A 57671-nucleotide genomic window follows, 5' to 3' on the forward strand; every position below is an offset into this window, starting at 1 on the left:
ACGGAACCAAAACCGAGGGTTACTGGGAAGTAAAAGTGCCTAATGGTTCTTATGATGTAACGGTATCCGCAGGTGATTCTGATCCTGGTACGGTTCCTGAAATCCATACTATTAATGTAGAGGGCGTCAATGCAATTTCTAATTTTGTCCCAACAGGAACGGCGGGTACAACCGCCCGGTTCAGGTCAGGAAAAGTTAGGGTAACAGTAGCTGACGGATTTCTGACTATCAATGCGGATGGCGGTACGAATACCAAGATCAATTCTGCTTTAATTACTCCGGTAGATATGGTTCCTTATCTGGTATGGTCTGCAAGTGAGCATAACCTGGTTATTGAAAAAGGTACAACAGAGGCAAATAAAACGTTCTCTCTCGACCTTAACCATTCTACTACCCAGGCTAGCCTGCCAGTTTCACTCACCGCCGTTTATGGTGAAGGTGCTGCAAACTGGCTGTCTTTTGATGCAACCCACAACGGGGACGAACCGAATGTAACTTTTGATTATACTGCTGCCAAAGGATTGGCCGAAGGAACTTACACGGTTACCATTACGGCTTCGAGTGCAGGATACACGAGCGCAGGTACGCTTATACATATTACAGTATTGGCGCCGGGTGCCAACCAGCCTTATGTGGTTTCCTCAACACCAGCTAATGGTGCTACCAATGTGAGTGTAAACATTTCGAGTATTGCGGCCAACAACCTGATCGTGCCGGAAGTATCGGGTTTCAAAGGCGGGGTGGATAATTCTACACTAACCGTGAATACTGTGAAGGTACTTAAAGTTGTAGGTACTGCTACTACTGAAATACAGGGTATCGTGCAGGGAACTGGCGGTGGAGATGCGATCAGTTTCTCACCTGTATTTGCATTGGAAGCCAATACAAAATACAGGTTCGTCATCACGAACCAGGTTAAGTCATACAGTGGTGCCGCTTTCCTTCCATACGAAGCGACGTTTACAACCGGAAGCACAACAACGGGTACACCAAATCCGGTTACTGCGGAATTTGCTCCAAAGCAGGTTATTCCGGGAACAGTTGGTAAAAAATATACAAGCCTGACTTTCGGGCCCGATGGTAAATTCTATGCTTTGCGTCTCGATGGTGTGATTGAACGTTTCAACGTTGACCGTGAAACAGGTATGTTATCGTCCGTTTTTGAAATCAAATCGATTACTGCCAAATACGGTTCAAGATCCTCTGTCGGTCTGACCTTTGACCCGGCATCTACGGCTACCAATCTGATTGCCTGGATATCTCATTGCAGCGCCGGTCTCTCGAATGCACCGGAATTTGATGGTAATATTTCTAAACTTACCGGTGCCGATCTGGAAACAGAACAGCAGATACTAACAAAATTACCAAGATCAAAAGCAGATCACCTTGTTAACAGTATTGCTTTCGGGCCTGATGGAGCCTTGTATTTCAATCAGGGTAGTAACAGTTCAATGGGGGTTTATGATGGTGCGTGGCAACGTGATGAAAGTCTGCTGGCCGCAACGGTAATGCGTCTGGATATGAGCAAGCTTGCAGGCATAACCCTGCCACTGGATGTGCGTACTACTGCCAACCAGGCACTGATCAACGCAGCGCCGGCAGATAATATGCGCATGTCGGATGGTACTTACAATCCTTACGCTTCTACTTCACCACTGACGATTTATGCATCAGGTGTAAGAAATGCCTTCGATTTGTTGTGGCACTCAAATGGCCAGCTTTATGTACCGGCCAACGGTTCTGCCGCGGGTGGAAATTCACCTGCATCTGTCGTGGGTACGCGCCGTCCGGATGGTACTCCTTATAATGGCCCGGTTGTCATTGGAACAACAGCGGTAAAAGTACAGAACGACTGGCTGTTCCGTGTAAACCCGCTGAAACCAGTTGGTTACTATGGCCATCCTAACCCGCTCCGTGGACAATATGTAGCCAACCGCGGTTATCTGGACAATCCTAAATATCCTGCAACACAAGGCCCGGATGCAAATTATCGTCCTGCTGCTTTTAACTTTGAATTAAACAAATCGCCGAATGGAGTAATTGAATACAAAAGCAATGCTTTTGGGGGAAGTCTGAAAGGCCGTATCCTGGTTTGCCGTTTCAGCGGTGGCAGTGATATTATCGTACTTGAACCAGGTGCAATGGCTAAGGATGCTTCGATTAATTCAGCAGAAAGCGATGATAAGGTGTATGACATTATCGGCTCACAAACCGGTTCAGGAACAAACGGTATTTCAGGACTTTCCGGGTTTACCAATCCGCTGGATATTACCGAAGATGTTGAGACGGGGAACCTGTATGTAATTGAATACAACTGGAATAATATCAGTGGAAAAACTGCTCAGATCGTTCTATTAAAAGCCACGGCTCCTTCGGCCCAGGTTGGGATTGCGGCAGTAAGCCCGGCTGAGATCGTGGAAAACGATGTAATAGGTGGTGCCGCTGGCAAAACCCATACGATCACGGTTGCAAATACAGGTAACAGTAACCTGACAGTGACAGGAATTACACTGGATGGTACGGACAAAAACCAGTTCCAGTTAACGGGCGCACCGAATCCAAGTGTAGCTTCACCGGTGACAATCGCGCGTGGAAGTGCTATCACCTTCAACATCGCATTCAACCCTACAACAGCAGGTGTGAAAACCGCCAGCATTCTGGTAACGAGTACAAACAATGAAGTGAAAACAGTATCATTGAGTGGTTTGGGAACTGCCGGTCTGTCGGGTACCAACGAACCTTCTTTGCAGGCTGTTTTAGATGTTCATGGTATCATTGTGAATGTAGGTGACGATAACAAAAACACCAACATCATTCACAGTACGAACTACACGGCTCCGATATTGGGTGAAGAAGTATCTATTCAGAAATTCCAGCGCGGTGAAGATGGCCCTGTCATTATCGAACCTTTATCTGTATTCGGGCCAACAGACCCGGCAGGAATTGTTACGGGTTTCGGATGGTACAGTTCAGGTCTGCCAAATGCTAAAAATGAATTGTTTACGGTTGACAACAGCCAGTTTCAGACTGTAAACGTACAACCAAACGGAACACTTACTTTCGATCCGGCTTATGAGTCGTTCGGTTTCTATTCACGCTGGCCGTATTTCAATAACCGTCACCTGTATAGTGAAGATGCCCTGAACACTTTCACCGGCGCAGTACCACATCATGTGCGGGTGTATCCTTTGAAAAATTCAGAAGGTGCGGTAATTGAAAACGCATATATCATCGCAACTGAGGAACACATCAGCGGTTGGGATTATCAGGATATCGTGGTGATCGTGCGTAATGTAAAACCTTTTGAAACGGCTGTGGCCAAAGATCTTGCTTTATCTGCAACCTCTCTTGACTTTGCTCATACATTAGGTACAATTACTACACCTAAAACAGTTACTTTAACGGCAAGCACAGGCTCACCCTCAGTAACGATTACGAAATCAGGTAATAGTCCGTGGCTGACATTACCGGCAGGAGCTTTGGGTACTTTGTCATTTGGTATCAATGGTGACGGCCTGGCAGCAGGGACTTATTCTACCACAGTCACTATTTCTGCCTCAGGTTATACAAGTGTAACGTTGCCTGTAACTTTGACCGTTACCAACCTGATAACAGGTGCGACCATTGCAGTAAGCAGCGACGAACTGGTTTTCGATGCGCTTAAAAATACTGTGGCCACCAAACGGATTACCATTACCAATACAAGCAAAACAACGCTGAATCTGGGTGCGATGAGTATCACTGGTACCAATGCTGCCAAATTTGATGTTCAGGCAGTAATTGCAGAAGGTGTTGTAGCAGGGCCATCGCTGGCTCCGGATGAAACGAAAAATTTCCAGATATCCTTTACACCGGGTAATGAGGTAAATACGTTCAATGCAACGCTTGTTATCAATAGTGATGCGGGTAATTCTCCGGTAACCAATGTTAACTTATATGCTATTTCACTGAATGGTTACGAAGGCGACAACGAACCTCCGCTGCAAACGGTTGTCAACGTTCTTGGCTATGGTATCAATGTCGGCTGGACAAACCTGGCAGGTGGTATTCAGACTACTATGAAAGGGGAAGAAGTACCGGTGCAGCTTTTTGAGAAAAACGGAAATGGGCCGGTGACCATAACACCAGTTGCTCGTTATTCACCTAATCAGGAGCTGCCATTCGGATTTTATACCAAAACAAATAATGCGCCTGTACGCTCGATTGTTGGTACACTTTCAGGTGTACTTGGTCAGCACAATGTATTATATCCGCAGATCGTGGCTGGTACCGATCAGTTCAATCCTGAATCCGCTGCATTTGGAATTTATGTGGTAGGAATAGCAAACCGTTTGTCCTATACAGAAGACCAGCTGAATGCAGGTGGCCCGGCGCTTCATGCTGTACGTACCTATCCGTTGAGAAACCGTCAGGGTGAACTTGTGCCGAATAGTTATCTGGTCTGCTTTGAGGACGCTTCAAATGGTGATTACCAGGATTATATGTTCGTGCTGAAAAATGTAATTGCAGCCGGAACACGAAAAGAACTGGCATTCAATGCGGCCACTCTCGACTTTAACGCGCCGGTCAATGGTACCGTTGCAGCAAAATCCATTACCTTGGAAGCTAAAAACGGAACACCGGCAGCAATTACGTTCACTAAAGTAAATGCCGGCTGGCTTACATTGCCGAACCCCGCAATAGGTGATTTGTCTTTTGGTATCAATACAGCCGGTTTAACTGCCGGAACGTACACCACGACAGTTACAGCTGCTGCTTCCGAATTTGCCAGTTCAACCATAACCGTCAATTTGCGTGTAACAGATGTTAATGCCAATTCTACCAAAGTAAACTTCCAGCTTGCAACTGCTGCCACACCGGCCGGGTATGTTGCAGATGCCGGTTTGCCTTACAATGATACAAGAACATACGGCTGGATTGACCCGACTACGAAAGAGCCAAAAGACAATTCGGCCAATATGCGTGATCGTGCTGTCACCACAGCTGAACTAAGGTTGAGAGGCCTGGCTTTGATGCAGGGAACAAGTGCCGCATCCTGGGAAATAAAAGTAAACCCGGGCCAATACAATGTGACTATCGGAGCAGGGGATCTGTCCTTTTATGATAGTAAACACCGTATCAATGTGGAAGGCGTAAATGTAATAAACGACTTTGTACCAACCGCTGCCATACCTAGTCAGATTTCAACCACTACGGTCCAGGTAAATGATGGTAAGCTGACAATTGATGCAACCGGAGGAACCAATTCAAAAATCAATTTTGTAATCGTTGAAGCGGCAACTGCAGAGGGAGACTTTATTGCACCAGTGGCTTCTATCCAGTTAAAAGGTACTTTACAGTCCGCCGGTGTTTACAAAAACCAGGTGATTGCAACCGTAAATGCCACAGACTTAGGCGGATCAGGATTAGCCCAGGTATTGTATAGTTTGAATAACGCTGCATATGCACCTTATTACTCACCGCTTTTACTAAGCACACCGGGTGTTTATACACTGCGTGCCAAAGCAACAGATGGTAACGGTAACGAAACAATTACCGGCCAGTCTTCCTTTACCGTTGTGCAGCCTGCACCAAGCAATGCCAACATGGTAGTGGAAAATCTTGACAAATTCCCTGGTAATGACAGGCTGGTTTTCTCACTGATCCAGACACCATGGCGCAGAACGAACGATGACGGTACATTCACGGCCTACAACAGGAACCACGATGTGGTAAAAGTGAAAATTAGTAATAAAGGGACTGGAGTGCTTAATGTAGGAAGCCTTAACCTTTCGAATACAGCTGCCTGGAAAATTGCAACGATTAACAATGTTGTGTATGATCCTGCTACTGCGGCTCCTATTACGCTTAATTCCAATGGTTCGGTTGAGGTGGGAATCCAGTTTATTGCCAATTTTACTTCCGGCCGCGTAAGGATTCTGACCGATACACTGAACATTATTTCCAATGACGATCAGGCGCCTAAGAAAAGCCTGATGCTGAACGGATTGTGGCAGGCAAGGGGAGAAGGCAACAATGAGCCTTATGCACGTGAAATTATCAGTGCGTTCGGTTTCAAAACCAATGTTGGGTTTGTGCATGACGACGGTACAAACGCAGGAAGCAGCATGATCCTGAATACAGATGAAATTATGTCATCTTTCTTTACCAGAGCTGATGCGACCAAGCCTGTTTCAGTAGTTCAGATGGCTGCTTACCATGGCTGTTGCGCTGCGACAGAAACATTCCAGTATTATGCAAAAGGTGCAACCGGGGTTACGAATGTATTCACGCACAATCCTTTGGACGGGCAGTCTTTACTGCCTCAGAAAAACGGAACCGCAGCAGTACTGGCCGAAGGAACCTTTACGCCATCCGGTACAGGGATATTTGGATTTAAATCCGCAAGTTCGTACTCTGACCGTACCCGTAATTCGGAAGGTAAAATAGGATTGCGTGTATGGAAAGCAGTCAATGCAGACGGAGATATTATTCCAAATGCATACCTGGTTGGTCATGACTATATCGGCAACCCGCTGGTTACCAACTACGATTACCAGGACAATGTTTTCTACGTGTCGAACATCAAACCTGAAACCGGCGCTTTGAATTACTCGGAGTTGTCAGCAACTACCTCCTCAGTAGAATTTGCTGCCCGCCAGGTTGGTGCAACGGATACACGTACAATTGACCTGAAAAATCTGGGGCTGATATACGATAATGGAATTACTGATCCTTCGATAACGATCAAAAGTGTAGAAATAACGGGTGCCAACCAGAATGAATTTTCAGTAGCGGCACCGGCTTCTATGACGCTGGCCCCACAGGGAACAACTACTGTTAATGTAACTTTCAGGCCGAACACCCAGGGTATTAAAAATGCCGCGCTGATGATCAATTACAACAACAGCCTTTCGCCGCTCCGCATCCCGCTTTATGGTATTGCCGACAATAGCTGTAATGTCATTGCCGTAGTTAAACGTATTAAAGGCGGTGCTGATGCGAACGTGACTATTAATGGCAAAGTCTGGGAAACGGATAAAGCTTACCGACAAGGTTCAGTGCAGCTCGACAAACCCGCTGCAACACCAATAGCAGGTACGGATGACGACGTGCTGTATCAGACTTATTTGTCCGCAGCTGCCGATCTGGGCGAAACCCGTTATCAGGTTCCGCTGGCAAACGGCAACTATATGGTACGTATGCACTTTGTAGAAAACTTCTTTACAGCAGTCGGATCAAGGGTGTTTACTATCAACATGGAAAACCAGACCAGCCTTGCCAATTTTGATATCTTCCGCGAAAATGGTTATAAAACAGCTATGGTGAAAGACTTTCAGGTAGCAGTAGCCGATGGTATACTGGACATTAAATTTAACCCGACCGTAAATCGCCTGGCATTGGCAGGAATGGAAATTTTTGCTGCCACGCCAAGTCCGAATGCTATTGCGCTCACACAGCTGGCAGTGACAGGTTCTGACTGCGGAGCAACCAACGGTTCTATAGTATTCGGTGTGACCAACTCTTCGGCAGCATCCTTCCTGTATAAAATAGGAGCGGGTGGTACGTATCAGTCGTCACCGGTATTTGAAAACCTGGCCGCGGGCAATTATACTTTTTATGTAAAAGAAAATATTGCTGGTGGATGTGAAACTGCAAAAGTGTTTACCATACCGCAAAACAATAATCTTGCTTTCGCAGTAAGTGCCCCGGTAATTGCATGTTCTGCAACTACGGGTACTGCTACCGTAAGTAATATCACCGGAGGCTCAGGAAACTATACGATCACCTGGGCAACTGCTCCTGTCCAAACGGGTGCTACGGCAACAGGCCTTGCTCCCGGTACTTATAGTGTAACCATACTGGATGTAACAGGATGCAGCAAAACGCAGCAGGTAACTGTAACGAAAGAAACCAATTGCGCTACTGCCATACGGATCAATTCAGGTGGTGCGTTGTTCACAGCTTCCGGCAGCCGTGTGTTTACTGCCGATACCTATTTTGGCGGAACAAATGGAACCGGAACCCTGGCAACCACAGTAGACATTCTGAACACAACAGATGATGTATTATACCGCAGCGAACGTTCTTCGGCAGCATTCAATTACAGTATTCCCGTACCCAATGGGTCGTTCAATGTCATCCTGCATTTTGCTGAAACCTATTTCGGTGCTCCCGGAAAAGTAGCTGGTGCAGTTGGCAAACGGAAGTTCCATGTAAATATTGAAGGCAACCGCAAGCTGACGGACTATGATATTTATGACAAAGCAGGTGGCGCAGTTCGTCCGGTGCTGGAAACTTTCCCGGTAACAGTAACTGACGGAATGCTGAACATCGACTTCCTGAGTGGTTCGGTTAATCTGCCTAAAATCTCTGCAATTGAAGTAATACCAACAGCTCCGATAGTTAATGCAGCTCCTGTACTTGCGGCGATTGGCAGTAAAACTGTAACGGTTGGACAAGCGTTAACATTCACAGCTACTGCAACGGATTCCAATGCAGATCAGACGAAAGTTTACTCATTGGTTGGTGCCCCTGCTGGTGCAGTCATCAATGCCACAACTGGAGTGTTCACCTGGACGCCGGCAACTGCCGGAACTTTCACCTTTACAGTAAGAGTAACGGACAACGGTTTGCCGGTAATGACAGATGATGAGCAGATTACAGTAACTGTCAATAATATTGTCAACGAGGCTCCCGTACTGGCAGCTATCGGAAATAAAACTGTAACGCTTGGTCAGGCGCTAACATTCACAGCCACAGCAACAGATGTCAATACGAACCAGACAAAAACGTTCTCTCTGATTGACGCCCCTGCTGGTGCAGTCATCAATGCCACAACTGGCGCTTTCGCCTGGACACCAGCTGCTGCCGGAACTTTCACCTTTACAATAAGAGTGACTGACGACGGAATCCCTGTGCTGACTGATGATGAACAAATTACTGTTATAGTTAATAATGTAGTCAACGAGGCTCCTGTACTGGCTGTTATCGGAAATAAAACTGTAACGCTTGGTCAGGCGCTAACATTCACAGCCACAGCAACAGATGTCAATACGAACCAGACTAAAACGTTCTCTCTTATTGACGCCCCGGCTGGTGCAGTCATCAATGCCACAACTGGTGCTTTCGCCTGGACACCAGCTGCTGCCGGAACTTTCACCTTTACATTAAGAGTGACGGACAACGGAATCCCTGTGCTGACAGATGATGAGCAGATTGCAGTAACTGTGAACAATATTGTCAATGAGGCTCCCGTATTGGCAGCGATCGGAAATAAAACTGTAACCCTTGGTCAGGCGCTGACTTTCACGGCTACTGCAACAGATGCCAACACTGCTCAGACTAAAACTTATTCTCTCGTAAATGCTCCGGCTGATGCAGCGATCAATGCAACAACGGGTGTATTCACCTGGACACCAACCGCTGCGAGTACTTTCACCTTTACGATAAGAGTAACGGACAATGGGATACCTGTACTGACAGATGATGAGCAGATTACGGTAACGGTAAATACTGTGGCTCCTGCTGCCATACGTATCAATTCTGGTGGTGCGCTGTTCAATGCTTCCGACAGCCGAACGTTTATTGCCGATACTTATTTTGGCGGAACAAATGGTACCGGAACCCTGGCAACCACAGTAGACATTCTGAACACAACGGATGATGTACTGTACCGCAGCGAGCGTTCTTCCGCTGCATTTAATTATAGCATTCCGGTTACAAATGGTTCGTTCAATGTCATCCTGCACTTTGCTGAAACTTACTTCGGTGCTCCCGGAAAACCGGCAGGTGCAATTGGCAAACGGAAGTTCCATGTTAATATAGAAGGAACCCGCAAGCTGGACGATTACGATATTTATGCAAAAGCAGGCGGTGCAGTCCGTCCCGTATTGGAAACTTTCCCGGTAACAGTAACGGATGGTATCCTGAACATCGACTTCCTGAGTGGTTCGGTCAATCTTCCTAAGATCTCCGCGATTGAAGTAGTACCAACAGCTCCGATCGTAAATGCGGCTCCGGTACTGGCTGTGATTGGCGACAAAACTGCAACTGTTGGACAGGCATTAACATTCACAGCAACTGCAACGGATGCTAATACCGGCCAGACGAAAACTTATTCTCTGGTAAGCGCCCCGGCTGGTGCGGCAATCAATGCCACAACGGGTGTTTTCACCTGGACACCAACTGCTGCGGGAACTGTCAACTTTTCTGTAAGAGTAACGGATAATGGTTCACCAGCGCTGTCAGACGAGAAACCGGTTACGGTAACAGTGAGCAACACGACAAATGCGGCTCCGGTACTGGCTGTGATTGGCGACAAAGCCGTAACGGTTGGACAGGCATTAACATTCACGGCAACTGCAACGGATGCTAATACAAATCAGACGAAAACTTATTCTCTGGTAAGCGCCCCGGCTGGTGCGGCAATCAATGCCACAACGGGTGTTTTCACCTGGACACCAACTGCTGCGGGAACTGTCAACTTTTCTGTAAGAGTAACGGACAACGGTTCACCTGCGCTTTCAGACGAAAAACCGGTTACGGTAACAGTGAGCAACACAACAAATGCGGCTCCGGTACTGGCCCTGATTGGCAACAAAACTGCAACGGTTGGACAGGCATTAACATTCACGGCAACTGCAACAGATGCTAATACAAATCAGACGAAAACTTACTCTCTGGTAAGCGCCCCGGCTGGTGCAGCGATCAATGCCACAACGGGTATATTTAACTGGACGCCAACTGCTGCCGGAACTTTCACCTTCACGGTCAGAGTAACTGACAATGGAACGCCGGTTCTCACAGATGATGAGCAAATTACGGTTACAGTAAGTGCTGTGGCTCCTGCTGCAATAAGGATCAATGCGGGTGGTGCGGCGTTCACGGCTTCGGGTAACCGCGCGTTTATTGCAGACAGGTACTTTGGCGGAACGAACGCTACCGGAACACTTGCTTCAACTGTGGATATACTGAACACAACGGATGATGTACTATACCGCAGCGAGCGTTCTTCGGCTGCTTTCAATTACAGCATTCCGGTTACGAACGGCTCATTCAATGTCATCCTGCACTTCGCTGAAACTTACTTCGGTGCTCCCGGAAAACCGGCAGGCGCGATAGGCAAACGGAAGTTCCATGTTAATATTGAAGGAACCCGCAAGCTGGATGATTACGATATTTATGCCAAAGCAGGCGGTGCAGTCCGTCCGGTGCTCGAAACTTTCCCGGTAACAGTAACCGACGGTATACTGAACATCGACTTCCTGACTGGTTCGGTGAATTTGCCTAAGATCTCAGCAATCGAAGTTATTCCGGCACCTGCACCTGGCGCACGGGTTGCACAGGAAAATGTTGCCGAGGTTTCAAAAGCTGAATTTGTAAAATCAGGCATTTATCCAAACCCTGTTCAGAAACGGTTCACAGTTGAATTGTCTGGACAGCATACAGGAAATATCAAGATCCAGCTTGTAAGTGCAGCAGGCAGGATTTATAACCTAAAATTGCCTGAAAACAAAAAGGGAGGATCAAAAGCAGATCTGGATATTTCAAACCAGCATTTATCCGCAGGCACTTATCTGCTAAGGATACAATCGGCTGCTGCTTCCGAAATAATCAGGGTTCTGGTTGTGGATTAATTTCTTAAACTAATTAAATTCAAATTGCCTTCCGGGTACTTACCTGGAAGGCAATTTTTTTGTACAAATGCATGTAAACGCTGATTTATAAACGCAACAGATAGTAGATTTACCCGCATCTTTGTATTTATAAGAACATACCAGTACAGACAATACCATTCCTGATGATCCGAATCGTTACTTTTTTGACCTGTTTCGTTTGTTTTGCAATCATTTCAATAGCACAGGTTCCTGCCAAAAAACAAAAAAACAAGACAACTGTCCAGGCCGCTTTACGACAAAATACTTACCAGCAATTATCGCTTGGTGCTATTAAGCCCCAAGGCTGGCTGAGGGAAATGCTTGTACGCCAAAAAAATGGTGCAACCGGCAATCTGGATGAACTATATCCTTTGGTAATGGACCAGCGGAACGGATGGCTTGGCGGTGATGGCGACCAATGGGAACGAGGACCGTACTGGATTGACGGTTTGCTGCCTCTTGCTTACCTTCTGGATGATAAGGAACTGATCGCAAAAACAAAACCCTGGGTGGAGTGGGCGATCAACAGTCAGCAGCCCGACGGATATTTTGGCCCTTCAAAAGATTATCCGAACGAGCCCGGATTACAGCGGGACAACAGCCGGGACTGGTGGCCGAAAATGGTCATGCTGAAAATTTTAAAACAATATTATTCTGCGACGAAAGATCAAAGGGTTATTAAACTGATGACGAATTATTTTCGGTACCAGCTGAAAGAACTTCCCGCAAAACCGCTCGACCACTGGACGTATTGGGCGAAGTTCCGCGCAGGCGATAACCTGATGGTCGTTTACTGGCTTTATGATATGACCGGCGATAAATTTTTGCTGGAACTGGGCGACCTGCTTCACAAACAGACTTATGATTATACGAATGCCTTTTTAAATACAGATTTGCTGTCAAAACAAGGCAGTATTCATTGTGTCAATCTGGCGCAGGGAATAAAAGAGCCTCTTATATATTACCAGCAGCATCCTGAACAAAAGTATGTAAACGCTGTTAAAAAAGGATTTGCCGACCTGGATAAATACAACGGAATGGCACATGGCCTGTATGGCGGCGACGAAGCTTTGCATGGCAATAATCCAACCCAGGGCTCAGAATTATGCAGTGCCGTGGAAATGATGTTTACACTTGAAAGTGCGCTTGAAATTACCGGTGACGTCGACTTTGCTGACCGTTTGGAAAAGATTGCATTCAATGCTTTGCCGGCTCAGGTGACCGATGATTATACCGGGCGGCAGTATTTTCAGCAGGCGAACCAGGTAATGGCAACGCGCCAGGTACGGAATTTCGCCGATAACCACGGCGGTACTGACCTTTGCTATGGGTTGCTTTCAGGATATCCTTGCTGCACTTCCAACATGCATCAGGGCTGGCCAAAATTTACCCAGAACCTTTGGTTTACAACGGAGGATAAGGGTGTGGCTGCTTTGGTTTATTCCCCAAGTGAAGTTACCGCAAAAGTGGCCGGCGGTACTGACATTACTTTCAAGGAAGAGACGAACTATCCTTTTGAGGAAACGATAAAATTTACACTGGGTATGGGTGAAAAATCAAAACAGGTCACTTTTCCTTTCCATCTGCGTATTCCTGCGTGGTGTAAGGAAGGCGTTATAAAGATCAACGGAGAAGTATTTCAGAAAGCCGGAACAAGCCAGATCGTGAAAATTAACCGCTTATGGAAATCCGGCGATGTGGTGGAACTGGAATTGCCGATGCATATATTTAAAAACAGGTGGTACGAAAATTCCATGTCAGTTGAACGTGGGCCGATCACTTACGCGCTCAAAATAGGGGAGGAAATGAAAAAAGTGAACAACGATAAGGACCCTGTTGATTATGGAAAGTTTTATCATGAAGTCCGCCCGAACACACCATGGAATTATGGCCTGTTCAATGTCGCGGATAATAAACTGAATACATTTTATACTATTGAAAAGAAAACAGGAGTTGCTGAGTATCCATGGAATCTGGAAAATGCACCCATTCTGATGAAAACGAAAGCGAAACGTATTCCTTCATGGAAATTATATAACGAAATGACCGGACCGGTTCCATTCAGCTCGATCTACAATATGGAAGTTTCTGCCGAGGAAGAAGAAATCACGCTTGTGCCTTACGGCTGTACTAAATTACGTATCTCGCAATTTCCGGTTATTGGCAATAAGGAGTAAAATTCATTTATTGAACAATAGGGTTAGTCAAAATTCACAGCGTGCCTTAGGTACGCGACAACTCTTATCAGGCAGCTCCGGTTTAAATTCATTTTTTCTATTGATCAATTTGTTCCGGTTACTTTCTGTAAAATAGATTGGTTATCCGGCGGGTTTATCCGTGTTCAGGTAGGTAAGGCCCCAGAAAGGAATAAGCCTCCTTTCTGTAAATCCAAGTAGTTCATAAATTTTTCTGGCGCGGATATTCGTGGTTACAAAATGCAAAAAGGGTAATTTCCCTTCGCTCAGATTTGTATGGGTAATGTGAGCAACCAGTTGTCGGGCATATCCTTTTCCGGTATATGAAGGATGGGTACAAACCGCACTGATCTCTGTAAAACCAGTCATACAGAGGCGCTCACCAGCCATTGCAATCAATTTGTTATCATGTCTGATCCCAAAATATCTGCCTGATAAGCGCGTGTTATGATGGAAATAACCGGGTTGTACCTGATTGATCAATGCAAGCATTTCTTCATTGTCTTTTTCATTGAGCGAAATAATATCAATTTCAGAACCAGAGGGAAAAAGTGTTTTCTCACATACCATTTGAACACATTCAATTTTGTTGTAAATATTCCAGCCGGCCGGAAGTGGCGCCAGTTCACCTACCATAAATAATTTTTCTCCCGGTGACATCCATGGCTCTATTTCTTCGAGTTTTGCAGCAGCAGGATTTTCGCAGCCCAGTATCTGAAGCATATCTGCCGGATATTTTTGTATTGTACTTGTTCCTTTTGCGTAGTTTTTATGTGTGGTCTGCAAAGCATTCCATACCGGATTATCTAATATTTGGTAAAAATCATTCATTGGAAAGGGAGTGAAATTATAAGTAAGCAGGTTATTTTTAAAAGTAAAAACCAGGAATTTTTGCTTTGTATTTTTACATAACAATTTGATTTGGTTAATTTTAAGTAATACTAAACTCGACCGATTATGAAATATCTAAAAAACGCATCACTGATATTGACATTACTGCTCTGTGTTTCATTTACTGTCTTACACCACGGCTGGGCAGATTACGATCAGACCAAACCCCAGGATTTTAAAACAACCATTGAGGAATCAATTTATGAAAATCCGCATGTGCTGGCGAAGGTAAAATACAAAAAGGAAATGTATACCGTTTTTCTTGCTCCTACAAGCCGCATGACGGATCGGGGGCTGACTGCTGATATGATCAAAAAAGGAACGGAAGTAAGATTAGTTGCTTATCCGCACAAAACGAAAAAAGGAGAAATGCGTGCCGAAAGAATATTTGTAGGCGGCGAAAAATATGAATTGCGTTAACCGTGCCGGAGTATCTTAGCTGGCTCGAAAGTTCTTCCTGGGCTGTCTATATCCGGCAGTCGTTATGGCTATACCCGGTTTTGGAAATTGTTCATATTCTGGGTATAGTCATTCTGGTTGGTGCCGCATTTTTGTTTGATCTGCGTTTGCTTGGGGTTTCCGCAAATTTGCCGGTGACTGGATTAGCAGGCCATTTGTTGCCCTGGTCGCAAAGAGGTTTGGTGTTTATTATCCCATCAGGAATATTGCTGTTCATTACCAATGCTGAATCGCTTGGGGCTGATCCTGTTTTCTGGCTCAAAATGAGCTTATTAATTGTTGCCGCATTGAATGTTTTTGTCTTTCACCGCTTTTTCTTTAAAGATTTTAAAGCCGTAAAATTGACCGGAGAGCTTCCTTTTTTTACTAAAATATCTGCCGTAATTTCCATTATCATATGGATTGCCATTATAGCCTGTGGCCGGTTACTGGCATATTGAATCTTTAATTCAAACTTATAAACCATATCGGGTATAATTAGAACAGAATTTTGAATTTTATACCTGATGAATGGAAAATCCGGTATATGTCAATCTGGAATGAAAAAGTTGCCCGGATTAGTTAATTGTAATATATTCAACGTCTGAATTTTATCCTGAACCTGAATGAAAAAATTTCTTCTGTTTGCTGTTTTAATACTTTTAACCCTTGCTTCCGCACCGCGAAAAATTACCTGGGTTGCTATCGGCGATTCTATTACCTACCTCAATGACCATCAGGATGAAACGGGCAACAGGCTTACCAAAGGATACCTGACTTTGATAACAGAAAAATATCCCCGTGTTCAGTATATCAATCAGGGGCACAACGGCTGGACTTCCATCAACATTGCCGATCATATTGATTCGCTCGGATTGGTAAAAGCGGATGTTTACACTGTGTTCCTGGGCACTAACGACTGGTGGCAGGGAAAACCGGTAGGTACCATTTCGGATTATGAACAGCATACCGGAACAGGTACAGTTTACGGGGCGTTCAGGATCATTACTGATAAATTAAAAGATCTCAATAAAAAGGCCCGGATCATTTTGATGACGCCCTTACAGCGTGGTGATTTTGTGTATATCAATAATATCAAAAACAATGCTTACGGATCGTACCGGAAGAAGAAAGAACAGGATCTGGAAGAGTTTGCGAATGCTGTTATTGAAATAGGCAAACTGGAAAAATTTCCCGTTGCAGACCTTTACCATGACAGCGGCATTACGCCTGAAAACATGGTGAATTTCAAAAGACTGAAAGACCCGCAAACCGGCAAATACGAAAATTACACCTACCCGGGTTACACAGCCGTCCCTTTCGATCCGGAAAATGACGAATATCCATATCCTGTTGAAGCAATAAACATGACCTACGACGGTTTGCATCCTTCGGACAAGGGAAATGTTGTGATTGCCGGGTTGCTGGCCGGGAAATGGAAGGGGTTGAGGTAGATAAAAATAATGACTTAAATATAGATTTGACAACATTTTAAAAAGGACACGCCCATGTTGTCAAATCTACATTCACTACTCTACAACAAGCCGGTAATTGCGGATTATTCCACGTTCTTCGACCTTTAGTAAATAAACTCCCGGGGGTGATTTTTTTTGCAATTTCAACTCCATGAGTCCTGCTTCGCGTCTTATAATCTGCAGGGGAGCCACATGTCCGTCAACACTGTAAAATTTAAGAACCGCATTTTCCGGCTCATCCAGGCTCAGTTGAAACTGATCATTTTTCACAGGATTTGGGAAAACCGCGTAGGTCCGGTCAATGACAATGGATACCCAGGTGTAACCCGTTGTATGCCCGTTGAGATCCACCTGTTTCAACCTGTAATAACTTGTTCCCTGATAAGGCAGTTCATCTGTATAATTGTAGGAATGCGTTGCTGCCGCATTTGCATCAGGGTTTACTTTCGCGATGGATTCTATGTTTTTGAGATCCTTGCTTCTTTCCAGTATAAAATGAGCGTTATCAACTTCATTAGCCGTAACCCAGTCTATTTTTACCGAGCCATTTAATTGTTTTTTTGCTGAAAAACTGATCAGGGAAACCGGGAGTGGCCCTACTGAAACAGTGGCAGTTACCACCATAGAGCAAGTACCCGACACACCTGTCACGGAATATTCCGTTGCCTCGGCAGGAGTAACTGTAATTGCAGCAGTTGTCTGCATAGTAGACCATAAATATGCGTCCGCACCTGACGCAGTAAGTGTTGTACTGCCACCTGTATTGATATTCAGGCCGGGATCTGCGGCAATGCTAACCTGGAATGGTGCTCCCTGAAATTCATAAGCTCCGATATCTATCCCGCCACCAAAAAAACGGTTATTACCTGCAAGATCCAGGTTGCCTGCAATTTGCGAAGGGGTAGAGGGATCACCTGCATTGATAGCCGGGGAGCAGGCCAAGAGGGAAATATCGCCGATATCACTGCTGCCTTCTACCGGCTGGCTGACAAACCGGGGATCAACACTGGAGTTGTCGGAACCCGGGCCTGACCAGCCACCCTCAACAATACTGTAATATACAATGGCGTCGCTTCCTGCTTCGCTTACGATCTCCTGAATATTGCCCCATAATATGCTGTTTCTGATAATAGGGGTAGAGGAGGCATAATTATACATCGCGCCTCCGGCGGAATTGGGCCCATTACCGGAGAACGAACAATTGATCAGCGTTGGACCGGATAAGCCGCCGTTAATCATACCAGCGCCATATTCGGCGCCATTCTGAAGGAAGGAACAGTTGATCAACCTGGGAGATGAACTCTGGTTTTCCATTCCTCCTCCGTAAAGTAATGCGTAGTTTCCTAAAAACCAGCAATTTTTTAGTTCAGTATTTGATGACTGATTTTCAACTGCTCCTCCTAAATAGGCGATGTTTGAATAAAAAATACAATTTGTTATCGTTGCATCCGATCCGAAGTTGAATATTCCCCCGCCATAAGCAGATGGAAAAGAAAGTTCATCATTAACCAGTTTATCGGCATAACCTCCCAGAATAACAAAACCATCCAGAACTGCACTGGCGTTGATACTTTCACCTGATGATGGTAAATTCAACACTACGTTGTAAACATTATTACTAAAATCATCATCCTGTTGGATGTCACCACTTAATACGGTTTCGTTGGTTACAAAATTTCTAAGGGCCAGATTATAACCAGGTTCCTCAGTTCCGTCGAAACCACCATAAATAGCCAGATTATTTTTCATCTGAAACGTTTTGGTGCGCTGGTCAACGGGATTCGTATTGTCAAGCGCATCAGTGGCAGGATAATACGATCCTTTGGCCACCCATATCTGTGTGATCTGACCGCAATATTTAGCTGCGGAAATTGCAGATTGCAGCGTGGTAAAAGCATTTGTCCACGAAGTCCCGGTATTGCTGCCGGTTGCTCCGGCGTTCACGTAAAGTGTACCTGAATTGCCTTCGGGACAGCATACCGTTCCCTCATCAATCTGTCCGTCGTCATTGTTATCTTTGCCATCGCATATTTCCGCAGCACCAGGATAAACAGTTGCATCAAAATCATCGGGATCGCCCGAACAGGCAGAAAAAGTATCGCCATCCTTATCCACATCGTCTGCCGCGTCATATACTTTTGCGATCAGGTCCGGCTTGCCGTCAGGGTCACCGGTAACTCTGGTTGTACCGCAAATTGAGCCGAGCAATAATATTCCCGTTACATGAGGAGTTGCCATTGAAGTTCCGCTCAGATAGGCATACGTACCATTAAGAAAGCATGAAGCCACGTTCACGCCCGGTGCGCTGAAATCCACGGGACTGTTGCCAAAGTTGGAAAAACTTGCAAGTGTGCCATTAATATCCATGGCGGAAACGGTATAGATATTGGCTTTGTTAACGCGTGCCGGACTGGTGAAATTTGCATTTTTCGCGTCATTTCCTGCCGCAAGTACAACCTTGCAGATATCAGATAAATTCCGGACGGCATCTTCAATCGCAAAGCTTGGATCACCTCCCAAACTCATATTAACAACATCATTGGGCCCCGCATGTGCTGCGGCATAGTTGACTCCGGCGATGATGACCGAGTATGCGCTTCCACCTGATGCAGGAAATACTCTTACAGGCACTACTTCCACACCGGCAGCGACTCCAATTACACCAAACCCGTTATCTTTTGCACCAATGATGCCGGCAACGTGTGTGCCATGGCCATTCTGGTCGTTCGTGCTTGTCCCGATAAAATAAGCGCCGAAAGTAGTACTAACATTCAGGTCCGGATGCGTAAGGTCAATTCCTGAATCAATTATCCATGCCCGTCTGCCGGTAATGGCTGGTAAACCACCAGCAACGCGTGTTATTCCCCATGGCGTGCATTGAGGGCCGGTAGCGGTAGGTATTCTCCGGTCGAGCGAAACTTCGGTAACACCGCTGCCAATGGCCGCTTTTAATAAATTTCCATCAGCGAGGCTTAGTGACATGACGGGTATGGTGATGGCATTGTTGGTGCCAGTCATACCCGGCGCTTCTCCGGCAATATTGTTTACAATAATAACAGCAATGGCTCCGCTTGACTGAGCACTGAGTGCTTTATCCACGTAACTGCATGTGCCACGGTCTATAACCGCAACTTTGCCTGATACTGCATTCGATATGGGTGTACAGCCATTTGTGTTCGCTATAACGGCTACACCGCTGACAAAAGCCGCCGAGCCGAATGATGCCAGACCTGCCGCGTGATCTGCACCGTTAAAAACGACTGATGGTCCCGAACATCCTGACGCTATCTCAAGCGGCTCCGGGCTATTGGTCTCATTTAAATATACAGGCCTGTCAGGTTCGATGTATGCGATCTGGCTATCCTTGCCGAGCTGGCTGACATCTGCACTTGTCAGGCCATTTACGACGAAACCTTTTAGTGCTGTCTCATACACCTGAAGGATCTTCTTACCTGAAATATTGTTTTTTGATAATGTGGCATTGGCATATTTTTGCATGAACTGCTGACGCTCCTTATAGTTTGAAGTTGCAGTCAAAGGGGCATTCAATGCATCAGTGTTTTTGTACACAACAATGTACTGGCCGGAAATTGGTTTGTCGAATTTTTGTGTTGATTGCGGGCGTGCTATGATCTGGCGCTGCGCTTTTAAACTTACACTGCTAAGTACAACAATAAAAACGAGCAGTAGAAAACCCGGGAGAACCGGAGGCCGGAAATGTTTCATCATAAGTTGAGTAATTAGTTAAGTATCACATAAATATAATTCTATATTTAGTAATAATCCATAATGTAATGTAACCGGAACTATAATTGTGCTATTTATTATTTAACGGTCACCAAACGTTGGCAATCACGTTGAAATAGTTAAATCACGCACAATCATACAGCCGGTAGCAGACAAAGTTTTCGGGCAGGAACCTCAACAAAACCCTCAAAAATCCCTTACTTGCTAACACATAATTTCAATACCGGACTGCGAACCCAAACCAATGAAGAACTTTAAATGAGACCGCAAATTTTATCTGGTCCATAGCGGATTTATTAAGAGGCGATTACAAACAGAGTGACTATGGTAAAGTGGTATTGCAGCTTCCGTTGAATTTCACCATCCATATTTATCAAAACCCATTTTAAGCCTTTCAGCAATTACATTCCGAAACCCTTCCGGCGCCAAAACCCTGACCCGGTCACCAAAAGACAGGATCATGCTTTCCAGTTCATAATTTGGAATTACTTCAATGGATATGATTAATTCCTCATCGTGAGACACCAGCTTTTGTGATTCATGCAGTGGCTTGGACAAAATGTAAGGAGCAATCTGCTTATCAAAAGCCAGAATTATTTTTTGGACCTCAACATGCTCATACTTTGTAACTCCTATAATGTCTTCAAAATATTCATTAAAATCACAAATTGTATTTGGAATAAACGGAATCTCTATTTGCGAAATACCGGCAATTCTGTCCAGTGCCAGGTTTGTGATTTTCTTATAATCGTTGTGTAACCCGAACAGGAACCACCGGTTATTATACTGCTTTAAATAATACGGGTGAATGACGTATTCTGTTAATTTGTCAAGCTTATAAGGCTGATATTGAATGCTTAACGGGCGTTTGTACAAAATATCGTGGAATAGCCGGCCCAGATATTCTATTCCGGTCAGATACCGGTTATTATCAAAACTGATGATCGTTTCCGTATTCTTTTCCAGCAAAAATGCCTGTTCCAGTTTTGGAGATAGCTCATGTACCCACTCAAACTGGGGCATGCCCTGAAAGCGTGACAGAATATGCATGGCCGATTTTATCTGTTCAAGCTCGGCCTGGTTAAGCGGCTGTTTATCAATCGAAAAATGTATGTCACTATACCGGAAATATTTTCTTTTACCATCTTTCAAACGATCCAGCGGAATTTCCCAGCCTTCTGCACTTTCCATATACTTCATATCCTCTTCCACCTGCCGCCTTTTTATACCATTGCTGTCCGGATCTATTTCCAGTAATACTTTTTCTATGGCTTCGATCAAATCCTGGATAAAATACTTTTTCACAGGATTGGAGAAACACTTGTCTAAAACACGGTACCTGGTTTGGGCATTTTTATTTACGGCCATGAGAGGAGGTTTAGGAATATCGAAAGATAAATGTTTCTATGCAGATACACTGCGCAGGTTGAAATAATCTTTGTCAGACAATAAATCTTCAAAAAACAGATCATGGAAAAGAAACATCAGGTTCACAACTTAATTATCCTGGATGAAAGCGGTTCAATGGCTTCGGTCAGGGAAACGGTCATTCAGGGATTCAATGAAATTGTTCAGACCGTGAAAGGCATTGAAAAGGAATTTCCGGAGCAGGAACATTTTATTTCGCTGATCTCCTTCAACGGACTGGGAAACAAGCTGCTGCATTTTATAGATCCGGCCAGCAAACTGACAGAAATAGATGACAAGCGGTACCTTCCCGATGCTTCGACACCATTGTATGATGCCATGGGATTTGCATTAACCAAACTCCGGCAAACACTTGAACACCAGACAAACTATAACGTGCTTGTTACGATCCTGACCGACGGCGAAGAAAACGCTTCCAGGGAATATTCGGGAAATGACATCAAAAGTTTGGTGGAAGAACTGAAACTGAACCGCTGGACATTCACCTACATCGGCACGGATCATGACGTTACCAAAGCTGCTTTATCCATTTCGATTACCAATACCATAAAGTTTGAGAAAAATGATGAAGCCATGAAGGATATGTTTCAATCCGAAAAAAAGCCAGAACGATGTATAGCAACAAAATACGGAATAAGGAAGATACTGGTGGGGGTTTTTATGATAAGGATTCGGGGGAAATAGAAAATTTTGTTTAAAAAAAGTTTCTGCGCAGATAGACTGCGTAACACTATACAACTTTTGTAAATCACCAGACTTAAACCACATAAAATATGGCAAACTTGAATTACGACAGGAGACTAATGAATCTTAGTGCCCGACGATTTGATGAGGATATTCAACGGTCAGATTTGTCTGAATCCTATGGGAAATCAATTCTCCCTAAGAATCTGGAATATCTGATCGAATCAATGAGACCAATCGGGAAAAAATATAATGATGTGACATTAACGGCAGCAGCTAATGTTGAAAAACATTTGGAACAGTCACTAAATCTTACTTTCAACCGAGCATACCGAAAACAAGGTTCTGTAACAACCAATACAAATATTAAACTTCACAGTGATATTGATTTACTGGCTGTTATTAATGGATATCAATATCAGGAGCCTGCTCTACATCCAATATTAACTCCATATACAGGCGAACCGCACAATGATATAACTGAATTGAGAAAGCAGTCTACTGAAATTATGAAGGGTAAATACGATGAAGTGGACACGTCTGGAACTAAGTGCATTTCTATTTATAACAAAAATCTTAAAAGAAAAGTCGATGTAGTGTTTAGCTTTTGGTATGATACCAAGGAGTTTATTAATTCAGGTAATGAATATTATCGGGGAATTTATCTTTTTAATTTTCCAATCAAGCTTAAAGAGCTTGATTATCCTTTTGCACATATTAGAAATGTTAATTGGAAGGCCACAGAGACAAGAGATGGTAGTTGCAAGGGTATTCGGTTAATTAAAACATTAAGGGCGGATTCTGACAAAAGAATAGTACTCACAAGTTTCGAATTAACCAGTTTGGTATATGAAATTGATAATCAAAACTTGTTTTATCAAAGTCATGATGAATTAAAAATTGCTATTAGCATCTCCGCGCAAATTGTTAGAATGCTTTCTAATGAAACATACCGTAAGGGTATTAAAAGTCCAAATGGTATTGAATCTCCCTTTAAAGATGACAAATGTTTAACTGGTTTAAGAAATCTTAAAGAAGATCTGGATCAGTTAATTATGGATTGCGGAGGAGAATTAAATAATTATTTAACCAAAAGATCACTATTACTTTACTAGTCATGGAAATGAAACCACGTGTTTTTATCGGCTCATCCTCTGAAGGTCTGGACGTTGCCGAATATGTTAAATCTTATCTTGGAACTGATTTCGAGTGCTTTTTATGGACGGACGATATTTTTCAAAATAATGAAAGTGTCTTTGAAACTCTTTTAAAAAGTGCCAGCCTTTTTGACTTCGGAATAATGGTAGCGACAAAAGATGACTTTCTGACCAGTCGTAAAGTTGAGTTTGATAGTCCAAGAGATAATATCGTTTTCGAATATGGTTTGTTTTTAGGCAGAGTCGGCCCGGGCCGCGCCTTTGTTATTCAGGAGGAAGGAACAAAGCTACCTTCGGATTTATACGGGATAACGACACCAAGTTTCAAAAGAACGCCAAATCTCGTTCATGCTGATAGACTCAACAATGAACTGCGAAAAATCAGTAAAGTCATGAAAGAGAAGATTAGTATCGGTGAGTTGGGATTACTTCCTTCAACAGCTTTGGCAATTGGCTATTATGATAATTTTGTAGCACTAACCTGTGAAAGTCTGTGTACAAAAGGAGAGTTGATAGTGGAGGGAAAAATGTTCAGAGAATTTCAATTCAGCATTATTATACCGAATGACCTGGATAGTGACATTAAAAAACGATCAAAATTGTTTTCGACAAAACACAAACTTCGACAGGTTCAGATAGAAGCGGCCGGACGGAGTTATCCTATTTCTGTTTCTTATCAGGAAGGTGATCATATATTGAAAATTTATGATATGCCAACAACGCTTAATGGTATTGACCGTGCAATAGAAATGTATATGCGAAAAGGTCATATTGGCAAGACGGAGGAACAGCAACTACTGGAAGACCGGGAACTTCGCAACTTTACAAGAGTCCTTCAATTGCTCATTGACAATGATTCTTACTGCAAACAGCTGGTTAAGATTGTTAATGAAAACAACACTTCATTTTAAATGTAACTTGGTCTGGATCTTTTTACCTTATCCAGACCAAATACGATTGTATAGCAATATTCTATATTAGGCAGGGCTGCGATCCCTATGTCAAGTCTTCAGCCATGGAATTAATTCTATTGTTCATTAGGCAAGCGTATGAAATCAGAATTTTCATCACCCAAAAACCCTACATTTGCACAAATGGCCCCCTTTACCACACAACAGCAAAGTAAGCCCGGATACAAATTATTTGATGATCAGTTATTTATGAATTGGAAGAAAGTTAGGTTAGGTAATTATATTAATGTCATTTCAGGATTTGCATTTGACTCTCAATTATTCAACAATGAAAAATTAGGGATGCCTTTGGTTAGAATTAGAGATGTTGGTAAAAATTCAACAGAGACATATTTTAATTCAACTTATAGAAATGAATTTGTTATTAATGATGGAAACATATTAGTATCAATGGATGGTGAATTTAGAATTGCAGAATGGAAGGGAGGGAAAGCATTAGTAAATCAGCGAGTATGTTGGTTGAAAACCAAAGATTTATTACAGCTCGATGAACGCTTTTTACTTTATAATCTCCCTAATAAGTTAAAATCAATTGAAGATTCAACATCATTTGTTACGGTTAAACATTTGTCAGTAAAATCTATAAATGAAATCCAAATCCCACTTCCAGACCTCGCAACCCAAAAACACATTGCCTCCATATTAGACAAAGCCGATGCACTACGCCAGCAAAACCGCCAGCTTTTGACTTACTATGATGCGTTGCTGCAAAGTACGTTTATTGGATGTTTGGTGATTTAACTGAAAATAATAAAAAGTTGTCGTTAGTAAAACTAGATACATTATGTAAAATACAAGGCGGGTTACAAGTAAGTGCAGAAACTAGGAAAAACTTGTCATTAACAATGCCTTATTTGCGGGTAGCGAATGTTTATAGGAATCAATTAGAACTGTCAGAAATCAAGAATATTGATTTAACAGAAGGGGAATTAGAAAGAACAAGATTACAAAAAGATGATATATTAATTGTCGAAGGTCATGGTAATAGGAATGAAATCGGACGTGCAGCGATTTGGGATGGCTCAATAGATCCAGTTGTTCATCAAAATCATTTAATTAGAGTTCGTCCAGATTTTGAGCAAGCAACTTCAATTTTCTTATGTTATTTCGTTAATTCAGAATCAGGAAGGCAGCAATTAATTGGTTCTTCTAATACAACATCTGGGTTAAATACAATTAGCACTGGAAAAGTAAAAAATCTTAATTTACCAATTCCACCACTATCGCAACAACATCAATTTGCCAAAATAATAGAACAAATCGAATCTCAAAAAGAACAAGCAAAAAAATCCCTAGCCGAAAGCGAAGCGCTTTTCCAGGGACTTTTGGCCGGTTATTTCGGGGATAATTAATTATATTTGAAAGAATAAAACGCTCATCGCTATGCTTACTGTAATAGAAGGAGTTTACGAAAATGGACAAATCGTTCTTGACCACAAGCCGAAAACCAGTACTAAAATCAAGGTAATGGTAATATTTGAAGAAGTGAACGAAATTGAAAATATACCTCAAAAACGCCCTTTCGGCATTGCAAAAGGCACTATCCAGTTAAGCCCGGATTTTAATGATCCTCTGGAAGATTTAAAAGATTATATGTAAATGAAATTATTACTGGATACACACGCTGTATTATGGTTTATTGAGGGCGATTCGCAATTATCTGCCAAGGCAAGAGAACTTATTGAAAATCCGGTAAATGAAATTTATGTCAGTGTAATTAGTTTCTTTGAAATATCAATTAAACTGAAACTTGGCAAGCTCTATTTGCAAAAACCTTTGAGTTTGATTTTTCAGGACATAGCTCATGCTTATATTCATGTACTTCCTATAAGCAATTCACATTTGCTCGAATATCAAAATATCCCAATAATAAGCGATCATAAAACTAGGCGTCCCCGACCCATTTGATCGTCTGATTATTGCCACAGCTCTTGCTGAAAATGCTGGCCTTATCAGTATTGACCAGAAATTTGAAAACTACCGGGAATTAGTAACCATCATTTGGTAATTCTCTCATAACAAAAAACAACATCATGCTTACAGGCGAAAAACGTTCACAAATAGATAAAATATGGAATGCCTTCTGGACAGGCGGCGTTTCCAATCCGCTTACCGTTATTGAACAGATCACGTATCTGCTTTTTATCAAGCGTCTCGATGAAATACAAACGGCAGAAGGAATCAAAGGCAAGTCTGCTCCGCAAGGACATAGAGGCTCCCGTATATAAGCCAGAGCAGGCCGATCTGCGCTGGACACATTTCAAGGACCGCGAGCCTGAAGACCTTTTCAGTCACCTCACCAAACCGAAAGGCGTGTTTGACTTTATCAAAAACATGGGTCAGGACAATGCTTTCAGCCGTTTTATGAAAGGAGCGACTTTCATGATCCCGACGTCCCGGCTTCTGGCCCAGGTGATCGACCTGCTCAACGATGTGCAAATGACCGACCGCGATACCAAGGGCGACATTTACGAATATCTATTATCCAAAATTGCCTCAGCCGGTACCAACGGACAGTTTCGTACGCCTCGCCACATTATCAAAATGATGGTGGATATGATGGAACCTCTGCCGCAGGATATTATTTGTGATCCGTCGGCAGGTACATGCGGTTTTCTGGTTGCCTCTGCTGAATACGTACAAACCAAATATGAAGGCCGCTTTGGTGATACCGGATTCAGGAAACATTTCAACGAAAGAATGTTTATGGGCAGCGAGTTCGATGCGACTATGATACGCATCGGCGCTATGAACATGATGATGCACGGCATTGAAAACCCGAATTTGGCTGATGTCGACGCGTTGTCGGAAGCCAATGCTGGTTTTACCGATGTCGCGACTCTGGTACTGGCCAATCCGCCGTTTAAAGGGAGCCTGGACCACGAATCGGTTGAAAAGAATATTCTGGCAAAGGTCAATTCCAAAAAACAGAATTGCTTTTCCTTGGACTGATGCTGAGAGGATTGAAAATCGGCGGACGTGCAGCGGTGATCGTTCCCGACGGTGTCCTGTTCGGTTCGTCCAAAGCGCATGTGCAGATACGGAAGGAAATCATTGACGGGCACCAGTTAAGGGCAGTTATTTCAATGCCTTCCGGTGTGTTCAAACCTTATGCCGGAGTTAGTACGGCCATTCTGATCTTTACCAGAACGGATTCCGGCGGAACGGACAAAGTATGGTTTTACGACATGAAAGCAGATGGGTACAGTCTGGACGACAAACGTCAGGAAATAGCTGATAATGATATCGACGATATTGTAAGCCGTTTCCGCCACCCCGACGGGGAAGCTGACAGAAAACGCACGGACCGTTCATTTTTTGTGCCCGTAAGTGATATCATAGGGAATAATTACGATCTTAGCATCAACCGTTACAAGGAAGTAATTCACGAAGAAAAGTTTTACGACAAACCGGCTGTGATCATTGCAAAAATCAAAGAACTGGACGAAGCCCGCCAGCAAAACCTGGCCGATCTTGAAAAATTACTGGAAGAGAGTTTATGAGGGGCCGCCGCTCATGAACTTTTAACTCATAAACTCATAAACTTTAAACCTTGCGACCGTCACTCCTGAACTCTGAACTCCTGAACTTTAAACCGCGCGGCGACCGCTCATAAACTCAAAAAAATGCCCGACTCTAATTTCTTTTTCCTGACCAAAGAATGGGCCGATATACACGATACGGCACAAAAAGCAGAAAGTTATGCAGCTACCGAACCAACGGTATCTGCATTTTTGAGTAGAAAAGCATTGGAAGAAATGATGGCCTGGCTGTATGACCATGACAGCAATCTGAGGCTTCCCGCAAAAGAACAGTTTAATCTGAATGATCTGCTGAGAGAACAAAGTTTTAAGGATTCGTGGGGAATGGAGTTTGGCAAAGAGCTGCATATTGTTAAAAATACGGGTAACAGCGCTGCGCATAAAAGTGTAAAGATTGGCGCTAATGAAGCAATTGCAAGTATTAAAATCCTGTTTCGTTTCTGCTCAGGAGTTGTCAGGACTTTTTCCGACCATCCGTATAATTATATACAATTTGACCAGAACCTGATTCCTGCAAGTGGTAATTCACTTTCTGCGAAGGCAATGGAGCAGATCATGAAGGAAGCTAAATTGCAGAACATCGAACTCGACCGCAAGGATGCTGAAATAAGCCAGAAAGAAGAAGAACTGGAAAAAGTAAAAGCCCAGCTGGAACATTATAAAAAGCTGAGCCAGCAGAATGGAGACGTAGCAGCACCAGCGGTATTATCTGAAAAAGAAACCAGGAAACTGTATATTGATGTATTGCTCCGGCAGTCGGGCTGGAATATAGAAGCACCCGATGTACAGGAATTTGCAGTTCAGGCTGTGGACGAAGAAACAGGGGAAATTAAAAACCTCAAAGTAGATTATGTATTGTGGGGAGATGATGGAAAACCTTCCGCATTAATAGAAGCCAAAAGAACAACAGCAGGCGTTGAAAGAGGGCGGAACCAGGCCAAAAATTATGCTGATGCCATTGAAAAGATCTATGGACAGAGGCCGCTTATTTATTATTCCAATGGTTTTGATACCTATCTGTGGGACGATACGCAATATCCGCCCAGGGAAGTGTACGGTTTTTTGAATGCCGAAGAGTTACAGCGGCTCATTATACGGAGGCATCAGCGCAAGCCGCTTAAGGAACAGCAGGTAAATCAGTCTATTGCCAACCGTTATTATCAGGAGCGGGCGATCAGGAGAGTGGCAGAAAGGTTTGAAGGTGAAAATCAAAGAAAAGCACTTCTCGTAATGGCAACCGGAACGGGAAAAACCAGGGTTTCGGCGGCAATAGTGGATATGCTGACCAAGGCGCAATGGGCAAAACGCATCCTTTTCCTGGCCGACAGAAATGCGCTGGTTACACAATCACTGAAAAATTACAACGAATATCTGCCTAATCTGACAGGGATCGACCTGACCAAGGACGAAGATAACGGAAATGCACGTATCGTTTTTTCAACTTACCAGACGATCATCAACCGCATCGATGGTGATTACAGGAATGGCAAACGCTATTACGGGATCGGGCATTTTGATCTGATCATCCTGGATGAAGCGCACCGTTCGGTATATGATAAATATGGTGCTATTTTTGATTATTTCGATGCCTTGTACCTGGGTTTGACTGCAACACCAAAAAATGAAACCGACCGGGATACGTACCGGCTTTTTAACCATACACAGGGAGAACCGACGGATGCTTACGAATATTCGGTAGCCGTTGCAGATGAATTTTTGAGTCCGGTAAAACAGGTCCCGCTGCAACTGAAATTCCCGGCAATGGGAATCAGGTATAGTGATTTGTCGGAGGAGGAAAAACGGGAATGGGAGCAAAAGTTCTATGATTCGGCAACCGGACAATTTAAAGAAGAAATCGACTCTGGCGCCATCAATAAATGGCTGTTCAATGACGATACGGCCGACAAGGTTTTACTGACTCTGATGGATTATGGCCATAAGGTAGAAGGAAATGAAAAAATAGGTAAAACCATTATTTTCGCACGCAGCCATAATCACGCCGAGTTTATTCTGAAAAGATTTCATGCGCTGTATCCTCAGTATCATTCCCACTTTGCACAAATAATTGACAACTATGCCAAAGATGCTGAGGCACTTATCGACAAGTTTAAACTGAAAGACAAATATCCGCAGATCGCTGTTTCTGTTGATATGCTCGATACGGGAATTGACGTTCCGGAAATCCTGAACCTGGTATTTTTCAAACCGGTTTATTCTGCTGCCAAGTTCTGGCAAATGCTGGGACGCGGCACACGCTTGTGTAAAGGCATTTTTGGCCCTGATCAGGATAATCCTGAACATAATAAAAAGGATTTTTATGTATTTGATGTATGCGGCACCTTCGCCTTTTTCGAAGAAAATCCGGAAGGTATAATTCCGGGCAAAGCGAAATCGTTAAGCGAAAATACTTTTATGGCAAGGGCTGAGCTTGTTTATCTGCTGCAAACCCAGGGTGATCCCGTTCCGGAAAGCGCAGATTTCCAGTTGGGCAAATACCTTGGTGAAACGCTCAGCCGGCAGATCACTGAACTTAATCCGGATGCTTTCGGTGTGAGGCTACACCTTCGACAGGTTGAGTATTACCGGGATCAGGAAGCATGGCAAAGTATCAAAGAAAACGATATTACGGAACTGGCAGAACACATTGCCCCGCTGATCTCCAATGATGAAACCAATGAGCTGGTCAAGCGTTTTGACCTGATGATGGTAAAATTGCAGCTGGCTATTTTCAGAAGTGAACGTTCACAGGAAAGCTATGCGGAAAAACTGAAAACGATAGCTTCCGAGTTATTGAGAAAGTCGGAAACGGTACCAACTATTGCAAAAAAGAAAGATACATTAACCCGGATTGTCCAGCCCGAATTTTGGGCTGAGGTCTCCGTTTCTGCCATTGAAAAAATACGGATTGAGATCAGGGAATTGAGCAAATTGGTGGATTTGAATTCAGGTAATGGTATTTTCTATACCAATTTTCAGGATGAACTGACAGCTCCGGTTATTGCCCGGGATTTTCAGGGGAATTTTGGCAGTTATAGCAGCCTTTATGCAAAATTGAAAAAGATTATTCAGGTAAATGCCAATAATTTAACCATACACAGGCTGCATACCAATCAGCCGATCACAGCTGCTGAACTGGACGAACTGGACAGAATGCTATTTGACCAGTCGGGCGCACAAACCCATAATGATTTTAAGAAATTACTGGGTGACAAACCATTGGGCGTTTTTGTGAGGTCTATCCTTGGCCTGGACAGCAGTTCGGCACGGGAAGCTTTTTCCGTTTTTTTATCGACCGGCCCTTTAAGTTCAGTTCAGATTGAATTTATTAATGATCTTATTCAGCAGCTGACCCAAAATGGTATAATCAATCCTGATATGCTTTTTGAACAGCCTTTCACTAAATTTCATGAAAGTGGAGTAGGCGGTGTTTTTCCCTTAAATGCGAAAAATGTAATCGACGTTGTCGAACAGATCAATGACCGGGCAATGGCTTAAAGGGGATTGGGAATTGATAAAATGAGAACGTACCAAAGCTTCTTTTTATAGCTTGTGCCGTAGGTGTAATTCGCGGTTAGCTATCCGTAGCAGGAACATCGCCAGGCACCAGACGAATGATTGCACCAACGCCGGAATAGTTCTTAAACATTTTGCCTTGCCGAAGCTTTAACCACAGAATTTGACCTGAATACGGTCGCACAGAATTTTATTAAATGGTACCAGGAAAGCTACTGGACAGCAACGGGTGAAGTTTTTGATATCGGAATTGCGACACGGGAAGCGATTATCAGGCTTGAAAACGGCGTTAAGCCAGTTCTGGCGGGTGGTTTTGAAGCGAGCTCAAACGGTAATGGCTCGCTCATGCGGATTTTGCCTTTACTGACCTATATTAACGATATTCCGGTCAGCGAACGTTTTCAAACCATAAAACAGGTTTCTTCCATTACGCATGGACATATTCGTTCTGTGATCTCCTGTTTTTATTATCTTGAATTTGCCAGACAGATCGTAAACGGAAAAGATAAATTTGAAATTTATTCAGCACTGCAAACCGAGGTTACAGATTTCCTCATTTCTATTTCTGTCAATCCGGCAGAAATAAAATTTTTTGACAGATTATTGAAACAGGACATAAGTATATTTAAGGAAGACGAAATTTCCAGCAGCGGTTATGTCCTTCACACACTGGAAGCAAGTATATGGTGTCTCCTGACAACAGATAATTATCAGGAGGCAGTTTTAAAAGCGGTAAATCTGGGAGAAGATACAGATACAACCGGTGCAGTTACAGGCGGGCTTGCCGCGTTACTTTATGGCTATGAAAGTATACCTCAGCAATGGATCAGTAAGCTTGCAAAGCAATCTGAGATTTTTGATCTGGCAGACCGCATGTATAATAAATTGTAAGTGTTTACGGGGCTTATTTTTGCCGCAGGTACAACTCGCGGGTAGAGAAGAAAACAGCAATTAAATCCCCAAAGCGTTCCAGTGGTCAGTTGCCATTTCCAACCTCAGCTTTAAGGTCACTTTAAGTATTTGGCCTTAAAATTCGCGAAATTTAAGGTCAGTTGCCATTTTTGACCTCATCTTTAAGGTCACTTTAAGTAGTTGACATTAAAATTCGCGAAATTTAAGGTCAGCTCAGTTTGGTGGATTTATCTTTAATTTTAAATATTAGTCTCCCTTAAATCTCTGAATCCTCTTTCCCCTTGATCTTATACTCTGTAAAATCACCTTTCTTTTCTGACCATTTAAAAATGACCTTTTTAAATCGCAGATCCTTGACAATCTGGTTGATGCCTTTTAGAAAATCTTTTTTTGTTTTGGCAGGCTCAAAAAACGGGCTGGTAAAGGTCAGTGTATCCTTCGTTGCTCCGGATGCGGCGATCTGTATGTTTTCTTTGGATAATATTTCCTTTTTGGAAGTTGTGAATGCATCTCTTAAGCCTGGAAAATCTCTTGTCTGTACTTTTAAAATGCGGTCTTTCAGGATGTTACTTTGTGTTGTAATAGCCTGGTCTTTGTTGACTTTGGCTTCCTGATATAAAGCAGCGTTGGATTTTAGCCACGAAAGCCGGGTAGTCATGTCATCGTCACTGCTGCCTTTTTTTAGCGACAGGTCAATTTCATCAATCGCATTCTGGATGAAGATAGATATGTTTTTATTCGATTCTGTATCTACCGGTTCGGGGGTTACGTAGTATCTGACGATGGCAATAGCGGCCGCCGCAATAAGGATAAAAACGATGTACTTGAAGATATTTTCTTTTTTGAATATTTTGCCTGCCATGTGGAAATCGATATGTTGAGTATTTTTTCAGTTAAAAACCTGTACCAAAGTGGTGAGGCAGGGATAAGTTAAGCATGAAAAATATAAATAGCCGGTTTTTTTGTTATTAAAATCAAAAAAGGATATGCTTCACGACATATCCTTTTCCAACAGATGACCGCTAAAAATTAATAGATTACGACCCTTTTGACCGTTTTTGCTTTTGCCGCTACTTCCGTTTCCTGTGTTGTGATCCTGAAAGTTTTGGTTTCGCTTTCTCTTTTATTAAAGATCTGGATCTGATATTCACCTTCTTCCAGGTCTGAAAAATTATAACTTACAGCAAAGCGGGACGTTTTTTTGTCCATATAATCTTCCTGAAGAATTTTACCATCCATTGTTTTGATCAGAATTCCCATTCTCATTTTTTCTTTCGTATCCACATTAACACGCAGATTCCCATTATACGCCTTATAAACGGCGGCATCAAAAGTCTTTTTATACATGATGTTATTATCCGCTGAATGGGCATGTAAGGAAACAAACATTACAAAAAGTAACAGGAAAGATTTGACTGAATTTTTCATGATTTCATTTATTTTTTTATGGCTAATAGATTTTTTCTTAAATTTCAAGTGGCTGCTTTTTTGAAATTTAAGGTGGTTCACGACCGCTTTTTTGCAGGTTTTCAGGTTTTTTATTCATGATCTTTTAGCTTCGTTTATTAGTTTTTTTTACATTTAGTATGTACCCGCTTGTCTTACATCCGATACAAAGGAGGTGATGATCAGCAGGTTAAAAAAATATTTTGAATCGAATCGGTTTGAAAACCAATTGAAACGTAGAAAAGCCAGTATGAGATGGTTTTTGTGGCTGGTGTATAAAACCAGTAAAGCCCGAAACCTAAGTCCCGGGCTTTATCAAAATTGTATTAATTTTTAACGAAACTTAATGGCCGTTTTCCGATTTGATAAATTCCTTTAAACCGGCCAGCAACTTATATATTGCATGATTAATATTGTCGTTATCTGTTTTAGCAATTTGCAGGAGCTGTTCAGATTCAGTACGTTTCTTTTTATTGGTTTCCGTTTTGATAGAAACTTCTTTGGCTAATACCGAATCATTTTCCTTTGAGCTGATCCTTATTGGCGTCCGGGTGGGAGAGATACCATCCAGTTTATCAATACGTGCCTGATACTGATTATCCTTACAATCAATTACCAGGTCGAACCGGATGTAATTGTAAAGTGAAGTAACCACCGGGATATAGCTATTGATCGTTAACTTTCCCGATGCAGGATCTTCCTGTGTAACTGCGTTTTCGTAATTGCCAAATGTATGAGTCACCCAGTTTTGTGCACTTTTATATATTTCTGCTTTGGATTTATGAGGGTTAGCCACATCAGAATAGTACACTTGTTTTTGTTCATTGAGGGGCAAAAAGCCATCCTGGCAAAAACCGGTTTGAACAATAAAAAGCAGCAATGGTAATAGCAGATATTTCAAAGGCGAATGGAATAAAATGAACTGCAAAGTAACGATAAAAGCAGATTTACAGCATTTTATTCTGATACCTTTATGGACGTTTCTTTTTCTTTGTTGAATCTGGCATGGCTACACCGCCGGTTACAATAGTCCTTTTAGTTCTTTTTACTGAATAATTCACCATTGTATCCGCATCTGGCCGGCCAGTACTGCTTCGGTTGCCATCCACAATACCGGTAGTATTTACACTTCCGTTGTCTTCCAATACCGGTGCATTTTCCTTCCGGATCGTATCGACGGCAGAGATGCCGGTTTTTGTGGTCCTCTTTGTTGTTTTCCTCTGGTAAGTAGTTTCACCGCTGGAAGAAGACTTTGTTTGTGCATACGACGCAGCCGGAACTGTGAAAAGTAATATGATCAGAATGGTTTTTAGCGTTTTCATGGTTTTAATTTCGTTTATGGTTTAAAATGGCAATGTCGATTGTATTTCCTGGTAGTAAAAATATTATTCCAATGGATTGATCAATTTTTCCATAAATAATATTTCCGGGAAATAATTGTAATCAACCGTTCAATAAATTTTGCCTGTCAGCGATTTCAATTCGGTATCTTATTTTTTAATTTAAGGCCTGTTTAGGAAAATTTATTGAGGTAAAAATTTTGTCTTTACTTACTCTGACTCAACGAAGATTATGGAAATCAAGGAGATTAATATTCCCGGCGAAAAAGTAACGGTAGATGACGAAATTCTAAAAGAAGAATGCACAGAACTTCTGACGATTCGTGAATATTATGTTTTTAAGGAAACTACAAGAGGGGAAACAGTTCATTCTGCAACGGTTGCACTGAACCCGGATGATGTAGTCGAATTCCAGTTTGATGATGATACAGTCTGGATTTGTGATCCCGGCACATTTGACGAACTTTTTCCCGAAGCGGCAGCACAGGTCAGGAGTACGGAAAATTTAGGATTTATACTGCCGACAGAGCTTTTACGCGAAGACCAGCAGCGTGGCGGCGGGCTTAAAAAGATCTTCCTGAAAGTGCTTAAAATTTTCTCGAAAAATAAACTGGGAGAAATTATTCCAACAGGTACAACAGCAAAGGAATTCATTGGTAAAAAAGCAAAGGATCTGGAACTGAAATTACTGACTGCCGGAACGGGTTTGTTCAGGGTAGACAGGAATTTTAATTTCAAAAATGATCCGGTCAGGGATGATGCGACATATCTTCTTTTTTTACACGGAACCGCCGCGTCTACACATCAGTCTTTCGGAGCATTGAGGCCAAAAGAGGGCAGCGAAACGGATGCGTGGAAGTTTATTTTTGATACATATAAAGATAATGTGCTTGCTTTTGAGCACGAAACATTAACCAAAAGCCCACTTGAAAATGTAGCTGAACTGGTAAAATTACTTCCTGAAAAAGCTACATTACACCTTTTAAGTCAATCCCGGGGCGGGCTTGTCGGAGATATTTTAAGCCGGTTCTGTATTGAAAATGCTACTGCGAAAGGATTTTCTACTAATGAAAAAAATTTCCTAAGAAAGTCAGGCCGTTTGGATGATATCGCTTTAATTGAAAAAATTGAAAATGAGATACAGGGCAAAAATATCACTATCGCGAAATATATCCGGGTGGCCTGTCCGGCAAATGGTACGACGCTGGCTTCCAAAAGACTAGATGTATATCTGAACGTAATTTTCAACCTGATCGGCATTGCATTGGCGCAGGTAACCAATCCTGCCTTGTATTTTGCGTTTAAGGACCTGCTTGCGGCGGTGATAGAAACCAAGGATGACCCGGAAATTTTACCTGGTATGGAAATCCAGAATCCTGCTTCGCCTTTTAACCAGATGCTGAACAATGCTGAACCGGAAGCGATTATTGCGGCTCCGTTACTGATCATTTCGGGCAACAATCAGTTTGGGTTCAAATGGCAGGCGATCAAAACGGTTTTGGCTAAACTGTTTTTCCTGAACCATAATGATTTGATCGTCAACACGGAATCCATGTACAACGGAGCCAAAAGAGCATCGGGACATGTGCAGTATTTTTTTGACAGCAATCCGGATGTGAGCCATTTCAAATATTTCACCAATGAATCAACGAGAGGCGCTTTGCTTCTGGCGCTTAAAAGTGATGGAAAAACCACAATTCCTGGCTTCACTGCATTGACAAACAGAGATTTTACTGGCCAGGACATACGTAATATTGAGTTGAAGATCACAAAAGGTGAGGTTATCCGGGATAAAGTTTCAGGTAAAAAACCTATAGTGGTTCTGCTGCCGGGAATCATGGGAAGCAATCTCAGTGTGAATGAAGAGCAGATCTGGATCGATTTTCAAAGGTTTTTACAAGGACGCCTGACCAGTTTAAAAAATAGTGACGATAATAACATTCATGTAAAAGCGACGTCACTGGTAGGTTCAGCTTATAAAAAGATAGCAGATTATCTCGCCACAGATTATGACGTTGTTGCTTTTCCGTTCGACTGGCGTGTGAAAATGGAAACAAGTGCGCTGCTTTTGAATAGCAAACTGGTTGAATTATTACAATTTAATCAACCCATTAAACTGATCGGGCACTCAATGGGAGGTGTCCTGATCCGGGATTTTGTTCAAAATCACCCGGACACATGGGGAAAGTTAAATAACAGCAAAGATTTCAGGCTCCTGTTCCTGGGTGCTCCGTTGAAAGGCTCTTTCAGGATTCCTGCGGTTTTGTTTGGCCAGGATTCCCTGATCAATACACTGGATATGATTGACGTACATAATTCCCAGTCTGATCTGTTGCAGGTTTTTTCTCAGTTTTCAGGCATCTTAAGTTTACTTCCGCTCACCACTGGTAATGGCAACGATTTTGCAAAAACCGAAACATGGAAAAGCATGCGTGACGCTTTTGGAGATACAGAATGGCCGCTTCCTGATCAGAAATTGCTGGACGAATTCAGGTTATACCGTGATAATATCATTAAAAATGAGGAAAATCTGGATTTTTCCAATGCTGTTTATATTGCAGGCCAATCCAGGAAAAACAAGGAAACGATCAGTGGTTATGAAATTGAAACAAGGGATACCTTTTTTGGACCGCGGGTTAAGCTGCAATTCCTGGCAACAAAGGAAGGAGATGAAAGCGTGACGTGGGAAAGTGGAATTCCACAAAAAATGATTGATGCCGGCACTGTGTATTATTCGGATGTGCCTCATGGAGAACTGGCTAATGACGACAGCTTATTTGCTGCTATTTCTGATATATTAAAGAACGGAGTTACCTCTAGGCTTAAAAAGACGAGGCCTGCTTTACGCGCTATTGAAAAGGAATTTAAGTCCAGGGCGGCATTTGATTTTGATACTTCATCAACCGGCGTCGAAAATAATCTGCTCGGACTGGGCACCGATCCGGGCCGTTTCAAAGCTGGCGAAGTTCCCATTGCGGTAACGGTAAGTAACGGTCATTTAAAATACGCCATGTATCCGCTTCTGATCGGCCATTTTGAGAATGATGGTATTTTATCTGCCGAAGGTGCTGTGAACAAATACCTGGATAATGAACTGAGCAGGCGGTTAAGCCTGGGGATTTACCCGGGGCCGATTGGAAGCAGTGAAAGTATTGAGGCCAATAAAGCAAAGAAATTTAAAGGAACCATCATTGTTGGTTTGGGGAAACAGGGCGAACTGAACGAGTTCCAGCTGATCAACACAATCGAACGTGGGATTTCCAGGTATCTCGCCGACCTGAATGTCAGATCATACAGCAAAACCAGTGAGGAACGAAAACGTATAGGTATTAGCGCATTGCTGGTCGGTTCAGGTTACGGAGGCCTGGGAATAGAAGATTCTGTACGGGCCATTTTACTGGGAACGCAGATAGCGAATGCCAGGATCCGGCAGCAATACACTGTGGCTCCTCAGACTGTGGAAGCCCTGGAATTTATTGAGGTGTATCAGGATAGGGCAGTGGCTTGTGTAAAAGCGGTAAGTAATATCGAAAAAGAGGTAACGAATACGCTCAATATCAGCAGAAGCAGTAATAAGATTAACAACATACTTGGATGGAAAGAAAGGCTGCCTATTGAAGACACGAGGGATTGGTGGACGCGCGTGATTGTACAAAAAGTTAAGAATGAGGTGAGTCAGGGAAATCAAAAAAGGGGTTTGCATTATTCGGTCTCTACTGATGCTGCTCGTGTAGAAGAACGTGATTTACCCCTGGAAAGTGAAGTACTGTTCCGTTTGCTGGACAGGTCATCGGTCAGGGACGATTGGTCGCCGGAACTCGCCAGGACTATCTTTGAGCTATTGATCCCGCATGATTTCAAGGAAATGATGAAACGGCAGAATAACATCAGCTGGCAGCTGGATCAGTTTACGGCAGCTTTTCCCTGGGAACTTCTGCAGGATGCCGATGCTGACGCACGGCCTTTGAGCGTGAATGCAGGAATGATCCGTCAGCTATCGACACAGGATTTCCGAAAGGTTGTTAATTCGGTTACGCAGTCACAGGCTATTGTGATCGCAGATCCGATACTGGACAGTCCGGGTAACCAGCTTCCGGCCGCACTCGAAGAAGGAAAAAAGGTGACTGAACTGCTCTCAAATCAACGGTATACGGTCGCGAGCCTGCTCGGTACCAGGGATGATGAAATAATTTTAAAGCTGTTTAGCGGGGATTATAAAATTGTTCATCTGGCCGGACATGGTATTTTTAATGCAGATCTATCAAGACCTTCCGGCATGATGATCGGCCCGGATTCTTACCTTACTCCCGCACTGATTAACCAGATGAGCGGAGTACCTGAGCTGGTTTTCGTCAATTGCTGTTATCTTGGACAAATAGATATTAAAACACCAATCGCGAGTCAAAATCCATACAAACTTGCGGCAAATATTGGTACCCAGTTAATTGAGATTGGCGTTAAAGTAGTAATTGTGGCGGGATGGGCTGTCAATGACAGTGCTGCGCAGGATTTTGCCGAGAAATTTTACGGTCACATGTTTGCAGGAAGTACTTTTGGAGAGGCAACACGGAAGGCGCGTGAGTTTATATATGATACGTACGGAAGCCGCACAAATACCTGGGGTGCCTACCAGTGTTATGGAGATCCGTTTTATAAGCTTACTTCGGAGCGCGATAAGCAGGCGCAGATTTCTTTCGATTTCGCTATTTCAGAAGAGGCAGAAATTGAGTTGCTTAACATGCGCAATCAATTGGCAACCGGCGATTATGACACCGAAGAATTCACCGGAAAAATGGGTGCAATTGCGACTGGCGTAAAACAAGCCAATATCAGCAGTGCAAGAATTACCGAATTGCAGGCTCTGTTATATAGCGGATTGGGTATGTACAGGGAAGCTAACGAAAAGTTTGGATTGTTGTGTAATGAAGAAAAGGCAACTTTCTCATTCTCAGCCTCCGAACAATATTGTAATACCAGAGCGAAATTCAATTTACAGGAAGTAAGACAAGGACGGCTGGCCAAACCGGCAGCCATAACTGAATTACTGGTCGTAATTGAAGATCTGAAAGGATTGACACGGTTTGGCAATACCAATGAAAGGCTGAACCTGCTAGGCAGTACGTATAAACGCCTGGCCGAGATCAGTGAAGGGACTAACAAGCAAAAAGCATATGAAGAATCAGCCGCTTTTTACCGGAAAGCATTCGAAAATCCTGAGAATAATAGCAGGTATTATCCATTAACCAACTGGCTGTCCATCGAAAACGCACTGGTACTGGCTGGTGTAAGAAACTGGGGAAACAGCAAAACTGAGGATTATAAACTGCCGAAGAAAAAAGAAATAATTGAATTTCTTAAAAAAGAACTCAAACCGGAAGAAGAAAGATTCCGCGATGAAATGATATACTGGGACTGGCTCACCAACGCCAATATAAAACTCTGCCTGCTTGTGCTGGGTGACAACAAAACAACGTATGATGATGTGTATGAGGCATATCTGGAGGTATGGACATTCACTGGCCATAAAGGCAACCGCATAGCAGAAATAGAACATTTGGAATTTTTGGAGGATTTGTATGGGATGGCTGGAGAGAAAGCAAAAAACGTTCTGGAGTTTGTAGGCCGCCTGAAAGTAGGGCTGGAAGGTGTGGTTTGAGTTTCAAAAATCACTAAACCGGATTGCTATTATGAGTAAAAATCTTGCATTTATCAGCTATCGGCGTGATGATGAAGGACCGGCATCACGTTTTATCAAGGCTGAATTAGAACGGCAGTTTGGTTCGGCTCAGATTTTTATGGACGTTGACTCTATCAGGGCATCCGACGAATGGACAAAGATTATCGAGCAAAATCTGGAACTGGCTACCATTTTAATTGTAATTATTGGAAAAAACTGGCTTCGGGTACAGGACCAGTTTTATCGAAGAAGAATTGATCATGAGGAGGACTGGGTCAGGAAAGAAATAGAATCTGCAATTAAACGGCAAATAAAAATTGTTCCCCTTCTGCTCGGAGGAGAACTACCGCATGCAGATGCACTGCCGGCATCGATTAAAAAACTGACGAACTTCCAACCGCTTAATTTGTCTGCTTATAATTTTAAGAGTGATCTGAGTAATCTGTTCAAAATATTGGATCAGGCAGGTTTCGAATCGGTCAGCGAGAACGTTGATTTTCCAAAGCCGATCAAAAACATGCTGTTTCCATTACCACTAACTATTTCTCAGATCCAGAGTGAACTCTTGAATTTGGAAGGGTGGAAGATTGTGGATTATTTATCCAGGGACAAATCACCGCAACCTGGAATTGCAATTGAAAAATTTTTCAAATTTAAATCATTTGATGATGCTATTGAATTTGTGTATGCTGCTTCAAAATATGTTTCAAAATCAGACCATCATCCCGAGTGGGAAAATATCTGGCGTACTGTTCGAATCCGTTTGTCTACCTGGGATACAGGGCATAAGGTTACAAACCTGGATATCTCGCTTGCAAAATATTTTCAGGACGAATTTGAAAAATTCAGCTGACCGGGTTCTAAATGAAATTTCAATTTACAGAATGGACCGGACAAGTTAATTCGGTTAATTTAACACTAAACAACTCCCTTCAAAGTCCCCAGCAAACCCTCCAGTTTCCCCAGCTGCCCTGTAAAACTTTCCATCATCCAGTCTTCGTGGGTTAGTTTGTTGGCTTCTTCTACTGCTTTGGCATATTCTTCCAGGTTTCCTAATCCAAAATGGGCCTCTGCTTTGTTGACGGCGATCCAGAATTTCTGTTCAGTAATTAAGGATTCCTGTTCTGCACCAACAGGATTTGCAGGAGCTTGTGATTGGTTTTGCATGGCTTCCATTTTCAGGGAATCTCTTTTACAAAGTTCGAGTACATCCTGCCGGATACGGTTTGCCCAGATCACGTCTGCTATTTTTTCGTCACGCGTCGGGTCAAGCTCTGTTGTTGCCCTCAATGTCAGTAAATAAGCCAGGTTAATTCCGTTATGGCGGTTATGCAGTAAAAAGTAACCACGCTGGTAAAGTAGAATGGCATTATTAATATGTTCGTTACCCTGGTTTTCTTCATAAAGATGTTTTTCAATAGAACCTGCGAGTTCAACCGTTTCCGGATCGTTTGTTCTGTCCAGATCTATTTTTTGTAATAAATCAAGTGCCGTTTTTAATGAAGTTACATAATCCGGGTCCTGGGCTTTATAGGTGCAAAGTGCGAGCCTTTGTACCAGATAAGGGTCATTAACGGTAAATTGCGGATCGGTTTTGTTATTGGAAAGGCTCAAAGCAGTTTGGAACAGGCCTTTTGCGAGACCAAATTCTTTTTTCCTCAAAGCATTTTCCGCCTCTGAAATCATGTAGGAAAGCGTTTGTTTGGTTGCGTCATCGGCCGAAGCTGTTTCCCTGGCTCCTGAATTTGCACCAGCAAGTGCAGTATCAATCATTTCCTGCATTTCAGGTGCTCTCAAACCTGTCAGAAAAGTGTAAACAGGGCTATCTGTTTCCTTTGTTTGTTCCACTTCATCAATCGTATCGCCAAGCTGTTTTTGAAAACGTAAGACTTCAAAGTAATCAATACTTTCGCCTAAATGGGTGTATTTTTTGATACTGATATGGTTGATATCAAAAGGGTAGGGCATGAGTTCTTCCGATATAAGAATGGTCGTTCGGGGCCTTAATGCATGCCTTACGCCAAGCTCATAAAATGCATTGGAATTGGCTGTGGATAAGTCTGCTACGACAAGATCCGCCGAAAACAGCTCCTGGTACATTGGCAGTTCAATTGAACCTGAATGTTTGATCTCATCGGCACGTACACATACATATCCTTTCTGTTCCACGACTGGTTTGATCAATGCCTGATAAGATTTATCCAGGTTGAGTTTTCGACCAGTGGCTAAATCTGTTTTTATACCAAAACCCATGACTACAAAACACCTTTTAGTATCCATGTCCGATTAAAATTGAAAAAATTGAGTTTATCAAAAGAAAGATTTTTCCTGCTGTATTTTGACTATATTAAATAGTAAATATAAAGGATGTGGTAATGGGTTTTTAACAGGAAATATTGAGAATGAAATGTATTTATTTAACGGTTATTTACTGGCGGGAAACGGAATAAACGGATCGGGATTTTAAATAGTACAATGAATTTACAAACAGCGAATATTCATGACCGTTTAATAAATTCCCATCATTTATCAACAAATAATTCAATTCTATCCTCTAATATTGCCGAGTTATCCGCAAGATAACCAGGTGGTTATATATTTCGTACTCCAAAACTTTTATAAATATGCGTTATGATACTTTGGCTCCTGATGAAGCGGCCTTCAAAACCCGCGGTGATTATACTTTTACTCCGTTTTCTGTTGAAGTTCAGGATGAAAATTTAGTATTGAAAGGAAAGCTTTGTAAACCAAAAAACCGCAGCGGCTATTACAATACGCCTGAACCGCCACCTGCAAAAGAGCGAATTGTGCTGCACTTTACGGCCGGAAACCTAAGTGGCGGTATAGATTCGCTGACAAGGAATAACACGCGCATTTCAGTTCCTTTTGTTATTGCAAGGGACGGTACCATTTATCAGTTATTTCCGTCCAAATACTGGTCAGGAAATTTGGGAAAAGCGGTTGGAAACACGGGAACCAATAATGCACAGGACAAAGCGACTATTGGCATCGAAATTATTAATTATGGATATCTGGTAAAAAGAGGCGATACGCTGGAAACGATTTATAGCGATCCTGCAAAAGGCAAACTGGATCAGTATTGCAAATTATCCCAGACAGATGCATACCAAAAATTGCCCGAACCATTCAGAAACCAGGATTTTTACGCCAGTTACACACCGGAACAATACGACAGCCTCATTATCCTGCTCCGGTTTTTGACAAAAAAATATAATATACCACGAACTTTTCAGGATGAAGCAAAACGCTATGAAACCAGTAACGATGTACTCAGTTTTAAAGGCATTGTTTCCCATGTGAATTATAGGGGTAAAAATCAGTTCGGCGGTTTTGAAAAATGGGATATCGGGCCGGCTTTTGACTGGAAAACGGTCATAAATGGTGTGAAAGCAGATGAGTATGTACCTGCTTTTGCCGAAAGAAGTTTGGTTGCAAACGATGATGTTGTCACTTCTGATGAGCAGATTGAAGCATTTCTGGATGCCCCGCGTGGGCTGGAAGTAGCTCCTCCGGATGAAGATTTAAATACTGATCCCGAAGGAAATGCAGCCGATAACGGAGAAACCAAACCTCGGAAAAAGCTGTACGCATTATTGGTGGGAATTGACAAATACGAAAGTTTTCCGTTGCATGGCTGTGTCAACGACATGAACGCAATGGAAGAATATTTGTCTAAAAAAACTGATTTTGAGCACCAGATCCTTACTATTCAGGATTCGGTTGCTTCCAAATCTGCGGTGATAAATGCATTCCGTGAACATCTGGGAAAAGCAACTTCCAATGACACAGTATTTTTCTATTTTTCCGGGCATGGAACACAGGAAAATGCTGATCCGATCTGGAAAAATGAAACGGATGAGGGTTTGGAATGCTTCGTTTGCTACAATGGAAATACACAAAAAACAGCAGATTTTCTTCTTGCGGATAAGGAGATTCGTTATCTGTTACACGAAGTTTCACAGAAAACCGGTGCACATATTGCTGTCATGTTCGATTGCTGCCATTCGGGTGATAATACAAGAAGCCTGGCAGCAGAAGTTTTCCGTGGAAAGGACACTTTTGTACGGCGGGTCTATGACCGTGGAGATGATTTCTTCCCGCAGCGGGATTGGGCCGATTTCATTTTCAGTGATAAAGTCGATTATGAAGCAGTGAAGGACAAAAACCTGGCCGATTTTCTTCCCGAAGGTACGTATGTGCAGCTGGCCGCCTGCGAGTCAGATGAGGTAGCTTTGGAAGTTGGTGGCCGGGGCGTGTTTACCTCCAATTTTTTGCAGGTTTTGGAAAAAGCAGGAGGAGATATCAGTTACCAGTCGCTACGCAGCCGCGTGAGGCAATATATGAAGTTTGGTTTTGACCAGAAACCTAAAATTTCGGTTGTAGGTAATTCCGGATTGTTGAACGCTATCTTCCTGAACCAGCGTGCCGATCATCGTAAAAGTGCCGGAGAAATGGTTTTTAACGAAACCAAAAATGCATGGCTTCTTAATTTGGGTGCGATGCATGGTGCGAAGGAAGGGATGGAAGTCCAGATTGTTGATCCGGACAATGCAGCTATGACCACACCAGCGTCGATCGGTGAGGTTTTTATAGATCATGCGGTTGTAGATACAAAAGATTCGGTTTTGAAAAAAGAAGAAGTGTATAAAGTGTTGACCGACAATATGATGGTAGAGGAAGTGCAGCTCTTTTTAAATAATGTTGATGGCAACCAGTCGGAACTGAATCCTTTGGTAAAAAAACTGCTGGCCGATTCCGGTGGTTATTATGTTTTTGTTGAAAATGAAGCAGAAGCCGATTTTACGCTTCATGTACAAACCGGACAGTGTTTTGTAACAAGGGCAAAAGATCCGTTCAGGCCATTATTTTTACCTGTTGATCTGGATGATGACAACAAAGAATTCCTTATTACCAATGCATTACGTACAATTTCAAGGTGGCAGTTTGTACAGAAACTGGAAAATAAAGGTGAAAATTCGGTCAATATTGATTTGTTAAAAATCGAATTAAGCCAGGTTAAAGCAGACGGATCAGAAACCGGCCTTGAAATTACAGACCAGATCGGGAAGCCGGTTTATGAGAAAACGGCGGATGGATGGAAGGGTAAACTTAAAATAAAAGTCACCAATCAATCGGACAGAAAGCTCTAGCCCACAAGCATATACCTTTCCCAGCCCGGCTTCAGCACAACACAGATACCCAAATGAACAGTGTGTGTGTGTGTGACACACACACACACACACACACACACACACACACATTTATACCTTTACACACACACATTTACATTTAATAGAAGAAAATACAAATGACATTCAGTGTTAAGAGCTCTACATTCAAACATATATGACATTTGCCTTTTCTTCCGTGTGTGTGTGTGTGTGTGTGTGTGTGTGTGTGTGTGTGTGTGTGTGTGAGAAAAATAATATGTGTGTGTGTGTGTGTGTGTGTGTGTGTGTGTGTGTGTGTGTGTGTGTGTGTGTGCTTTTTCTCAATATGATATATGGAAGAAGAATATACATACTATGCACACACACACATATATATACTCCTCTTACAACAATAACAAGAAGAAGAAGAAAAGAAAAAAAGAGGTATACACGTACATGTATACCTGCACATGTGTATACATTTACATATGTACCCACCCAACCCAACCCAACCAACCCACCTACCCATGTGTTGTTGTTCTGCCTTTTCTTACGTTTGTTGTTGTTCCCACCCTTCCATGCTGCAGTGCTGTGTATACTGTATGCATGTATTTACACACCCCCCCTACTACAACAGAAAACATTTTTATTGCTTGGCAAACATATGGTCTTAACAAGGTATACGTTCTTATTGACGAAAGTAACAATTGCTACGATTATTATTCCTGCACCTTTCTTGGCACTATATGGGCCTTTGTTATCAGGATGATTATCTGGATGCTATTGAAAATGAAGATCCGAAATTTTTTCTGGTAAGCGGTGGCGGTAATGACATTCTTGGCAAACAGTTCAAAGATCATCTGAATGAAGGTGGCAATATACCTGTGGGTTCCCCTGAAACGGACTATTTTAAGAATACCATTTGGGAAAAAATTGACCAGATACATAGCTGGTATGATCAGATGTTTGACAAGATCCGTAACAAATTTCCAAACCTGCCGATCATCATTCACGGCTATGACTATCCGATCCCGGTGGATACTACAAAAACTCCTGAAAAAACGAGCTGGCTGGGTAAATATATGATCGAGAAGGGGATAGGCGGGCAGGATGTGCGGGAAAAGATCATTAAATTCCTGATGGACCGCTTCAACGAAAAAATGAAAACGCTGGCGGATAAGGACCGTAAAATATATTTCATTGATCTGAGAAATACGGTGGTAAACCGATCAGAATGGTATGACGAAATTCACCCGACTTCTGATGGCTTCCGTAATATTGCCATCAAATTCCAAAGTGAAATGAATGTATTGACAGAAGTTTAATTGATTATCATATAAATATATAAGGCCGGCTCATTAAACTTAAAAAGTGGGCCGGCCTTAATATTTCCGGTATTTGCAGTTCGGATTGTCGAATTTTTTTGATTCATCTTTATCTTTGGATGATTTCATCATAATGCTGTCAATTTTATTCTATTAATACCTAAATAATCCTTTATAAAAGTTTAAAATGTTAAAAATTACATTTAGTCTGCTTTTTGCTTTTTTGATACTGTTCTGGAGTAACCAAAAAAGTGAAATATTTAAAAATTCCCCTGACAATAAAGTACTGATTAAAACGGATTCATTGCCTAATGCAACCAGCTGGCCCGAGGAACTGGACATCACGCATTTTGCCGGTCCGGACATTACGCCAAGTCCTGCTTGTCTGGCTGTTGCGCCAACCGGCGAAGTATATGTGGGCGTTGATATGATCGGCTCACTTGGCAAGGAACCAGGTAAAGGAAGTATTGTCAGGCTGGTAGATAGCGATAATGACGGGAAACTGGACAAGCATACCACATTCGCCATGGTGGATGATCCGCGTGGAATTATTTCACAGGGAGATAAGCTTTATGTATTACATACCACTTTCAGCAAGGAGACTAAAATTGCGAGCGGCATGGATCTGGTCGTTTTTGAAGACAAAGACCACGACGGAATTGCTGATGGCCCGTCAAAGCCGCTGATCCAGAATATTAGTTCACCAAAATTTTTACAAAGCCGTGGTACTGACCATGCTACGAACGGGATACGGATGGGGATTGATGGCTGGATTTATATTGCAGTTGGTGACTTTGGGTTTCACAATGCAGTGGATCGCTCCGGAAAGAAACTGACGCAGCTGGGTGGCGGAATTGTAAGAGTACGGCCCGATGGTACCGAAATGGAAGTTTACACGCACGGTATGCGGAATATTTATGATGTAGCGATTGATCCTTACATGAATATTTTTACCCGTGGCAATACGAATGACGGAGGTGGCTGGAATATTCGTTTCAGTAACCAGATACAGTCAGGGGAATATGGATATCCTGTTCTTTTTCAAAATTTTACAGACGAAATAATTCCTGCTCTGGTAGACCTGGGCGGAGGTTCGGGAACCGGGGCATTGTTCATGGATGATTCTACCTGGCCGGAAAAATACAATCATGTTCCGATGATGGCCGACTGGGGAAGGAGCCAGCTTTATATTCACCGCGTTACGGCTGACGGCCCGAGCTTCACGCAAAAAGAAGAAGAATTTGTAAAACTGGCCCAAATCACGGATGTTGATATTGATGCTTCAGGCCGCGTTTATATGTCGGCATGGGACGGTGCCGGTTACTCTGGTAGTCCTGATAAGGGGTTCATCGTTCGCGCTGTTCCTAAAAACTGGAAATACAAAGCTTTTACAGATATCAAAAAATCTACTGTAACTGAACTGGCAGCTTTGTTAGGTTCGGGTAGCGCGGTAGCACGTTTGGCCGCTCAGCAGGAATTACTTACACGTCCGGTTAAAGACGCTTCCGATGCATCCTGGAAAATTGCAGCAGACAAAAGCCTGCCGCTTTATTCGCGGGCAGCAGGAATATTTACTTATACACAGATAGCAGGAGCAAACGGAATTGAAAATCTGGTAAAATTAACTGCGGATAATGATGTTCGTGAATTTGCATTACGTGCATTGGCCGACCGTAAAACAAATCTTAAAAATGTACCGATTGAACCATTTATTAAAGGAATGACGGATGCATCTGAAAGGGTACGGATAGTCTCAACTGTTGGTTTGGGGCGTTTGGGAAGGATAGAGGCTGCTCAGGTTTTATTGAACGTGAAAGTCCCGGCTTCATTTGTGGCACCTGCAAAAGGAACCGAAGGCCCGCATGCCACTCCGAATCCTGCTATTATTCCACCTCATATTGCAGTGCGTTCTCTGGTAAGTCTGCATGTCGTTGATGCCTGTGTAAAAGCTATTGGAACGGAAAACTCGACTATTGCTTTATGGGCTTTGCGTTACATGCATGATCCGAAAGCAGTGAATGGTTTGATTGCTGCTTATAAAAGTTCGAAAGATGAAGCATTAAAAAAACAAATCCTGACCACCTTATCCAGGCTTTACAAAAAAGAGGCAGATTATGACGGATCGTGGTGGTGGAGTACCCGACCAGACTCGCATGGGCCTTATTATAAAGCAATTACCTGGGAGTCTTCACCAGCGATCAAAACCATTTTAACGCAGGAGTGGAGCAAACCAAATGCAGATAAACAATTTTTTGCGGATTTGAATGGCAGGCATAGGATGGAAATTACGGATTTTGGAGGAGATGATGCAGTTGCTGTGAAAGAAGAGGTTAAAGTGGATCTGGATAAAATCAGAAATAAGAAAGGCCAGGTAGGAGAGTCGTCTATTGAAGATGTGATGCTCGCGATGGCGAAAATTAAAGGCGATGCAGCAGTTGGCAAAAAACTGTTTACCACGCAAGGCTGTGTAGCATGCCATAGCATTAACAAAACTGAAACGATGAAGGGGCCGTTCATGGGGCAAATCGGGTCAATCATGAACCGGGAGCAAATTGCGGAATCTATTTTGAAACCGAACGCCTCAATATCCCAAGGATTTGCGTCCGTATTGGTAACTGCTAAAGGTGACAAAACCTACATGGGCTTCATTACACAGGAATCAGCTGACAAAGTAGTAATGAGAGATATTACAGGGCAGGTTTACACCATAAAAGCTTCGGACATTACTTCCCGTAAAGAAATGGAAACATCCATGATGCCGACCGGACTAGCCAGTGCACTGTCATACGAAGAGTTCGCTTCGCTGATTAGTTTTCTTTCTCAGCAGAAAAAGTAGGGTGATTTTTATATAGAAATTTTGGAATGGCGCGGATGGAAACACTCGCGCCATTACTTTTATTAGGTTTAAAAAAAATATTTCAAAAAGGAACATTAGTTTTTACTCAAAATTGCATCTGTTATGTATGAAATCTTATTTATTATATGGATGTAGATTTTATATGCTCTGATATTATTTACTTCAATTTTATAAAATATGAAAAGGACCTTATTCCGTACCCTGTTTTTCGGCATTGTGTTTTGCAGTTTCGGTTTTACAAGTAAAAGCGAACCATTGGACAAAAAATCATCCTCTGTACAGGAAGATGTGAGCAAATACCGGGTTGTTTACAAAGGTGATAAGGGGCCGGGAGTAGGGAAAAACATTGTATTTATTGCCACGGATCATGAATACCGTGGTGAAGAAACCCTACCGGAGTTGGCCCGCATATTGGCCAAACGCTACGGATTTACCTGTACCGTGGTTTTTGCACTGGATGAGCAGGGGAATATTTTTCCGGGCGGTTCTGATATAAAAGGCCTGGAAGTGCTCGATAAGGCCGATCTGATGTTTGTTTTTATGCGCTTTGCTAATTTTCCGGATGATCAGATGCAGCATATAGATAACTATCTGAAAAGGGGCGGTCCGGTAATCGGCTTAAGAACTTCAACCCATGCTTTCGAAACCAAGGGAAATGCCAAATGGGAGCATTACGGATGGAACTATAATGGCAGTAAAAAAGAATGGAAAGACGGTTTTGGCGAAGTGGTGCTGGGTGAAACCTGGATCTCGCATTACGGTACCAATCATAAGCAGTCTTCGAGATTAGTGATTGAAGAAAGTGAAAAAGGCCATCCGATTATGCGGGGCGTTAAGGATATGGCAGTACAGTCCGGTGGATACACAGCCATTCCGAAAGGGGAAGTGCTGGTACGCGGACAGGTTTTAAACGGAATGACTGCTGATTCAAAACCTGATTCCACGAAAGAACTATTACCAGTTGCCTGGGTAAGAGATTACAAAATTGATTCGGGTAAAACCGGCCGTGCATTTGCAACTACACATGGTGCTTCAGAAGATATTCTCAACGAAGGATTTCGCCGTATGCTTATCAACAGCACATTCTGGGCAATGGGTATGGAAAAGGATATCAAACCAGACAGCAATATTGATTTTGTAGGGCCATACAAACCGACTACGTTCAATTTTGACGGTTACAAAGCAGGAGTAAAACCCGCAGATTTGGCAGGCTGGGATTCACTTATCATGCCGGGGGAAGTCGTGAAAAAGAAAAAGTGATACTGATAATCCTTGTATAATACTGATTTAAGGCTAAGGAACATTTCATTAAAATGGATGTTCCTTTTGCCTTTTATTCACCAGCTAAAACTATATAGACTATTGTCCAAACCCTGTGTGTTTTAACTAATATCCCTGGATTGCAAAGAAAGCCCAATGTCAGGAAGCTGATTCTGGAAAAATAGCATACATCCTGTAATAATAAAGTTGAGTTTTTCAATAGATATAACTACTTACGTATATAGGATAAGGTTCTAATTCCTGATATACCTTCTTCACTGGTACAATTCTTATATATTCATTAGCAATAAACCAATTTCTGAAAACAAGGGAATTGCTGATGGTAGCAGAATATTTAATAAGGTATTGGGTGTTCTGAGTCAGGACAATTTTGAATTGATTCCTTTTAAAATCTATCAGGGGGATTTACTATTGTATTAACGTTGATTCATGTACTTAAAAATCGGAAAATGAAAAGTTTCAAAAGTTTCTAAAATTAATGATATGATTCAATTTTGTTTCAAATACGATGAGATGAATATTGTTTTGGGCATATTGTAAGTATATTTTAGTGTTATACATTTGTTGAAAAATGGCTAATTGAAACCAAATAACGCATAAGTTAAAATCATCAAAGAGACTAAAAAATAATGAGTTCAAAACATAATGAACGAGCCTCCGCAGCCGGCCTTCTGGTTGCATTGGGTATCATATTCGGAGATATCGGCACATCTCCTTTGTACGCCATGCAGGCAATTATTGGTAAGGAACGTATAGCGCTTGACGTGGTTTATGGATCTGTATCCTGTATCTTCTGGACACTGACACTCCAGACCACGATCAAGTATGTGATTTTAATCCTGCGTGCTGATAACAATGGTGAAGGGGGTATACTTGCGTTATATGCCCTGGTAAGAAAGAATGCAAAGTGGCTGACTATTCCGGCCATTATTGGTGCCAGTACTTTACTCGCCGATGGTATTATCACGCCTCCCATATCTGTTTCATCAGCAATTGAAGGCCTTCATATTTTGTATCCTGGTATACAGACCATCCCTATTGTAATCGCAATACTGACTTTATTGTTTGTCATCCAGATATTTGGAACTACAATTGTTGGCCGTGCTTTCGGGCCGGTCATGCTGATCTGGTTTTTAATGCTTCTGGTTCTGGGGCTTTCGCAGGTTATATACCATCCTGAAATCTTTAAGGCATTTAACCCGAATTATGCTTATCAGCTTCTAGCTAATCATCCGGGCGGATTCTGGTTATTGGGGTCGGTTTTCCTGTGTACAACAGGTGCAGAAGCTTTATATTCCGATCTTGGCCATTGCGGCAGGGGCAATATTCGAATTAGCTGGATTTATGTGAAGACTTGTCTGGTTATCAATTACTTTGGTCAGGGTGCCTGGCTTGCTATGCATGTGGGTGAAACTTTAAACGGCAGAAAGCCATTTTATGAAATCATGCCGGACTGGTGGCTTTTGCCGGGAATTTGTATCGCTACCATGGCAACAATTATTGCAAGCCAGGCATTGATCAGCGGATCGTTTACCCTAATTTCAGAAGCGATCAGGTTGAATCTGTGGCCGAAAGTAAGGTTGGTTTATCCGAGTAATCAGAAAGGGCAGCTTTATGTACCAAGTGTAAACTGGCTGTTATGGGCAGGTTGTGTGGGAATTGTATTGTATTTCAAAGAGTCGTCACATATGGAAGCAGCTTACGGGCTGGCCATTACGCTTACAATGATCATGACAACGCTTTTGTTCTCCTATTACCTGTTTGTCCATAAAATCAATAAACTCTGGGTGGCTTCATTCATAGTTATTTACCTGGCTATTGAAGGATCTTTCCTGGCAGCTAATCTTTTGAAATTTCCTCACGGAGGCTGGGTCTCGTTACTTTTAGCTATCATCATTGCTGACCTGATGGCCATGTGGCTCAGAGCCAATATTATAAAACTGAGGCTTACTGAATTTGTTGATCTTGGCAAACACATTGGATCTTTAAAAGAACTGAGTAACGATATCAGTATCCCAAAATACGCTACGCACCTGATATTTATGTCAAACGCAGCAGATGACAATGAGATTGAAAGCAAGATCCTTTATTCTATTTTTCAAAAGCGGCCAAAACGCGCAGACATTTATTGGTTTGTACACGTTGAGACAACGGATGAACCGTACACACTGGATTATCACGTGAACGTTCGGGCTGAAGATGACGTAATTAAGATCAATTTTATGCTTGGCTTTCGTGTTGAACAGCGAATCAATATGTTTTTGAGAAATGTGGTGCAGGATATGGTTAAAAATAACGAGGTAGATATTACCAGCCGTTATGAGTCTCTTAACCGTCAAAACATCACGGGAGATTTTCGTTTTGTTGTACTGGAACGTTACCTATCCGTTGAAAACGATCTTCCATGGCATGAAGAATTTATCATGAAATTCTATTTTGCAATTAAAAGCATTACGAATTCAGAATCCCAATGGTTTGGATTAGATAACAGCTCGGTCAAAGTTGAGAAAGTACCACTCGTCATCAAAACCAACAGCCAGATCAGGATGAGAAGGGTATATATGTGATGCAGATATATTCAAATGGAATAGCCCCGGATCAGGGCTATTCCATTCTTTTTAACTATACTCTGCAAAAGACTCATCAGCATTACACCAAAGCCATTTTTCGCCAGGTTCGGAGGAAATAATTACCGGATGGCCGGTTTGATGGAAATGCTGGGTCATGTGTTTTGCTGGTGAACTGTCGCAGCACAACGTCACACCACAGGTCTGGCAGGTGCGCAGGTGTACCCATCTACCATTTACTTTGACACATTCCTCGCATTGATTCGTTTTGGAAGTGATAATATCAGTTATTTCACTGATGTGCTCACAAATTTGATCTGCCATTATTGTTCATTTAAATACTGATGTACAAAACTGATTGCCATTGATCCTTCACCAACAGCCGAGGTTACCCTGTTCATAGCACCGGCCCGTACATCGCCGGCTGCAAAAATTCCAGGTGAACTGGTTTCGAGCAAAAAGGGGTCCCTGCTCTTTTTCCAAAGCTGCTTATAATTGGAATAAGAGCTCATTTCCCGGCCGGTTTCAATAAAACCTTTGTTATTTTTAATAATTTCCAGTCCAACCCAATCTGTGTAGGGTTTCGCTCCGATAAATATGAACAGTGCATCTGCCTTGGCCACCCGTTCTTCACTAGTGTTCAGGTCCACTAATTTCAGGCATTCCAGATGATCGTCTCCGGTTGCTTCCAGAATTTCTGTACAACCCAGCACTTCAATATTAGGTGTATTATTGATCTGATCGATCAGATAAGATGACATGGAGGAACTCAGGTCGTTTTTACGTACAATAACATAAACCATTCTGGCGAATTTAGACAAATACATGGCTGCTTGTCCAGCCGAATTTCCTCCTCCTAATATAAAAACTTCCTTTTCCCCACACGTAGGTGCTTCTGTACTGGCTGCCCCATAATAAATCCCTTTTCCGGTAAATTCTTCAATACCAGGTGTTTCCAGTTTGCGATAGTCGACTCCCGTTGTAATCACCACGGCTTTGGCATTAATTTCGGTATCGTCACCTAATACAATGGTTTTATACTGATCTTTTAATTTGATCTCTTTTACAAATTGCGGTGAAATAAATTCTGTTCCGAAACGTGTTGCCTGTGTAATTGCTCTTCTGGTCAGATCGGTGCCGCTAAGCCCGGCCGGGAAACCAAGGTAATTTTCTATTCGTGAACTCGTACCTGCTTGTCCGCCAGGAGCTTTGCGTTCTATCAGTAAAGTACTCAAACCTTCCGAAGCCCCATAAACTGATGCAGCCAATCCGGCTGGTCCTGCACCAATGATCACCACATCATAAATGGGTAATTTTACGGACGAATTCAGGCCGATTCTGGATGCTATGTCAATAAGCGTAGGTGTTTTCAACACTGTGCCATCATCAAAGATTACCGTAGGAAAATCAATAGGTTTCAGGTTATTGGTTGCAATGATTTGCTTACCCAAGTCATTGGAATTCGCATCTATCCAAAGATATGGTACAAGATTTCCTGCCAGAAAATCCTTGATTTCATGTGATTTTGGCGAAAACTGATAACCGATTATCTTGATTCCCTTAAAAGCCGGACGATAATTTCCCTGCCAGTCATTTAGCAGTTCGTCAATAGCAGGGTATAGTTTTTCTTCCGGCGGATCCCAGGGTTTCATTAAATAATAATCCAGCTGTACGTCGTTAATGGCTTTAATAGCAGCATCCGTATCCGAATAGGCAGTTAACAAAACCCTTTTGGCATATGGAAAAAGTTTGATGGCTTGTTCGAGAAAATCCACGCCCTGCATTTCAGGCATGCGCTGGTCCGATATAAAAATGGCAATCTCTTCTCCTTTATTCTGGAGTTCAAGCAGACTTTCAAGTGCTTCACTGGCCAAGGCTGTGCTCATTACGCGGTATTTATCCCGGTAATGTGTTTTCAAGTCCCGACTGATAGCTCTTAATACTTGTAAATCGTCGTCAATTGAAAATATGATGGGTAAACCCATAAAGGAAATGGTTTAAGTTTTAGAATTAGGTTAACCGGATGGATTATTCTAATCTCATTTTGGATGAAATTTAATCCCGTAACGAAGATTTTGTGTGAGATGTATTTATTGGATCAATTTACCCATTAATCGGGAAACAAACCAAAAATTCTGTTTTACCAGGTTCGGAATTTACACTGATCGTTCCTCTGTGTTGTTTCACAATCCTGCAGACAACATCCAGGCCAAGGCCGGTTCCTTTCCCAATTGCTTTGGTAGTAAAGAAAGGGTCAAATATCCGGGACTTTACTTCCGGAGGCATTCCCGGGCCGTTATCAATAATGGAAACCTTGGCAAATTCTTTTTCATGCCTTGTCCTGATCGTAAGCGTTGCGTCTTTTTGGGATTCAAGCGCATCGGTCGCATTATCAATCAGATTCGTCCAGACCTGGTTCAATTCCCCGACCATGGCATTAATAGGAGGGATCGTTTCATCAAATTCTTCGATCAGGGAAATCCCCGCTTTTTTGATCTTGTAATTCATCATGATAAGCGTATTCCTGATACCCGAATGAATATCCACATATTCCTTGTTACTGCCTCTGTCCATGTGGGTAAATGTTTTAACAGAACCAATCAGGTCCGCAATTCTTTTGGAAGCTTCCTGAATATCGGCCACCATACGTTCAGTTGTAAAATTGATATTGACCCAGGTCAGAATTGGTTCAAGGTCATTTGATGGGATCCGGTTTTTTATTTCTTCAAGAACTGAAACGCTAAAAGCAAATTCTACAAAATTTTCAGCCATGTCGTTGGATTCCTTAATATCATGGTCATAAAGCCAATCCGTAATTTCATCCTCCTTCTCTGACCGTTGCATCATAGTCAGTACAGGCCGGGATGGATTGTTCAGTGCGGCGAACATTTTACCGTTTACAACATCAATATCCTCTGATTCCATACGCACAGAAATCAGATGTTTAAATGCTTCCGGCTGTAACTGTAAGTGTTTTTTTAAAGAAACCGAACCTCTGACAATAGCTGCTGCCGGATTGTTAAGTTCGTGAGCAAGCCCGGCTGATAACTTGCCCAGGGCCATCATTTTTTCATTCTGTAATTCAAGCTCGGTAAACTCCCGTACCCTGGAAGTCATCACAATAACCAATGCCTGGGTCAATTCATAATGGCTGCCGATCATCTCCCGGAGCTTTTCTTTTGGAAATGTCATGATTTGTGCATCTTCCGTGCACTGCACAAATGCGATTGCGATTTTTCCTCTTGAAAATGGCAGCGTACCCGTAATAGCTCCTTTGCCTATTTCTGAAATTACCAGCTTGGAGTTATTCTGAATGCGGTAAAGCTCAATTTTGCCACTAATTATAAAATGGGTTCCAGCGAGTTCATCCCCTGGTTTTCCTAAGAAATCACCTTCATTTAAAATATAATGTTCA

At 42.6% G+C, this 57671-nt stretch carries 36 protein-coding genes (2 of these 36 only partly in view); 25 read left to right on the top strand and 11 right to left on the bottom strand.

Annotated features, from left to right (window positions below; all coding sequences use genetic code 11):
• Nucleotides 1-11618: the 3' portion of a putative Ig domain-containing protein gene (locus tag KZC02_RS27460; RefSeq protein ID WP_221391593.1), read on the top strand. The gene continues 6646 nt to the left of window position 1, outside the view; 11618 of the gene's 18264 nt are visible here — the last part of the coding sequence; its start codon lies beyond the left edge, outside the window; it ends in the stop codon at nt 11616-11618.
• 164 nt (nt 11619-11782) lie between these two features.
• Nucleotides 11783-13816, top strand: coding sequence for a beta-L-arabinofuranosidase domain-containing protein (locus KZC02_RS27465; protein WP_221391594.1), 2034 nt, complete (start codon nt 11783-11785; stop codon nt 13814-13816).
• 141 nt (nt 13817-13957) lie between these two features.
• Here the strand turns inward: KZC02_RS27465 and KZC02_RS27470 are convergent, their stop codons facing one another.
• Nucleotides 13958-14665 carry a GNAT family N-acetyltransferase gene (locus KZC02_RS27470; RefSeq protein ID WP_221391595.1) on the bottom strand — a complete coding sequence of 236 codons (708 nt, stop codon included), beginning with the start codon at nt 14663-14665 and terminating at the stop codon, nt 13958-13960.
• A gap of 126 nt (nt 14666-14791) precedes the next feature.
• Between KZC02_RS27470 and KZC02_RS27475 the strand changes: the two genes are divergently transcribed.
• The 3 genes from KZC02_RS27475 to KZC02_RS27485 all read left to right on the top strand — a co-directional run bounded on the left by KZC02_RS27475 (nt 14792) and on the right by KZC02_RS27485 (nt 16617).
• The gene (locus KZC02_RS27475) at nt 14792-15145 is read left to right on the top strand and encodes a DUF6152 family protein (RefSeq protein WP_221391596.1); all 354 of its coding nucleotides are present in this window, start codon (nt 14792-14794) and stop codon (nt 15143-15145) included.
• A gap of 2 nt (nt 15146-15147) precedes the next feature.
• Nucleotides 15148-15624 (top strand): DUF6644 family protein, encoded by a 477-nt coding sequence (locus KZC02_RS27480; RefSeq protein ID WP_221391597.1) that lies wholly within the window; start codon nt 15148-15150, stop codon nt 15622-15624.
• Nucleotides 15625-15789: 165 nt separating this feature from the next.
• Nucleotides 15790-16617, top strand: a complete 828-nt coding sequence (locus tag KZC02_RS27485) for an SGNH/GDSL hydrolase family protein (RefSeq protein ID WP_221391598.1) — start codon at nt 15790-15792, stop codon at nt 16615-16617.
• Between the two features lie 75 nt (nt 16618-16692).
• Here KZC02_RS27485 and KZC02_RS27490 read toward each other — a convergent pair whose 3' ends face one another.
• The gene (locus KZC02_RS27490) at nt 16693-20367 is read right to left on the bottom strand and encodes a S8 family serine peptidase (RefSeq protein ID WP_221391599.1); all 3675 of its coding nucleotides are present in this window, start codon (nt 20365-20367) and stop codon (nt 16693-16695) included.
• A 293-nt stretch (nt 20368-20660) separates the two neighbouring features.
• Between KZC02_RS27490 and KZC02_RS33460 the strand changes: the two genes are divergently transcribed.
• A complete protein-coding gene (locus KZC02_RS33460; protein WP_221395209.1) occupies nt 20661-20774 on the top strand; it encodes a type I restriction-modification system subunit M N-terminal domain-containing protein in 114 nt (37 codons plus the stop codon).
• On the opposite strand, the gene KZC02_RS27500 is transcribed toward KZC02_RS33460, so the two are convergent.
• Nucleotides 20743-21753, bottom strand: coding sequence for a YafY family protein (locus KZC02_RS27500; protein ID WP_221391600.1), 1011 nt, complete (start codon nt 21751-21753; stop codon nt 20743-20745). The two genes, KZC02_RS33460 and KZC02_RS27500, sit on opposite strands and share 32 nt — an antisense overlap.
• 102 nt (nt 21754-21855) lie before the next feature.
• Here KZC02_RS27500 and KZC02_RS27505 point away from each other — a divergent pair, with 102 nt between their 5' ends.
• From KZC02_RS27505 to KZC02_RS27550, 12 genes are all read left to right on the top strand, one after another.
• On the top strand, nt 21856-22497 hold the full coding sequence (locus KZC02_RS27505; RefSeq protein WP_221391601.1) for a vWA domain-containing protein: 642 nt from the start codon (nt 21856-21858) through the stop codon (nt 22495-22497).
• An 89-nt stretch (nt 22498-22586) separates the two neighbouring features.
• Entirely contained in the window at nt 22587-23612 is a 1026-nt protein-coding gene (locus KZC02_RS27510) for a hypothetical protein (protein ID WP_221391602.1), read from the top strand.
• 2 nt (nt 23613-23614) lie between these two features.
• On the top strand, nt 23615-24565 hold the full coding sequence (locus KZC02_RS27515; RefSeq protein ID WP_221391603.1) for an STING domain-containing protein: 951 nt from the start codon (nt 23615-23617) through the stop codon (nt 24563-24565).
• Between the two features lie 138 nt (nt 24566-24703).
• The gene (locus KZC02_RS27520; RefSeq protein WP_221391604.1) at nt 24704-25366 is read left to right on the top strand and encodes a restriction endonuclease subunit S; all 663 of its coding nucleotides are present in this window, start codon (nt 24704-24706) and stop codon (nt 25364-25366) included.
• Nucleotides 25351-25977: a restriction endonuclease subunit S gene (locus KZC02_RS27525; protein WP_221391605.1), complete on the top strand. Its 627-nt coding sequence runs from the start codon at nt 25351-25353 to the stop codon at nt 25975-25977. The genes KZC02_RS27520 and KZC02_RS27525 overlap by 16 nt, the downstream gene beginning before the upstream one ends.
• Nucleotides 25978-26008: 31 nt before the next feature.
• Complete coding sequence (locus KZC02_RS27530; RefSeq protein ID WP_221391606.1) at nt 26009-26224, top strand: DUF2281 domain-containing protein; 216 nt, start codon at nt 26009-26011, stop codon at nt 26222-26224.
• Nucleotides 26225-26533, top strand: coding sequence for a type II toxin-antitoxin system VapC family toxin (locus tag KZC02_RS27535; RefSeq protein WP_229253836.1), 309 nt, complete (start codon nt 26225-26227; stop codon nt 26531-26533).
• Between the two features lie 125 nt (nt 26534-26658).
• Nucleotides 26659-26853 (top strand): type I restriction-modification system subunit M N-terminal domain-containing protein, encoded by a 195-nt coding sequence (locus KZC02_RS32200; protein WP_229253837.1) that lies wholly within the window; start codon nt 26659-26661, stop codon nt 26851-26853.
• A complete protein-coding gene (locus KZC02_RS32680; RefSeq protein ID WP_255637070.1) occupies nt 26783-27577 on the top strand; it encodes a class I SAM-dependent DNA methyltransferase in 795 nt (264 codons plus the stop codon). Before KZC02_RS32200 ends, KZC02_RS32680 begins: the two co-directional genes overlap by 71 nt.
• Nucleotides 27559-28128 (top strand): class I SAM-dependent DNA methyltransferase, encoded by a 570-nt coding sequence (locus KZC02_RS32685; RefSeq protein WP_255637071.1) that lies wholly within the window; start codon nt 27559-27561, stop codon nt 28126-28128. Before KZC02_RS32680 ends, KZC02_RS32685 begins: the two co-directional genes overlap by 19 nt.
• Before the next feature lie 123 nt (nt 28129-28251).
• The gene (locus tag KZC02_RS27545) at nt 28252-31662 is read left to right on the top strand and encodes a DEAD/DEAH box helicase family protein (RefSeq protein ID WP_221391607.1); all 3411 of its coding nucleotides are present in this window, start codon (nt 28252-28254) and stop codon (nt 31660-31662) included.
• A 186-nt stretch (nt 31663-31848) separates the two neighbouring features.
• Complete coding sequence (locus KZC02_RS27550) at nt 31849-32571, top strand: ADP-ribosylglycohydrolase family protein (RefSeq protein ID WP_221395210.1); 723 nt, start codon at nt 31849-31851, stop codon at nt 32569-32571.
• A 277-nt stretch (nt 32572-32848) separates the two neighbouring features.
• Here KZC02_RS27550 and KZC02_RS27555 read toward each other — a convergent pair whose 3' ends face one another.
• From KZC02_RS27555 to KZC02_RS27570, 4 genes are all read right to left on the bottom strand, one after another.
• A complete protein-coding gene (locus KZC02_RS27555) occupies nt 32849-33454 on the bottom strand; it encodes a hypothetical protein (RefSeq protein ID WP_221391608.1) in 606 nt (201 codons plus the stop codon).
• Between the two features lie 167 nt (nt 33455-33621).
• On the bottom strand, nt 33622-34020 hold the full coding sequence (locus KZC02_RS27560) for a hypothetical protein (RefSeq protein WP_221391609.1): 399 nt from the start codon (nt 34018-34020) through the stop codon (nt 33622-33624).
• 361 nt (nt 34021-34381) lie between these two features.
• Nucleotides 34382-34939, bottom strand: a complete 558-nt coding sequence (locus tag KZC02_RS27565; RefSeq protein ID WP_221391610.1) for a DUF4468 domain-containing protein — start codon at nt 34937-34939, stop codon at nt 34382-34384.
• A 70-nt stretch (nt 34940-35009) separates the two neighbouring features.
• Entirely contained in the window at nt 35010-35360 is a 351-nt protein-coding gene (locus tag KZC02_RS27570) for a hypothetical protein (RefSeq protein WP_221391611.1), read from the bottom strand.
• A gap of 250 nt (nt 35361-35610) precedes the next feature.
• Between KZC02_RS27570 and KZC02_RS27575 the strand changes: the two genes are divergently transcribed.
• The gene (locus KZC02_RS27575; protein WP_221391612.1) at nt 35611-41034 is read left to right on the top strand and encodes a CHAT domain-containing protein; all 5424 of its coding nucleotides are present in this window, start codon (nt 35611-35613) and stop codon (nt 41032-41034) included.
• A gap of 31 nt (nt 41035-41065) precedes the next feature.
• Complete coding sequence (locus KZC02_RS27580; protein WP_221391613.1) at nt 41066-41908, top strand: 4a-hydroxytetrahydrobiopterin dehydratase; 843 nt, start codon at nt 41066-41068, stop codon at nt 41906-41908.
• 65 nt (nt 41909-41973) lie between these two features.
• On the opposite strand, the gene KZC02_RS27585 is transcribed toward KZC02_RS27580, so the two are convergent.
• Nucleotides 41974-43335: a tetratricopeptide repeat-containing protein gene (locus tag KZC02_RS27585; RefSeq protein WP_221391614.1), complete on the bottom strand. Its 1362-nt coding sequence runs from the start codon at nt 43333-43335 to the stop codon at nt 41974-41976.
• A gap of 344 nt (nt 43336-43679) precedes the next feature.
• Here KZC02_RS27585 and KZC02_RS27590 point away from each other — a divergent pair, with 344 nt between their 5' ends.
• The 5 genes from KZC02_RS27590 to KZC02_RS27610 all read left to right on the top strand — a co-directional run bounded on the left by KZC02_RS27590 (nt 43680) and on the right by KZC02_RS27610 (nt 54256).
• Nucleotides 43680-46226 (top strand): caspase family protein, encoded by a 2547-nt coding sequence (locus tag KZC02_RS27590; protein ID WP_221391615.1) that lies wholly within the window; start codon nt 43680-43682, stop codon nt 46224-46226.
• Between the two features lie 746 nt (nt 46227-46972).
• Nucleotides 46973-47551, top strand: coding sequence for an SGNH/GDSL hydrolase family protein (locus tag KZC02_RS27595; RefSeq protein ID WP_221391616.1), 579 nt, complete (start codon nt 46973-46975; stop codon nt 47549-47551).
• Between the two features lie 187 nt (nt 47552-47738).
• Complete coding sequence (locus KZC02_RS27600; RefSeq protein WP_221391617.1) at nt 47739-50387, top strand: c-type cytochrome; 2649 nt, start codon at nt 47739-47741, stop codon at nt 50385-50387.
• Between the two features lie 198 nt (nt 50388-50585).
• The gene (locus KZC02_RS27605) at nt 50586-51668 is read left to right on the top strand and encodes a ThuA domain-containing protein (protein WP_221391618.1); all 1083 of its coding nucleotides are present in this window, start codon (nt 50586-50588) and stop codon (nt 51666-51668) included.
• 650 nt (nt 51669-52318) lie between these two features.
• On the top strand, nt 52319-54256 hold the full coding sequence (locus KZC02_RS27610; RefSeq protein WP_229253838.1) for a KUP/HAK/KT family potassium transporter: 1938 nt from the start codon (nt 52319-52321) through the stop codon (nt 54254-54256).
• A gap of 51 nt (nt 54257-54307) precedes the next feature.
• Here KZC02_RS27610 and KZC02_RS27615 read toward each other — a convergent pair whose 3' ends face one another.
• From KZC02_RS27615 to KZC02_RS27625, 3 genes are all read right to left on the bottom strand, one after another.
• Nucleotides 54308-54580: a UBP-type zinc finger domain-containing protein gene (locus tag KZC02_RS27615; protein ID WP_221391619.1), complete on the bottom strand. Its 273-nt coding sequence runs from the start codon at nt 54578-54580 to the stop codon at nt 54308-54310.
• The gene (locus tag KZC02_RS27620; protein WP_221391620.1) at nt 54580-56241 is read right to left on the bottom strand and encodes an FAD-dependent oxidoreductase; all 1662 of its coding nucleotides are present in this window, start codon (nt 56239-56241) and stop codon (nt 54580-54582) included. Before KZC02_RS27620 ends, KZC02_RS27615 begins: the two co-directional genes overlap by 1 nt.
• A 118-nt stretch (nt 56242-56359) precedes the next feature.
• Nucleotides 56360-57671 carry the 3' portion of an ATP-binding protein gene (locus KZC02_RS27625; RefSeq protein ID WP_221391621.1) on the bottom strand. 89 nt of this gene lie beyond the right edge of the window, so only the last 1312 of its 1401 coding nucleotides appear in the window; the start codon falls outside the window, past its right edge; its stop codon occupies nt 56360-56362.

The organism is Dyadobacter sp. NIV53 (assembly GCF_019711195.1).
In the GTDB taxonomy this organism is placed as follows: Bacteria; Bacteroidota; Bacteroidia; order Cytophagales; family Spirosomataceae; genus Dyadobacter.

Excerpts from the sequence above, each read along its gene's own strand:
- KZC02_RS27465 (WP_221391594.1), top strand. The coding sequence starts at position 11,783 with ATGATCCGAATCGTTACTTTTTTGACCTGTTTCGTTTGTTTTGCAATC.
- KZC02_RS27470 (WP_221391595.1), bottom strand. The coding sequence starts at position 14,665 with ATGAATGATTTTTACCAAATATTAGATAATCCGGTATGGAATGCTTTG.
- KZC02_RS27475 (WP_221391596.1), top strand. The coding sequence starts at position 14,792 with ATGAAATATCTAAAAAACGCATCACTGATATTGACATTACTGCTCTGT.
- KZC02_RS27485 (WP_221391598.1), top strand. The coding sequence starts at position 15,790 with ATGAAAAAATTTCTTCTGTTTGCTGTTTTAATACTTTTAACCCTTGCT.
- KZC02_RS27490 (WP_221391599.1), bottom strand. The coding sequence starts at position 20,367 with ATGATGAAACATTTCCGGCCTCCGGTTCTCCCGGGTTTTCTACTGCTC.
- KZC02_RS27500 (WP_221391600.1), bottom strand. The coding sequence starts at position 21,753 with ATGGCCGTAAATAAAAATGCCCAAACCAGGTACCGTGTTTTAGACAAG.
- KZC02_RS27505 (WP_221391601.1), top strand. The coding sequence starts at position 21,856 with ATGGAAAAGAAACATCAGGTTCACAACTTAATTATCCTGGATGAAAGC.
- KZC02_RS27510 (WP_221391602.1), top strand. The coding sequence starts at position 22,587 with ATGGCAAACTTGAATTACGACAGGAGACTAATGAATCTTAGTGCCCGA.
- KZC02_RS27515 (WP_221391603.1), top strand. The coding sequence starts at position 23,615 with ATGGAAATGAAACCACGTGTTTTTATCGGCTCATCCTCTGAAGGTCTG.
- KZC02_RS27520 (WP_221391604.1), top strand. The coding sequence starts at position 24,704 with ATGAAATCAGAATTTTCATCACCCAAAAACCCTACATTTGCACAAATG.
- KZC02_RS27525 (WP_221391605.1), top strand. The coding sequence starts at position 25,351 with ATGTTTGGTGATTTAACTGAAAATAATAAAAAGTTGTCGTTAGTAAAA.
- KZC02_RS27530 (WP_221391606.1), top strand. The coding sequence starts at position 26,009 with ATGCTTACTGTAATAGAAGGAGTTTACGAAAATGGACAAATCGTTCTT.
- KZC02_RS27535 (WP_229253836.1), top strand. The coding sequence starts at position 26,225 with ATGAAATTATTACTGGATACACACGCTGTATTATGGTTTATTGAGGGC.
- KZC02_RS32200 (WP_229253837.1), top strand. The coding sequence starts at position 26,659 with ATGCTTACAGGCGAAAAACGTTCACAAATAGATAAAATATGGAATGCC.
- KZC02_RS32680 (WP_255637070.1), top strand. The coding sequence starts at position 26,783 with ATGAAATACAAACGGCAGAAGGAATCAAAGGCAAGTCTGCTCCGCAAG.
- KZC02_RS27545 (WP_221391607.1), top strand. The coding sequence starts at position 28,252 with ATGCCCGACTCTAATTTCTTTTTCCTGACCAAAGAATGGGCCGATATA.
- KZC02_RS27555 (WP_221391608.1), bottom strand. The coding sequence starts at position 33,454 with ATGGCAGGCAAAATATTCAAAAAAGAAAATATCTTCAAGTACATCGTT.
- KZC02_RS27560 (WP_221391609.1), bottom strand. The coding sequence starts at position 34,020 with ATGAAAAATTCAGTCAAATCTTTCCTGTTACTTTTTGTAATGTTTGTT.
- KZC02_RS27570 (WP_221391611.1), bottom strand. The coding sequence starts at position 35,360 with ATGAAAACGCTAAAAACCATTCTGATCATATTACTTTTCACAGTTCCG.
- KZC02_RS27575 (WP_221391612.1), top strand. The coding sequence starts at position 35,611 with ATGGAAATCAAGGAGATTAATATTCCCGGCGAAAAAGTAACGGTAGAT.
- KZC02_RS27580 (WP_221391613.1), top strand. The coding sequence starts at position 41,066 with ATGAGTAAAAATCTTGCATTTATCAGCTATCGGCGTGATGATGAAGGA.
- KZC02_RS27585 (WP_221391614.1), bottom strand. The coding sequence starts at position 43,335 with ATGGATACTAAAAGGTGTTTTGTAGTCATGGGTTTTGGTATAAAAACA.
- KZC02_RS27590 (WP_221391615.1), top strand. The coding sequence starts at position 43,680 with ATGCGTTATGATACTTTGGCTCCTGATGAAGCGGCCTTCAAAACCCGC.
- KZC02_RS27595 (WP_221391616.1), top strand. The coding sequence starts at position 46,973 with ATGGGCCTTTGTTATCAGGATGATTATCTGGATGCTATTGAAAATGAA.
- KZC02_RS27600 (WP_221391617.1), top strand. The coding sequence starts at position 47,739 with ATGTTAAAAATTACATTTAGTCTGCTTTTTGCTTTTTTGATACTGTTC.
- KZC02_RS27605 (WP_221391618.1), top strand. The coding sequence starts at position 50,586 with ATGAAAAGGACCTTATTCCGTACCCTGTTTTTCGGCATTGTGTTTTGC.
- KZC02_RS27610 (WP_229253838.1), top strand. The coding sequence starts at position 52,319 with ATGAGTTCAAAACATAATGAACGAGCCTCCGCAGCCGGCCTTCTGGTT.
- KZC02_RS27615 (WP_221391619.1), bottom strand. The coding sequence starts at position 54,580 with ATGGCAGATCAAATTTGTGAGCACATCAGTGAAATAACTGATATTATC.
- KZC02_RS27620 (WP_221391620.1), bottom strand. The coding sequence starts at position 56,241 with ATGGGTTTACCCATCATATTTTCAATTGACGACGATTTACAAGTATTA.